The following is a 49,041-nucleotide window of genomic DNA, read 5'->3' as shown; positions in this document are numbered from 1 at the left end:
CTTTCTCTGCCATCCTGTGCCGCGGGATCGCGCTCTCGGGCGGTCTCTTGGTCTTCTGGTGGGGGGGGGGNTGGCGGNGCCNNNGGGGGTGGGGGTGCTGTGCTTTCCGGGCCGTCCAACGCCAGCAGTTGCTCGGCGGTCTGCCGGGTCAGCTGCCACGAGCCGTCGGACCGGGCGAACTCCATCGGGTAGGTGAACTCTCCGCCGTCGGGCCCGGCCGTTCTGACCACCACCGTCGCGATGACGTTGCCGGGATCTGATTGTGACCACGCGAGGTCTCGGGTCTCGAAGGCAAGTGGTAGCGCGCCGTTGTCCCGCAGGGCGATGCCGAATCGATCGAGTTCGGAAGCCTCGTCGGCCGCGCCGTCCTCGATCAGAGCCACCTTCTGCTCGCCGGGGATCGCCGGGTCGGACAGTCTGCTCATCACGTCGATCAACGCCGACGCAGGAGGCAGCGGCGGTCCGCCGGGTCCCGGCGGGGCGGGCGGCGGCATCCCGACTGACGGTGCCGGTGAGGTTTCCACCGTCGGCGACGCCACCGGAGGGGCCGGTTGGCTGCACCCGCCCAGTCCGAGCGCCGCCGCGATCGCGGCGGCGCTGCAGACTGCGACGGTGCGGCGCACCAGTGTCACGAATCGGTAAGTGTCAGCCTACCGACGTGACTAGGGCGAGAGCCGACTGCTTCGAGATCTGCCAGCCGGTCGGGCTCGGACCCGCCACGAACGTCAACGGCTGGGTCGCGACCACACCGGAGGCGGCCGTCGCGGTGACGTTCGCCGTCGCCACGGGACCGTTCTGGTCGATCGCGTCGATCGCGAAGCTCAGCGGGAAGTACCCCTTGGCCGCGGCGTTGTTGTAGGCGCGGTCAGCGGTGATGCCTTCGATCCGGCCGATCCCGCCCTGGATGTAGCTGGCCTTGGATCCGGAGAAAGAGCCTGGTCCGGACAGCGCGGACAGGGTAGACAGCAGCGGGCCCTGCAGATCGGGTGCCGGCGCGGCCGGCAGCGGCACGTCGAAGACGACCGGCTGCACCGCGGGCTGTGCGGGGGCGCCGGGGGTCCCGGTGCCGCCTGCAATTAGGGTCACACCCGCCGCCGCAGCACCCACTACAACGGCTGCTGCTGCCCCAGCTGTCAAGCTGGTAACGAGGGTTTTCAGGGTCACGGCTGTCCTTCCGTTCGGCCGAACTGATCATCAAAGGCTAACAGTGTTGCTGGTGTGTCGAATTCCTAGAGCACACACAAAGACTGAATCGCCGGTAGCGTTGAAGTTGTTACCGCGCCAACATCCGGTGTGGGAAAGGAGCTCAAGCATGAATGAGTCCGAGCGTTCTGAGGCCTTGTCCCCAGAGGACGCAGCAGAACTTGAGAACCTTCGCCGTGAGGCCGCGCTGCTTCGCGAGCAACTGGAGAACGCCGTAGGCCCACAGAGCGGACTGCGCAGTGCGCGCGATGTGCACCAGCTCGAGGCGCGCATCGATTCGCTGGCGGCCCGGAATGCCAAGCTGATGGACACCCTCAAGGAAGCGCGTCAGCAGTTGCTGGCGCTGCGCGAGGAAGTCGACCGGCTCGGCCAGCCGCCCAGCGGCTACGGCGTACTGCTCGCCGTCCAGGAGGACGACACGGTCGATGTGTTCACCTCGGGTCGCAAGATGCGCCTGACATGCTCGCCGAACATCGACACCAAGGAACTCAAGCAGGGCCAGACGGTTCGCCTCAACGAAGCGCTGACGGTCGTGGAAGCAGGTCACTTCGAGTCCGTCGGGGAGATCAGCACCCTTCGCGAAATCCTCTCCGACGGATATCGTGCGCTGGTCGTCGGCCACGCCGACGAGGAGCGGATCGTCTGGCTGGCCGAACCCCTGGTCGCGGCCGAGCACCTGCCCGACGGGTACGACGACGACGTGCTCGGTGACGACCGGCCGCGCAAGCTGCGCCCCGGCGACTCGCTGCTGGTCGACACCAAGGCGGGGTACGCCTTCGAGCGCATCCCCAAGGCCGAGGTCGAGGATCTGGTGCTCGAAGAAGTCCCCGACGTCAGCTACAACGACATCGGTGGCCTGGGCCGTCAGATCGAGCAGATCCGCGACGCCGTGGAGCTGCCGTTCCTGCACAAGGAGCTCTACCGGGAGTACTCGCTGCGCCCGCCCAAAGGCGTGCTGCTCTACGGTCCGCCCGGATGCGGCAAGACGCTGATCGCCAAGGCCGTGGCCAACTCGCTGGCCAAGAAGATGGCCGAGGTGCGCGGCGACGACGCCCGCGAGGCGAAGTCGTACTTCCTCAACATCAAGGGCCCCGAACTGCTGAACAAGTTCGTCGGGGAGACCGAGCGTCACATCCGGCTGATCTTCCAGCGGGCACGCGAGAAGGCCTCCGAGGGAACCCCGGTCATCGTGTTCTTCGATGAGATGGACTCCATCTTCCGTACCCGCGGCACCGGGGTGAGCTCTGACGTCGAGACCACCGTCGTCCCGCAGTTGCTCAGCGAGATCGACGGCGTGGAGGGTTTGGAGAACGTCATCGTGATCGGGGCGTCGAACCGCGAGGACATGATCGATCCGGCGATCCTGCGGCCCGGCCGGCTGGACGTCAAGATCAAGATCGAGCGGCCCGACGCGGAATCGGCGCAGGACATCTTCAGCAAGTACCTCACCGAGGAACTGCCGATCAACGAAGACGATCTGGCCGAGTTCAGCGGCGACCGCAGCCTGACGATCAAGGCGATGATCGAGAAGGTCGTCGACCGGATGTACGCCGAGATCGACGACAACCGGTTCCTGGAGGTCACCTATGCCAACGGTGACAAGGAAGTCATGTACTTCAAGGACTTCAACTCCGGGGCGATGATCCAGAACGTCGTCGACCGGGCGAAGAAGAACGCGATCAAGTCGGTCCTCGAGACCGGGCAGCGCGGGCTGCGGATCCAGCATCTGCTGGACTCGATCATCGACGAGTTCGCCGAGAACGAGGACCTGCCCAACACCACCAATCCGGACGACTGGGCCCGGATCTCGGGGAAGAAGGGTGAGCGGATCGTCTACATCCGCACGCTCGTCACCGGCAAGTCGTCGAGTGCAAGCAGGGCTATTGACACCGAGTCGAACCTCGGCCAGTACCTCTAGCGACCGGCGGACGCCAGCGAGTAGCTGTTGGTCAGGTCGTCCTGGAGCACCTGGGCGGCCTGACTGCTGGTGTCGATCCGTAGCTCTTCGTCGAGATCATGGGAGCGGTATGACCAGCCTTCGGGCAGGCGCAGCCGGGCGCCCAGTCCGGCGAGGTCTTCGTAGGACAGCTCGGGGTCGACGACCTGGCTCCACGTCTGCATCACCCACGTCCGGCCCTGCGGGTCGACGAGCTCGAACACGGGCTCACCGGCGTCGTAGACGAACACCGCGTTACGGGCGACGGTGTTGGCCAGATAGGGCGCGGGGTTCATCGACGTCAACGCGACGGTCGCCTGGCGGATCATGTCGATCCCGCCGAACGTCGCCGTCTCCTGCGGTCCGCTGGTGTCCTTCTCGATGCCGTCCATCAGCCAGTACCGGGGGCCGTTGAGCAGCGCCGCCGCCGCGCCGTGCTTCTTGGCGATGGCGTCCGCGTCGAGTTGCGACCACAGCTCGGCCGGGCAGTCGTTGAGGCCGAACGTGTTGTAGACGACGGCTTGCGGACCTTCTCCGGGGTTCGTGCCGACGCTCACCAGGAGGACCTCGCCGTAGCGCTTACCTCGCAGCCCGTTCACCGGAATGAATGTAGTCCGTTCGACGGCTGGATCAGCGGCATCCGCAGAGCAAGAATTGAGCAATATTTCCTATCATCGGCGGGCCCTGTGAGCAGTACTCTCGAGCGGTGACATCATCCCGACCGCTTCTGGCCCTGCTGATGGTGGCCCCGGTGGTCGCAGGATGCCAGTTCTCCTTCTCCGCCGGCGGCCCGGACTACGAGAAGCTCGAGACCGCGATCGCCGACGAGCTCAACACCCAGTACTCCGCGATCTCCCGGCAGGTCGACAAGGTCGAGTGCCCCCGCCCGTCGGAGTCGCCGAAGGCGGGATCCAGCTTCAACTGCATCGCTGATCTCGAGGGCAACGACGTGCGGGTGGAGGTGAACTTCACCGACGACGACTACAACGTCGACTTCGCCACCCTCGATGTGGTCTACGACCTCGCCGAGACGAGCAAAGGTCTGTCCGAGGACGTCTCGCAGGACTACGGCTTCGACGTCACGGTGAGTTGCGGCGACGGGCTGAAGGTGGTGGCGGTGGGGGAGTCGTTCGAGTGTGAGGCGGCCGACCCGCGCGGAGACACGCGGCCGGTCAGGGTGACCGCCGGAGGCCCTGACGGCCAGGACACCTGGGAAGTGGTCGAGGGGAGCTGAGCGGGGGGCCTCGCCGCCTCATCTGGGATAGCCTGCCTGCCAATGGCAGCGTTGGCGTGGCGCACAGAGCTCGGTAGCCGGTTGACGCGTGCGTGGGCTCAGACCCGCCGCGGCGGTGGCGAGGTGCATGTCCTGCTGGGGGATGCCGGGATGGGCAAATCCAGCGCGCTGTCCTGGCTGGCCGATGAGATCGGGCCCGCGGCACACGTGCTGACCTGTCGCGGAGGCGAGTTGGGGCCCCCGATGGCCACCGCGGTCGAAATCGCGACCCTGTTGCCGACCCCGGCGCCCTCCGATTGGTCCTCGGCGGACCTCGACCCGATGCGGGCCGCCGACGTGCTGTGTTCCGGGTTGGAGAACTCCACCGACGTCGCACTGCTCGTCGACGACATCCACGACGCGGACCCATCGAGCCGCACAGCACTGAATCTGGCGCTGCGCCGCGCGGTGCTCAGCGGGGCGCTGGTGGTCGTCACCGGCCGCCGCGTCCGGGCCACATCCGCCTTCGCCGAGGGGTTCTGCACTCACGAACTCCGCGGGCTGGCGCCGGACGACGCGATGGACGTGCTCGGTTCGGCTACCGACGCCCCGATTCACCCGTCGGTCGCCCGGCAACTGATCGAAGTCGCCTCCGGCAATCCGCTGGCCCTCGGTGAACTGCCCCAGGCGCTCTCGCGGGATCAGTTGAGTGGCGTCGCGCCGCTGCCGCAGGAGATCCCACTGGCCGGAAACCTGGCAGCCGTATTCACCCGTCAGCTTCCGTCACCGGGGAGCCCGGCCCGCGAACTACTCGATCGAATCGCGGTGTCCTCGGACGGCTCCTGGGCGGTCCTCGCCGAGTCCGAAACACCCAGTCCGCAAGCCGCTCTCGGTGAGCTCGAGAACCTCGGGCTGGTGTGGTTGTCCCACGGCCGGCTGAGTCTGCGCCACCCGTTGCTGCGCAGCGCGGTTCTCGGCGGGATGTCAGAGCGTCGAAGGCGGGCGCTCAACGCCGAGTTCGCGGCGATCCCGTCGGTGTCCGAAGAAGTCCGGCTGGCACACCGCGCGCAGGGCACGATCGGGCCGGACGAGACCCTCACCGACGAGCTCGTCGCCGCCGCCAAGGGGATGCGGGCCGGCCGCGGGATCGAGGCGGCTGCCCGAATGCTCGACCTCGCTGCGGGGATGACGGGCAGCGACTCGCGGCGGGGCCGATTGCGGCTTGAGGCAGCCGAACTGCTCGGGGCGGCGGGTGAGGCCGAGGCTGCCCGGCACCGTCTCGAGATGGTCTTGGCCGACCCGGCCTCGGGCGAGTTGTACGTGGCTGCAGCGCTGACGCTGGCGACGCTCGAAGCGTTGGACGGCGCCCCCGCCGCGGCCCAGCAACGGCTCACGGAATGCCTTGCCGTCGCGACGCCGGAGGAGGCCGGCGCCGTGCTCGCCCGGATGGCCATCCCGTTGGGCATGCTCGGTCTGGTCGCGCAGATCGTCGAGACCGCCCAGGCCGCCGTCGAACAGACCAAACCGGGGTCGGTCGAATCCGACGTGGCGACGGTAGTCCTCGCCCACGCTGCCAGCGCGTGGGACGAAGGTCGCGCCGACGAACTGGCGGGCACGCTGGACACCCTCGACCTGATGGCAGCCATCCGCCACGACCCACTGGTCGGGCTGCACGTCGGCAGGGCGATGTGCATCGCGGAGCGATACGAGGCCGGCGCATCCCAGCTGACCGGCTTGATCGGCACGCTTCGGCCCGAAGGTGCGCGGGCTTCGCTGGCGATGGCGTATGGCGCTCTCGGTGAAACCCACGTCCGCGCTTCACGATTCGACGACGCGCTGGTGTGTCTCGACGAGGCTGTGGCGCTCTGCCTGGCAACCGGGCAACGGGCGTTCGCGCCGTTCTGGCTGTCCCTGCGGGCCCGCGTGGCGGCGATCCGGGGTGACGACGAGGCCGCGGCCGCCGACCTGGAACTGGGTTTTGCGATCTCCGACGAACAATCGACCTTCGGCGCGCGCTACTTCCTGCTCGCCAACGCAGGGTTGGCGGCGCTCAGTGAGTGCAGGTACCACGACGTCGTCGGCCATCTGGGCGAATGCTGGGCGTTCGAGCAGGTGGCAGGGTTGTTGGCGCCGCAACTGGCACGGTGGCACGTCGATCTGGTCGAGGCGTATGTCGCGCTCGGCCGTCCAGGCGACGCCGAGCCGATCGTCGCCCATCTGGCCGACGTCGCCTCGACTCCCGGGGCCAGCCGGTGGACCCGGGCGACCGCTCGCCGGGGGCGGGCGCTGATGTGTGCGCAGGCGAGCCCGGAGCAGGCGCTGCGCCTGCTCGACGAGGCGATCGCGCTTTTTGATGTCGAGGCTGACGCGTTCGACCGTGCCCGGGCTTTGAGGGATAGGGCTACCGTGTCCGGCGACAGAGCCGAGCGCGAGCACGCCCGAAGTGAGGCCCTTTACGGGTTCCGCCGCATCGGCGCGTCGTCGTGGGCTGCACACCTGCAACCGACGACGCATTCCGAGGAGATCGGCAGGCTGACCGACTCCGAACGCCGGATCCTGGAAGAGGTCGCACGCGGGCTGACGAACCAACAGATCGCCAAGAAGATGCACCTGAGCGCCAAGACAGTCGCCAACCACCTCTATCGCGCATACCGCAAACTCGGGGTGTCCTCGCGGACCGAGGCGACTCGCCACATGCTGCTGTCCGAGGGAGGTCGGGATCAGGGGCGTTCGAGTTCGAGGTAGGCGTAGCACCCGCCGCGTCAGCACCAGAGGCAGTCCGCGGTGCAGCAATCAGTCGTGGATCCGCCGCAGCGCCAGATCGGGCGCTCACCGTGCCGCCGTCGCAGCGCGGTAGCGGTCCCTCGCCACCAGGGTGAGCCTGAGGTCGTCGATCAGCGGATCCAGGTACTGCTGCCGGTACTCCTTGTCGCTCACCGCCCGCGCGGCGAGGTACATGAACGTCAACGCGGTCAGGAACATCGTGACCTGGATCAGCGCGTCGGGTATCGGCAGCGTCATCCCCAGGACATGGCCGTCGGTTGATCCGCCCTGGGTCAAGGCCGCCAACATCTCCGGGCTCACCAGAAGGAGCCCGAGCGCAAGGAACAGCAGCCCGGTCACCACCGCGACGGTGAGTACCTGGACGATCTGGGACAGCGCCAGCACGAACACCACGTTGATTCGTTCCGGCTTGGACAACGCGACCCGGCGGGGCCGGTCGGGCAGTGTCTCGAACGGCGTTCCGGTCAGTTTCGCGGCGTCCTCGGGCTGCTTGGCATCCGGTTGCAGGATGGGGCGGACCCGGCTCAGCGTGCCGGACACCAGGAATGCCGCGGCGATGGCGAACAGGAACAGCAGTGCCATCCACAACCGGCCACGGCTGACGGTGGAGGCCATCGTCCAGACGGGGCCGTTGAAGAACACCAACACGGTGAGCAGCATCACCGGTAGCGCGCGCAGCAGCATGCTGCCCACAGACGCGAGGTTGGCCCCCGTCACCCGCGCCGCCCAGCCCAGAATCGAACCGATTCCTGTTGCGGTGCAGACCAATATCAGCGCGATGACCACCAGCTCGACGATCACGTCGACGATGACGTAGGAGCTCGGACCGCCGAACACGACGGCCAGCGCGGCCACCACCATCGTCGCGGTCGACACGGCGCCGCGCACCCGCAGGTCCTCGGCACGCGACACCAGCCAGCCCACCAGCGCCGCTGCCGGAAGCACCAGCACCACCACCCCGAGCAGAAACCACTCGGTGCGCGTCGGTGAACCGTCGATGTCGATGGTGTGCCGCCCGGTGACGGCGACGACCAGGATCGAGAACCCGAGCATCACCGCGAAAGCCGCGAACGCCGGCGCCGACCGCGTCCAGGTCCGACGCACCAAGGTGCCGGGACGCAGCACCGCGGGCAGGCCGCGCTGCAGGAACCAGCGTTCGGCGGCCAGGCGTTGCTCGGAGGTCGGACTCATTGTCGGCCAATCTCATCACGGCGTCCCGTCGCCCGCCTGCGTTCCACGCAGCCTCGTGACCTTGCCGGCAACCTTGACCTCTACGCTGGTCGGTATGCAACGGATCATCGGAACGGAGGTCGAGTACGGCATCTCTTCGCCGTCCGACCCGACGGCGAATCCGATCCTGACTTCCACGCAGGCGGTGCTGGCGTACGCAGCGGCCGCCGGCATCCAGCGCGCCAAGCGCACCCGGTGGGATTACGAGGTGGAATCCCCGCTGCGTGACGCACGCGGTTTCGACCTCAGCCGGGCGTCGGGCCCCCCGCCTGTCGTGGACGCCGACGAGGTCGGCGCCGCCAACATGATCCTGACCAACGGTGCCCGGCTCTACGTCGATCACGCCCACCCCGAGTACGCCGCGCCCGAGTGCACCGATCCGATGGACGCGGTGATCTGGGACAAGGCCGGGGAACGCGTGATGGAGGCCGCCGCGCGCCACGTCGCCAGCGTCCCCGGCGCGGCCCGGCTGCAGCTCTACAAGAACAACATCGACAACAAGGGTGCGTCCTACGGTTCGCACGAGAACTATCTGATGTCTCGCCAGACGCCGTTCTCGGCGATCATCGCCGGCCTGACGCCGTTTCTGGTGTCCCGCCAGGTGGTCACCGGGTCGGGCCGGGTCGGGATCGGGCCCTCGGGCGACGAGCCCGGATTCCAGCTCTCCCAGCGTTCCGACTACATCGAGGTCGAGGTCGGCCTCGAGACCACGCTCAAGCGCGGCATCATCAACACCCGCGACGAGCCCCATGCCGACGCCGACAAGTACCGGCGGCTGCACGTCATCATCGGCGACGCGAACCTGGCCGAGACGTCCACCTATCTGAAGGTCGGCGCGACCGCCCTGGTGCTCGACCTGATCGAGGAGGGGTTCGACCTCACCGATCTGGTGCTGGCCCGCCCGGTGCACGCCGTGCACGTCATCAGCCGAGACCCGTCGTTGCGGGCCACGGTGGCCCTGGCCGACGGCCGCGAACTCACGGCGTTGGCGCTGCAGCGGATCTATCTGGACCGGGTCGCCAAACTGGTCGACAGCCGCGACCCCGATCCACGGGCCTCCCATGTCGTCGAAACCTGGGCCAAGGTCCTCGATCTGCTCGAGCGTGATCCGATGGAGTGCGCCGACCTGCTGGACTGGCCGGCCAAGCTGCGGCTGCTCGAAGGGTTCCGCCAACGGGAGAACCTCGGTTGGTCGGCCCCCCGGCTGCACCTGGTGGATCTGCAGTACTCCGACGTGCGCCTGGACAAGGGGTTGTACAACCGTCTCGTGGCCCGGGGCTCGATGCAGCGGTTGGTCACCGAGCAGCAGGTACTCGACGCGGTCGACAACCCGCCGACCGACACCCGGGCCTACTTCCGGGGGGAGTGCCTGCGCCGGTTCGGGGCCGACATCGCCGCCGCCAGCTGGGACTCGGTGATCTTCGACCTCGGGGGCGATTCGCTGGTGCGGATTCCGACGCTGGAGCCGCTGCGGGGGAGCAAGGCCCATGTCGGGGCCCTGCTGGACTCGGTCGGCAGCGCCGTCGAACTCGTGGAGCAGCTGACGACCAGCTGATCGGACTATCCCCAGCAATCTCGCTGCCGACCGGTAGTGTGGTGGATTCAGACATACGCAGGAGGCAGCGATGGCCCAGGAGCAGACCAAGCGGGGTGGCGGCGGCGGTGATGACGACGACCCCGCCGGCAGCACGGGCGCCGGCCAGGAACGCCGCGAGAAGCTCGCCGAGGAGACCGACGACCTGCTCGACGAGATCGACGACGTTCTCGAGGAGAACGCCGAGGACTTCGTCCGCGCCTATGTCCAGAAGGGCGGCCAGTGACCTGGCCGCACCGCGAACAATCATTGCCCGGAGCTTTTGACGCCTTGCCGCACGTTATGTCCCATGGTGGTGTGAACCTGTCCTCGTTTTCCGACTTCCTGCGCCACCAGGCGCCACATCTGCTGCCCGGTTCCGGTTCCGGTTCTGGTCCGACACCGACGGACGCGGTGCCTCACGGAACCACCATCGTCGCGCTGAAGTATCCCGGCGGCGTGGTGATGGCCGGTGATCGGCGCGCGACCCAGGGCCACATGATTGCGAGCCGCGACGTCCAGAAGGTGTACATCACCGACGAATACACCGTGACGGGCATCGCCGGGACGGCTGCGATCGCGGTGGAGTTCGCCCGGTTGTACGCGGTGGAACTCGAGCACTACGAGAAGATCGAAGGGGTGGCGCTGACGTTTCCCGGCAAGGTGAACCGGTTGGCCACCATGGTCCGCGGCAACCTGGGCGCGGCGCTTCAGGGCTTCGTCGCACTGCCGTTGCTGGCCGGATACGACCTTGATGACAAGAACCCCGAGGGTGCAGGTCGGATCGTGTCGTTCGACGCCGCCGGCGGGTGGAACTTCGAGGAAGAGGGTTACCAATCCGTCGGCTCCGGCTCGATCTTCGCCAAGTCCTCGATGAAGAAGCTCTACTCGCAAGTCACCGACGCCGACTCCGCGCTGCGGGTCGCGATCGAAGCGCTCTACGACGCCGCCGACGACGACTCCGCGACCGGCGGGCCCGACCTGGTGCGGGGGATCTATCCGACCGCCGTGGCCATCGATGCCGACGGCGCCGCCGATGTGTCCGAGCAGAAGATCGCCGCGGTGTGCCGACAGATCATCGAGAGTCGTTCGCGGGCAGACACGTTCGGTCCCGACGCCGAGCCTCGAGGTGAGGATTCGTGAGCTTTCCCTATTTCATCTCGCCTGAGCAGGCGATGCGTGAGCGTTCGGAGTTGGCGCGCAAAGGTATCGCCCGGGGCCGCAGCGTCGTCGTGCTGGCCTACGCGGACGGCGTGCTGTTCGTCGCCGAGAACCCGTCGCGGTCCCTGCAGAAGGTCAGCGAGCTCTATGACCGTGTCGGTTTCGCCGCCGTCGGCCGGTTCAACGAGTTCAACAACCTGCGCAGCGGCGGCATCCGGTTCGCCGACACCCAGGGCTACGCGTACTCGCGCCGTGATGTGACCGGCCGCCAGCTCGCCAACGTCTACGCCCAGACGTTGGGAACGATCTTCACCGAGCAGGCCAAGCCGTACGAGGTGGAGTTGTGCGTGGCCGAGGTCGCCCACTACGGCGAGACCAAAGCCCCTGAGCTCTATCGCATCACCTACGACGGCTCGATCGCCGACGAGCCTCACTTCGTCGTGATGGGTGGGGTCACCGAACCGATCGCGACCGCACTCAACGAGTCCTACACCGAGAACGCGAGCCTGTCCGACGCGGTCGCGATCGCCGTGGCAGCGCTCAGTGCCAGCGGAGACGGCGGCGAGCCTCGCGTTCTGGGACCGGCCACGCTGGAGGTGGCGGTCCTGGAGGCCGATCGTCCGAGGCGGGCATTCCGGCGGATCACCGGTTCGGCGCTGGAAGCGTTGCTTCCGCAACGCGATTCGAGCGGCGCGGACGATGCTGCAGAAGCGCCGAAGGCGGACTCCTAGCAGTCCGTGGCGTCGCGGAACCGCCGGTGCAACTGTTGACGGCTGACACCGAGGACTCGGCCGATCTGCGCCCAGGTCAGCCCGGCCGCACGTCCCGCCCGAACGGCGTTCTCGTAGCGTGATTTTGCACGTGTCAGGTCGTCGCGGGCGTTCCTGAGCTCTCGGACGCTGTCGCCGCTGAGATAGTCCGCCAGTACCGGGTCGGGTGAGTCGTTTTCAGGTCGCTCGACCTTTCCGTAGATCTCTGCCTCGACGCGTGCTCTTATCGCGTCCAGTTCGGGATGGTCCTGCCACCACGGTTTCGTGCGCTCGGTGGCGGCATCGTCGTCGGCGTTGTCGTCGGCGTTGTCGTCGGGATTGTCGTCGGGATTGTCATTGTCGAAGTCGTCATCAATTGATGACAGCTCGGGACGGTGTGGGTCGGTCTGCTCCGGCGAGTCCATTCGACGACCTCCTCTCGTGACGCCAGCCTGTCCCGCCGGTCTGACAAGTCGTCGCGTGTCCGTCTTGCGTCCAAAGCCCGGAGGATGGATGATCTGTTGCGTATGACGCAGTATGTTGCGTAATACGCAACTCAACGATCGTCAACGTCGCCGTCAAGAATCTCTCTGCCGAAATGGAGCGGTCGGCCTATGCCCAAAATCGTGGTGATCGGTGCCGGCATCGTCGGTACCTCTCTGGCCGACGAGCTGACCATGCGCGGCTGGACCGACGTCACTGTCGTGGACCGAGGACCGCTGTTCGCCACCGGTGGTTCCACCTCGCACGCTCCCGGGCTGGTGTTCCAGACCAACCCGTCGAAGACCATGACCGCGTTCGCGAAGTACACGGTCGAGAAGTTCGGCTCACTGCAGCACCCACAGGGGTGGGCGTTCAACCCGGTCGGCGGCCTGGAACTCGCCACCACCCCCGAGCGATGGGCTGACCTGCACCGCAAGGCAGGCCTGGCACAGGCGTGGGGGATCGACGGAAGGCTGGTTTCACCGGCCGAATGCGTCGCCCTACATCCGTTGATCGACAGCGACCACATCCTCGGCGGCTTCCACACCCCGGCCGACGGCCTGGCCAAGGCGCTGCGTGCCGCAGAGGCCCAGGCGCGCCGGGCGCAGGCCAGGGGGGCGACGTTTCGACCGCGCACCGAGGTGCTCGGCATCGTCGACAACGGCAGGCGCGTCACCGGGGTGAGCACCGATGACGGTGTCATCGACGCTGACATCGTGGTCTGCGCGGCGGGCTTCTGGGGTGCGCAGCTCGCCAGCCAGGTCGGCCTGGTGCTTCCGCTGGTGCCGATGGCGCACCAGTACGGGAGAACCGGACAAATCGAGGCGTTGGTGGGGCGCAACAACGAGCTCACCGAGGCCGGCCTGCCCATCCTTCGCCACCAGGACCGGGATCTCTATTTCCGCGAGCACGTCGACCGCCTCGGCATCGGGTCCTACAGTCACCGGCCGATGCCTGTCGACATCTCCACGCTGTCGGCCGAGACTGCCGGTGAACCGATGCCCTCGATGCTGCCGTTCACCGAGGAGGACTTCGCTCCCGCCTGGGCGGCCGCCACCGAACTCATTCCCGCGTTAGGAGATTCGAAGCTCGACGAGGCGTTCAACGGCATCTTCTCGTTCACCCCGGACGGCTTCTCGATCATCGGCGAGCACCGCGAGCTGCCCGGGTTCTGGGTCGCCGAGGCTGTCTGGGTCACCCACTCGGCAGGTGTCGCGCGGGCAACGGCGGAGTGGATCATCGACGGCACGCCGTCGATCGACACCCACGAATGCGACCTGTACCGCTTCGAGGAGGTGGCGCGCAGCCCGTCGTACATCATGCAGACCAGCTCCCAGGCTTTTGTCGAGGTCTACGACGTCATCCATCCGCACCAGTACCGGGGTGAGCTGCGTGGACTTCGTACCAGTCCGTTCCACGCGCGCCACATCGAGGCGGGAGCGTTCTTCTACGAAGGCGGCGGCTGGGAACGTCCGGCCTGGTACCAGGTCAACGACGAACTGACGCAGCGACTGGTGGCCGACGGCCTGGGCCTTCCTGAGCGCGACGAATGGTCCTCGAAGTTCTGGTCGCCGATCTCGGTGGCCGAAGCGCGCTGGACGCGTGAGCGCGTCGCCATGTACGACATGACGCCGCTGACCCGCTACGAAGTCAGCGGCCCCGGTGCGGCGGCGTTCCTGCAGCGGATGACCACCAACAACGTCGACAAGAGTGTCGGGTCGGTCACCTACGCGCTATTGCTCGACGAAACCGGCGGCATCCGAAGCGATCTCACAGTGGCACGTCTCGGAACCGAGACGTTCCAGGTCGGCGCCAACTCGCCGATGGACTTCGACTGGCTCAGCCGCCACCTGCCCGGTGACGTCATGCTGCGCGACGTCACCGGCGGCACCTGCTGTATCGGTGTGTGGGGGCCGTCGGCGCGTGACGTGGTAGCCCCGCTGTGTCCCGACGACCTGTCGCACAACGGCTTCCGGTACTTTCGGGTGCTGCGCACCTATCTCGATGCCATCCCGGTGACCATGATGCGGGTGTCCTACGTCGGTGAACTCGGCTGGGAGATCTACACCAGCGCCGAATACGGTGCAGCGCTGTGGGATCTGCTCGCGCAGGCCGGCCGGGCGCACGGCATCATCCCCGCCGGCCGGATCGCGTTCAACAGCCTGCGTATCGAAAAGGGCTACCGCAGCTGGGGGACCGACATGACCGCCGAACACCAACCGGCCGCCGCCGGTATCGATTTCGCGGTGCGAATGGACAAGGCGTCCGACTTCGTCGGCAAGGCGGCGCTGTGCAAGGCGCCGACTCCCGCGGCGATGCTGCGCAGCATCGTGTTCGACGACCCGAACGCTGCCGTGCTCGGCAAGGAACCCGTGTTCGTCGATGATCGCTGTGCCGGCTACGTGACCAGCGCCGGCTACTCCGCGACCGTTGGACGCACCATCGCCTACGCGTATCTGCCGGCGAGCGTCACCGTTGGCGACGCGGTCACCGTCGACTACCGCGGCGAGAAGTTCACTGCCGTCGTACACGCCGAACCGGTGGTCGACCCCGAGATGGCCCGGATCAAGAGGTAGGAAACATGGGATACGACGTCATCGTCATCGGGCTCGGCGGTATGGGCAGCGCTGCCGCGTACCATCTCGCTGCGCGCGGGCAGCGGGTGCTCGGCCTGGAGAAGTTCACCCCCGCCCACGATAAGGGTTCCAGCCACGGCGGATCCCGCATCATCCGGCAGTCCTACTTCGAGGACCCCGCCTATGTGCCGCTGCTGCTGCGGTCATACGAGCTGTGGAACAAGCTCGCCACCGACTCGCAGCGCGACGTGTACCGGATCACCGGTGGACTGTTCATCGGCCCGCCGGACTGCCAGACCGTCGCGGGTAGCCTCACCGCAAGCCTTCGCTGGAGGCTTCCACACGAGGTGCTCGATGCTGGCGAGATCCGTTCCCGCTACCCGAATTTCACTCCCGGCGCCGATGACATCGCGCTCTACGAGCAGATGGCGGGGTTCGCACGTCCAGAACTGACCGTCGCCTCCCATCTCGGTCTCGCCGAACAGGCCGGCGCCACCCTGCAGTTCGGCGAGGAAGTTCTCGAATGGGCCGAGACCGCTTCCGGGGTGACGGTGCGTACCGGGCGCGGTACCTACGCGGCGGGACAGTTGGTCATCTGTCCCGGCGCCTGGGCGCCGCAGCTGCTCACCGAATTCGGTATCCCGATCACCATCGAGCGCCAGGTGCTCTACTGGCTCGACCCGATCGGGGGCGCCGCACCGTTCGCCGAACACCCGATCTTCATCCAGGAGGGTGCCGACGGGATGCAGATCTATGGCTTCCCCGCCATCGACGGCGCGCGGGGCGGTGTCAAGGTCGCGTTCTTCCGCAAGGGCGTGGTGTGTACCCCGGACACCATCGACCGCACCGTCTACGACCACGAGGTCCGTGAAATGCGGACACGCGCAGCAGAATTGCTTCCCGCCCTGGACGGTCGGTGTCTGCAGTCGGCGACCTGCATGTACTCCAACACCCCCGATCAGAATTTTGTGATCGCCAGGCATCCCGAGTGCGCGTCCGTGACCGTCGCGTGCGGATTCTCCGGCCACGGTTTCAAGTTCGTCCCGGTGGTCGGCGAGATCCTCGCCGACCTCGCCATCGACGGCAGCACCGGACATCCGATCTCGTTGTTCGACCCGAAGCGACTGGTGAGCATATGACCGGAGATCTTTCGCCCCTGGCCGCGCCGGCTCTGCGTGCCACCCTCGGCGGCCACTACTACGCCGGCGCCGACGTCTTCGCCGCGGAGCAGGAACACATCTTCGAGGACATGTGGTTCTGCGCCGCCCGGTCGGCGGATCTCGCGCTGCCGGGCAAGTTCAGGAAGGTGCAGGTCGGTCGCGAGAGCGTGCTGCTGGTGCGGGGCCGCGACGGTCTGCTTCGCGCCTTTCTCAACATCTGCAGGCATCGCGGCGCCCAGCTGTGCACCGAGTCCGAAGGCGAAGTGAAGCGCAGCCTGCGCTGCCCGTATCACTCCTGGACCTACGCGCTCGACGGCAAGCTGACGGCTGCGCCCAACATCGGTGCACTGACCGACGGTTCCGGCGCGCCGATCGACCGGTACGAGTACGGCCTGGTCCCGGTGGCGCTCACCGAATGGCTCGGCTACGCCTGGGTATGCCTGTCCGACACCCCGCCTGCGTTCGAGGAGGTCGTCGCCGACGCCACCCGGACGCTCGGCGACCCGGATGCCATCAACCGCTACGGCATCGGCGGTCTGGACGTGGGTCACCGGGTCGTCTACGACGTGGCGGCGAACTGGAAGCTGATCGTGGAGAACTTCATGGAGTGCTACCACTGCAGCTCCATTCACCCCGAGCTGGTCGACGTCGTACCCGAGTTCGCGCGCGGGGTTGCGGCCCAGGCCAACATCGGTCTCGGCAGCGAATTCGGTTCGCAGGTAGCCGGATTCACGGTGGGCGGAGAGGCCGGCTTCGACCGTCTGCCGGGTATCACCGACGAGCAGGACCGACGCTATTTCGCTATCACCGTCAAACCGACGGTGTTCATCAACCTGGTGCCCGACCATGTCATCTTCCACCGCATGTACCCGATGGCCGCCGATCGCACCGTCGTGGAATGCGACTGGCTCTACACCGGTGACGTCCTCGCCTGCGAGCCGGACATCGCACGCTCGGCAGAGCTGTTCCACAGGGTCAACGTGCAGGATTTCGCCGCCTGCGAACGCACCCAGCCCGCCATGTCATCGAGGGCCTACCGGCGCGGGGGAGTGCTCGTGCCTGCCGAACACCACATTGCGCAGTTCCATGAGTGGGTAGTGTCCATTCTCGGCTGACGACCGCTTACGGCAGCTTCGGTGACAGGGCGTATAAGGTCTAGCAGCAATGGTCAAGCGTGACAGTTCGCCCGCCGCTGTACAGTCCGTCGACCGCGCGTTGCTGGTCCTGGAGCTCCTGGCCGAGCTGGGCCAGGCGGGGGTCACCGAGATCGCCGACGAACTCGGCGTGCACAAGTCGACGGTCTCGCGGCTGATCGCGGTGTTGGAGGCGCGCGGATTTGTCGAGCAGGTCGCCGAGCGCGGCAAGTACCGGCTGGGTTTCGCGGTGGCCCGGCTCGCCCGCGCGAGCAGCGCCGCACTGGACATGGCCAGGCTCAGCCAGGGCATCTGTGAGGCTCTCAGCATCGAGGTGGCCGAGACGGCCAACCTCGCGGTGCTCGACGGTGACCGCATCGTCAACATCGTCGAAGCCATCGGCCCCGCCGAGATCACGCTGCGGACCTGGGTCGGCCAGAGCTGCCCGGCGTATGCGACCTCCAGCGGGAAGGTTCTGCTGTCCGGGCTGGATGCCGCCGACGTCCGGTCCCGGCTCGGTAACGTGCTGGCTGCCTTCACCGACACCACCGTGTCCAGCACGACGGAGCTGCAGGAGCAGCTGTCGCAAGTGCGGGAACGCGGTTGGGCCAGCGTGTCCGAGGAACTCGAGGTCGGCCTCAACGCCGTCGCGGCTCCGGTTTACGATGCAAACTCGCAAGTGGTTGCGGCGCTGAGTGTTTCGGGCCCCTCGTACCGTCTCGGGCTGGAGCGGTTCGAAGAGGTCGCCAAGTTGACCATCGACGCGGCGGACGCCATCAGCCGCCGCCTGGGCTGGATCGCTCGCGACTGAGCGACGCCTCGCCGCGGTCAACCAGCAGTTGCGTGCCGCAGAGTCTGGGAATCGCCGACGATCACCGCGAGGATCGTCCGCCACGCATCCGACGGACGATTGAGCATCCCGGAGTGGGCCGGCCACCCCCACACTGGTCGGCCGTCGTCGTAACGACCTGTGCGCAAAGGGATCACGCCGGTCATCTCGTCGGGATCGGCCCCGTGCGGACCGCCGGGTATGCCCTGGACGGCTTCGATGAAATCGCCTGGCGCGGTCATCGAGAACCTCAGCACGTCAGGATTGCGGTTGTGCCAGTCCGCGGGATCGTCGACGCCCACCCCGGCGCCGGCCGCGGCCAGGAACAGGGTGCGGTCCGATGTCATTCCGAGCGCCTCGGCCGTCCCGACGATCGACCCGCCGTAGGAGTGGCCGATCACCGTCACCGCGACGCCGTCGTCCACCACCCGGTCGACGTCCTCACTGAACGCCACCAGCCCGGGCGCCATGTTCAGGGCGAACCGCGGGTCGGCGGCCTGGAGGAACGCCGCCGCGGGATCCCGCACCTGTGGGAACGGTCCGCCGAGGTAGGTGATCACGGCGACATCACCGCGGCCGGCGGAGACGAACCGGCGGGCGGTGGCCGTGTTGGCCGCCGAATCGTCGATCGTCGTGTTCACCCCGGGAACCAGTACCGCGACCCCGCGGGCAGTCGAGAGCTGCCCATTCAGCTCGACCAGAGCGGCCCGGGCCGGATCGAACGCCAGAATCTGACGTTGGATCCGACGGTCGGTGCCCACCGGGTCGTCGATCTCGGCGAGCAGGCCGCGGTAGAGGGCGATCCGCCGCCGGCTGTCGGCGGCGCGGCCGTCCTCGGCGGCGATCGCGTCGGCGATGTTGAGCCGGTTCGCGGCGATCCTCATCGGCCAGGGGACCCCGTCGGTGTTACCCACCTGCCGGGGGAACTCCGCGACCAGGCGGTCGCGCTGCGAAGCCGTCATCGCCGCGATCTGCGTGGAGATCCGGTCCTGACTCATCGCGGGCCAGGCGTCGACGACATCGACCGCCCGTACCGGCCAGGCCCCGGCAGGAACGGTTGCCGCCAGGGGCGGCTGGGCGCGGCTGAGTCCCAACGCGTCGGCGATGTCACCGGCGGTGTCGGCATCGGCGGCGCCGAGACGCCCGAGCCCCTCACCGATCTGTTCACTCAGCTCGGCGGCACGCGTTTCCAGTAGTCCGGCGGCCACCGCCCCGTCACCACCTGCGAGTTGGATCAACAGCGGCACGGGCGCTGCATCGACGGACACTGAACCGTCGTCGGCAACCGCGAAACCCTCTTCCAGGGCCTTGTCGACCCAGGTCAGAACCTCTGAACGGGCCGCCGCCAGCTGGTCTGCGCCGTCGCGGGCGGCCACCGCCGCCGTCACCAGGCTGCGCACCACCGAGGCGGAGCCTCCGGCGATGAGCTCGACCTGCCGGCGGGCGGCCTCGGCGGCCGCACCGGTCCAGTGATCGCCACTTCGGCGCGCGGCGGCCACGGCCGCGTCGACCTGGTCGCTGAATCGCCGGGCGGCGGCGTCCCAGTCGTCGGCGAGCCGGTGCAGCGCCGCCGGCTCCCATGCCTGCGCCTGCGAGACGGTCGGGCGGTTCATCCGGTGGTGAACCGGTCGCCGTTGACGGCGTCGGTGCGTTCGAACGTCGCAGCCGACGTCCGCGCCGCCGAGGCCCACTCCCGCAGTCTCGCGGCGACCTCGCGAACTTGGTCCGCGACCGGCCCGGATCGCACGCCGGCGCTCACCGCGGAGCCGCGCAGCGCATCGGCTTCCAGCTCCGGCCACCGCGTGTCGGCGATCTCCGCGGCCGCCGTGGAGGTGGCGTCGGCGAGCCTTCGCAGGCGCTCGACATCCACTGATGCGGTTTCGCCCATGGCTCATGCTGGCAGATTCTGTGACCCACGCGCCCCGGTTATCCACAGGCGTCTGGCGTGGTGCGGCCACCGTCCTCGCGAGCAACAAGTAGTCTCGATGAGGTGCAGCGACGAATCATGGGCATCGAGACCGAATTCGGTGTCACCTGCACGTTCCACGGCCATCGCCGGCTCAGTCCCGACGAGGTCGCCCGTTACCTCTTCCGGCGGGTGGTGTCGTGGGGCCGCAGTAGCAACGTCTTCCTCCGCAACGGCGCGCGCCTGTACCTCGATGTGGGCAGCCATCCCGAGTACGCCACCGCGGAATGTGACAGCCTCACCCAGTTGGTGACCCACGACCGCGCCGGCGAGCGGGTGCTCGAAGACCTGCTGATCGACGCCGAACAGCGCCTCGCCGACGAAGGCATCGGCGGTGACATCTACCTCTTCAAGAACAACACCGACTCGGCGGGCAATTCGTACGGCTGCCACGAGAACTACCTGATCGTGCGTGCCGGCGAGTTCTCCCGCATCTCCGACGTGTTGCTGCCGTTCCTGGTCACCCGCCAGCTCATCTGCGGCGCCGGCAAAGTACTGCAGACGCCGAAGGCCGCGACGTTCTGCCTGTCGCAGCGGGCCGAGCACATCTGGGAGGGCGTCTCCAGCGCGACCACCCGCTCGCGCCCCATCATCAACACCCGCGACGAGCCGCACGCCGACGCCGAGAAATACCGGCGGCTGCACGTCATCGTCGGCGACTCGAACATGTGTGAGTCCACGACCATGCTCAAGGTCGGCTCGGCATCGCTGGTGCTGGAGATGATCGAGGCCGGTGTGGCGTTCCGCGACTTCTCGCTGGACAACCCGATCCGGGCGATCCGCGAGGTCAGCCACGACCTCACCGGGCGACGACCGGTGCGGCTCGCCGGTGGCAGGCAGGCCAGCGCGCTCGACATCCAGCGCGAGTACTACTCCCGCGCAGTGGAGTACCTGCAGACCCGCGAACCCAACACGCAGATCCAGCAGGTCGTCGATCTGTGGGGTCGGCAGCTCGACGCCGTCGAGAGTCAGGATTTCGCCAAGGTCGACACCGAGATCGACTGGGTGATCAAGCGCAAGCTGTTCCAGCGGTATCAGGACCGCTACAACATGGAGCTCTCGGACGCGAAGATCAGTCAGCTCGACCTGGCCTATCACGACATCAAACGTGGCCGCGGCGTGTTCGACCTGCTGCAACGCAAGGGGCTGGCGGCGCGGATCACCACCGACGAGGAGATCGAGGCCGCGGTCAACACCCCACCGCAGACCACCAGGGCCAAGCTGCGCGGCGAGTTCATCAGCGCCGCGCAAGAAGCCGGCCGCGACTTCACCGTCGACTGGGTGCACCTCAAGCTCAACGATCAGGCGCAGCGGACCGTGCTGTGCAAAGACCCGTTCCGGTCGGTCGACGAGCGGGTGAAGCGGCTCATCGCCAGCATGTAGGGCACTCAGGCGCGGTGCGCTGCTGCTGATTCGCTCCTCGCGTGCGCTGCTGCTGATTCGTTCCTCGCGTGCGCTGCTGCTGATTCGCTCCTCGCGTGCGCTGCTGCTGATTCGCTCCTCGCGTGCGCGGCTGTTTATTCGCTCCTCGCGTGCGCGGACACCGCGTAGTCGCCTCCGGTGAACGGCTGCCTGTCCCAGGTGGCCCAGCGGTCCACCAGCTCCAGGTTCGCCGCCGCGGTCAGCTCGTCATAGCGCGACAGCGTCAGCCGGTCCTCGCGCAAAGCAAACCCCGCCACCAACAGACCGCCGGGCTTCAGGAGTGCGGCCAGCCGCTCGACGACCCGGCCTTCGGTCCCTTTGCCGACGAAGATCATCACGTTGCCCGCCAGGGCCACCACGTCGAACACCCTGCCCAGGTGCGCGTCGGCGTCGACGAGGTCCGCCTCGATCCAGGTCAGGTCCGGCGCCTTGGCACGGGCTGCGCTGAGCATCTCGGGGTCCAGATCGAGCCCGACCACCGAGAAGCCACGGGCGGCCAGTTCGATGGCGACTCTGCCTGTCCCGCAACCGGCATCGAGCACCTCGGTCCCGCCCTGCTCGCGCAGCAGCGCCTCGAGGAGATCGGCTTCGCCGTGCACGCCGGCCCCGGAGGCGGCCAGGCGCTGCCAGCGGGCGTCATAGTCCTGCCCGCGGGGGGCGTCGGACTGCTGCCATCGGGAACTCACGGCCGAATCCTGTCAGACGCGCGGCGGCGTCCCCGGTGGCACCCGGCTGACGAGAACCGAGTTGTGCACATTGTTACTCGCACTTCTGCTGCAAAAGTCGGATCTCGGCGCGGTGGCAACCCGCCGCAGCGGCCGTCCTACGGGATAGCCGACGCCCCTTAAGCTCTAGCCGTGGGAATCTCCAAAGTCGAGCGGTTGATGAACCTCGTCATCGCGTTGTTGTCCACGAGGACGTTCATCACCGCCGACCGGATCCGCGAAACGGTCCTCGGGTACTCCGAGGAGGCCAGCGACGAGGCGTTCTCCCGGATGTTCGAACGCGACAAGAATGAACTGCGTGATCTGGGCATCCCGTTGGAGACCGGGCGGGTTTCGCAGACGGATCCGACGGAGGGCTACCGGATCAGCCGCGAGGATTACGCTCTGCCTGCGGTGGAGCTGACCGCCGACGAGGCCGCGGCGGTGGCGGTGGCGACGCAGCTGTGGGAGTCACCCGAACTCATCACCGCCACCCAGGGCGCGCTGCTGAAGTTGCGCGCGGCCGGGGTGGACATCGACGCGGCGCACGACGACGTCGCGATCACCTCGACCGCGGCTATGCCCGGTCTGCGGGGTTCCGAGGAGGTCCTCGGAATCCTGTTGTCCGCCATCGATTCCGGTCACATCGTGCAGTTCCCGCACCGGCCGTCGCGCACCGAACCGTACGTCACCCGAACCGTCGAACCCTGGGGTGTGGTCACCGACAGGGGACGCTGGTATCTGGTCGGCCACGACCGGGACCGCGACGCGGTGCGCACCTTCCGGCTCTCACGGATCGGCGCGCAGGTGACCCCGATCGGCGAACCAGGCGCGGTCCGCAGGCCTGCGGGTCTGAACTTGCGGGAGATCGTCGACAGGGTGGTCGGTGATTGGCCGACGGCTGGACAGGCCAGGGTCTGGGTCGCCGACGGCCGGGCAACGGCGCTCCGCCGGCGGGCTATCATCGTCGGCCGGAGAACCCTGGCCGGGCGCGCGGGGGAGGAGATCGACTTGGACATCGACATGTTCGACCGGGTGGCGCGGGAGATCGCCAGCTATGGAGCCGATGCGGTGGCGCTGGAACCGGCGTCGCTGCGCGACGACGTGATGGCGCGGCTGGAAGCCCAGGCCAGCGGGCTGGCGGATCGCGCATGACCGCCAAGCGAGTAGCGAAGGCGGATCGCGCATGACCGCCAAGCGAGTAGCGAAGGCGGATCGCGCGTGACCGCGAAGCGAGTAGCGAAGGCGGATCGCGCATGACCGCCGTCAGCACGCGGCTGGTTCGGCTGCTGAACATGGTGCCGTACTTCCAGGCCAATCCGAAGATCACCTACACGGAGGCGGCCGCGGACCTCGGTGTCAGCGTCAAACAGTTGCGCGACGATCTCAACCAGTTGTGGATGTGCGGCCTGCCCGGTTACGGGCCGGGTGATCTGATCGACTTCGAGTTCTCCGGCGACACCATCGAGGTCACCTTCACCGCCGGTATCGACCATCCGTTGCGACTGACCTCGCCGGAGGCCACCGGTGTGCTGGTGGCGCTGCGGGCGCTGCTCGACGTGCCCGGGATGGTCGATCCGGAAGCGGCGCGCAGCGCGATCGCCAAAATCGAGTCCGCGACGGGCAAAGCCGGTCACGAGGACGAGGGCGCCGCCGTCGATGAGCGGGCGCCGATCGAGAGCGAGGCGTCGGCGTCGGTGCGAACCGCGGTGCGCACCGACCGGGCGCTGGCCATCGAGTACTACTCGGCGTCACACGACGCGCTCTCGAGCCGCGTCGTCGACCCGATCCGCATCGTTCTCGTCGCCGACCACAGTTACCTGGAGGCGTGGTGCCGGTCGGCCGAGGGCGTCCGGCTGTTCCGGCTGGACCGGATCGTCGACGCGAGGGTCCTCGACGAGCCCTCGGTGCCGCCGCCGCCTGCGGTGCAGGCAGGCCCGGACACCTCGCTGTTCGATCCCGACACCGCCGATCCCTCCCTGCCCACGGCGACGCTGCTGGTCGACCGTTCGGCGTCGTGGATGTTCGACTACTACCCGTTGCGGGTGCTGCGGGAGTTCCCCGACGGCTCCTGCGAGGCTGCGATGACCTACGCCTCCGACGAGTGGATGGCGCGCTTCGTCCTGGGATTCGGCTCGGCGGTGCGGGTACGCGAGCCGCAGCAATTGGCCGAGCTGGTCCGACGGTCCGCCGCCGCCGCACTGGATGCGTATCGAGTCGGCACGGAGTCGTCAAACGAGTAGACTCGGCCCAGACGTCTGGAGGTAAGCAAATTGGGTGGTCTACAACCCTGGCACTGGGTCATCGTCATCGCCGTGTTCGTGCTGCTCTTCGGTGCCAAGAAGCTCCCGGACGCGGCGCGCTCCCTGGGCAAGTCGATGCGCATCTTCAAGTCCGAGATCAAGGAGATGCAGGCGGACTCCAAGCCGGATGCACCGTCGCAGATCTCTTCGGAACGGGTCCAGGACCCGGCAGAACGCCCGGGCGGCACCTCGACCCAGGCAGCACCTGACCCGTCGTCGGACAAGCGCACAGCCTGACCAGTCATGCCGGTCGCGGACCCAGCGTCCGCGACGTGACTGCGCGCCTGTGAGCAGCACCTAGGCCACCTCCGTGCAAATTCCCGGACTCCTCAAGAAGCTCGACCCGCGTAAGCGACGTTCCCGGGCCAACCCCGACGGAACGATGTCGCTGGTCGAGCACCTCACCGAACTGCGCGGCAGGCTGGTGATGGCCGCGCTGGCGGTCGTGGTGACGACGATCCTGGGGTTCCTCTGGTACACCCACGGCATTTTCGGGATGCCCAGCCTCGGTGACTGGCTGCGCGGGCCGTACTGTGCCCTGCCGGAATCCGCACGGGCGAACATCACGCCCGACGGCGAGTGCCGCCTGCTGGCCACAGGGCCGTTCGACCAGTTCATGTTGAGGCTGAAGGTGGCGCTGACAGCCGGTCTGGTGCTGGCCTGCCCGGTGTGGCTGTACCACCTGTGGGCGTTCATCACCCCCGGGCTCTACCGCAATGAGCGCCGCTTCGGCGCCGTCTTCGTGACGATCGGGGCACTGCTGTTCGTCGCAGGCGCAGTGCTGGCCTATGTGGTGCTGTCGACGGCGTTGGATTTCCTGTTGACGGTCGGCAGTGACGTCCAGGTGACCGCGCTGTCGGGCGACCAGTACTTCGGCTTTCTGATCAACCTGCTGCTGGTGTTCGGCATCAGCTTCGAGTTCCCACTGCTGATCATCATGCTCAACCTCGTCGGTGTGCTCACCTACGAGCGGCTCAAGGCCTGGCGTCGGGGACTGATCATGGGGCTGTTCGTCTTCGCGGCGTTCTTCACCCCGGGCTCGGATCCGTTCTCGATGCTGGCGCTGGCGCTGGCGCTGACCCTGCTGCTGGAACTGGCCATCCAGGTGGCCCGGCTCAACGACCGGCGCAAGGCGCGGCGTGCCCGGCTCGCGGAGGTCGCCGACGACGAGGCGGCGCCGATCGGCCCCGCCGAGACCATCGAAGCGCCATCGGCCGTGCCCACCCCGTCGCGGCTCGTAGTTGATGACGACGCGACCTGAGCCGTCGGTCGGAGACCTCCCTGAGGTCGCCGAGTTCGTCTCCCTCCTGCCGTTCGAGCTGGACGGTTTCCAGCGTCGTGCTTGTGAGGCGCTCGCGCAGGGCCACGGGGTGCTGGTCTGTGCGCCCACCGGGGCGGGCAAGACGGTCGTCGGCGAGTTCGCGGTGCACCTCGCGCTGGCAGCAGGACGGAAGTGCTTCTACACCACGCCGATCAAGGCGCTGAGCAACCAGAAGCACACCGACCTGGTGCGCCGGTACGGCCCGCAGCGCATCGGTCTGCTCACCGGCGACCAGGCGATCAACGGCGACGCCGACGTCGTGGTGATGACCACCGAAGTGCTTCGCAACATGCTCTACGCGGATTCACCTACGTTGCAAGGTCTTTCCTTCGTCGTGATGGACGAGGTGCACTTCCTGGCTGACCGCATGCGCGGCGCGGTCTGGGAGGAGGTGATCCTGCATCTGCCCGAGGACGTGCGCCTGGTGAGCCTGTCGGCGACGGTGAGTAACGCCGAGGAGTTCGGCGGCTGGATCCAGACCGTGCGGGGCGACACCACGGTGGTGGTCGACGAACACCGTCCGGTGCCGCTGTGGCAGCACGTGATGGTCGGCAAGCGGCTTCTGGACCTGTTCGACTACCGATCCTCCGGTCCGGCGAAGGCCGGACGGGACCTGTTGGTCGACCCGGAACTGTTGCGCCACATCTCACATCGGCGCGAGGCCGACCGGCTGGCCGACTGGCAGCCGCGGGGTCGTGGCCGGACGAGTCGGCCGAGCCTGTACCGCACGCCGGGGCGGCCGGAGGTGATCGGCGTCCTCGCCGGCGGCGGCCTGCTGCCGGCCATCACGTTCATCTTTTCCAGGGCAGGCTGTGATGCCGCGGTCAAGCAGTGCCTACGTTCGTCGTTAAGGTTGACCACCGAGGAGGAGCGGAGCCGGATCGCCGAGATCGTGGACCGTCGCACCGCCGACCTCAACGACTCCGATCTGGTCGTGCTCGACTTCCACGAATGGCGCGAGGCGCTGCTTCGTGGCCTGGCCGCCCACCACGCCGGCATGTTGCCGACGTTCCGCCACACCGTGGAGGAGCTGTTCACCGCGGGCCTGGTCAAGGCGGTGTTCGCAACGGAGACACTGGCTCTGGGGATCAACATGCCCGCCCGCACCGTGGTGCTCGAGCGGCTGGTGAAGTTCAACGGCGAGCAGCACATGCCGTTGACCCCGGGGGAGTACACCCAACTCACGGGTCGCGCGGGACGCCGCGGTATCGACGTCGAAGGTCACGCGGTGGTGTTGTGGAATCCGGACGTCGACCCGGCCGAGGTGGCGGGCCTGGCGTCGACCCGGACGTTCCCGCTGCGAAGTTCGTTCGCCCCGACCTACAACATGACCATCAACCTGGTGCACCAGCTGGGACCCGAACAGGCGCACCGGCTGCTGGAGAGGTCCTTCGCGCAGTACCAGACCGACCGATCGGTGGTGGGATTGGTCCGTGGTGTTGAACGCGGCGAGCGGCTGCTCGCTGAACTGGCAACCCAGCTCGGCGGGCGTGACGCGGCGATCCTCGACTATGTGCGGCTGCGGGCCCAGATCTCCGAGCGTGAGCGTGCGCAGTCGCGGGCTTCGCGGCTGCAGCGGCGCCAGGCCGCCAACGACGCGCTGACCGCGCTGCGCCGCGGCGACATCATCACCATCACCCACGGACGGCGCAGCGGCCTGGCCGTGGTGCTCGAGCCCGCACGTGACGACGAGGATCCACGGCCGCTGGTGCTCTCCGAACACCGTTGGGCGGGCCGGATCTCGTCGGCGGACTACTCGGGGGCGTCAGCTCCGATGGGGACGATGTCATTGCCCAAACGGGTTGAGCACCGCAATCCGCGGGCCCGCCGCGACATTGCGTCGGCCCTGCGGTCGGCGGCCGCAGGCAAGGATGCGCCGTCGGCGCGTGGCCGCCGCAGCGGGCCGCCTCCCGAGCGCGACATCGACCCCGAGCTGGCTTCCCTGCGGGAGCGGGTGCGGGCGCATCGGGCGCACCAGCTGCCCGACCGGGAGGACAAGGCGCGCCTCGCCGAGCGGTATCTCAAGATCGAGCGTGACAACGAGCAATTGCGCAAGAAGATCGCGGCGGCCACCAACTCGTTGGCGCAGACCTTCGACCGGATCGTCGTATTGCTCACCGAGCGCGGATTCATCGCCGTCGACGGAGTCGACCAGACCACGGGGGCCGAGGCCGACACGCCGGAAGGCGAGGCGGCTGCGGCGGACCCCGTGGTGACCGACGACGGCCGGCTGCTGGCCCGGATCTACAGCGAGAGTGATCTGCTGGTGGCCGAGTGTCTGCGCGCCGGAGTCTGGGAGGGGCTCGATGCCGCCGAGCTCGCCGCGGCGCTTTCGTCTGTGCTCTACGAGTCGCGGCGCGACGGGTACGGCGCGGCGGACGGGCACGATGTGCCCACCGGCCGGCTGCGCCGTGCGCTGAACCAGACCCGCAGGCTGTGGACTGAGCTGCGCGCCGACGAGCAACGGCACCGGATCAGCCAGAGCCGCGAACCCGACGCCGGTTTCGTCGCCGCCATCCACCGGTGGGCGAGCACCGGCGACCTCGCCTCCGCGTTGGACGCCGCCGGCAGTTCGGGCGCCGGAACCTCGATGTCTGCGGGCGACTTCGTCAGGTGGTGCCGCCAGGTGCTGGACCTGGCCGACCAGGTCCGTAATGCGGCTCCGTCAGCGGCGTTGCGGACGACCGCGAAACGCGCGATCAACGACGTTCGGCGCGGCGTCGTAGCTGTTGATGCGGGGTAGGGTGTGCCCAGCAGGCCAGAAACCGGCATATCAGTCGCGGACGAGCAAGGAGAGAAATGAGCGGACCGCAGGGATCTGACCCGACGCAGCCGTGGCAGGGTCAGCAGCCTGGGCCGGGCGAGGAATCGCCGGCCGNCTCGGCCGGCAATCAGGGATGGCAGCCGCCTTCGGGCTCGGAGCAGCCGCAAGCCCCGGGCGGCGAGCAGCCGCCGTCCTGGCAGCCGCCGGCGTACACGCCGCAGCAGTATCCGCAGTACCAGCAGCCCACCCAGCCGCCGCCGGCGTACCCGCCGCAGTACCCGCAGGGCGAGCAGTACGGCCAGCAGCCACCTGAGTACGGCCAGGGCGGTTACCCCCCGCCCGGACAGTACGGTCAGCCTGGCCAGTACGGCCAGCAGTACGGTCAGCCGCCGGGTTACGGTCAGCAGCCCGGCCAGTACGGGCAACAGCCCGGCCAGTACGGCCAGTACCCGCCCGGGGGTTACCCCGCCCCCGGCGGCGAGGACGGGTCGAAGCGCTCGATGGCCGTCATCGGCGGTGTCGTGGGCCTGCTCGCAGTGGTCGTCGTCGCGGTGGTGCTGGTGCTCGGCTTCTGGAAGCCCGGCTTCTTCGTGACGACCACGCTGGACATCGACGCAGCGCAGAACGGCGTCGAGCAGATCCTCACCGACGAGACCAACGGCTACGGCGCCACCAACGTCAATGACGTCAGGTGCAATGACGGCGTGAGTCCCACGGTGAAGAAGGGTGACACCTTCACCTGTGAGGTCAGCATCGACGGCACCAAGCGTCAGGTGACGGTGACGTTCCAGGACGACAACGGAACCTACGAGGTCGGGCGTCCGCGCTAGCCCGTTCGGGTCAGCCGGGAAGCCCGTCGAGGGCCTTCTGCAGCCGCCCGATCGACGACGACACGCCGTAGCGCTGGGCGAGTTCGGCGACTCTGCGCGGATGCGCGGCCACCAGGGGCAGCACATCGGTCGTCGTGCTCATCGTGACCTCGGCGTCGGTCGCGACCCGCACCACGGGTTCGGCCCTGGCGATGTAATCCTCGGCGGCCCGCAGTTTGGTGCGGTGCGCCTTGGCCAGCTTGGAGGCCGGGTCGGCGGCGGCCGCCAGGATCCGTTCCAGCGACCCGTGCTGCCCCAGAAGCGTCGCCGCGGTCTTCTCACCGATGCCCGCCACACCGGGCAGCCCGTCGGACGGGTCTCCGCGCAACAGCGCCAACTCGGCATATGCCGGGCCCGCCCGTTCGACGGGCACCCCGTAGGTCTGTGCGACCTCGTCGGGTCCGTAGGTGACCGCCTTGGCCAAGCCGCGCCCGAGGTACAACACGCGGACCGGAACCGGCTCGTCGCGCACCAGCTGTAGCAGGTCGCGGTCCCCGCTGACCACCACCACCGGGTGGTGTCGCTCCCGCTCGGCGAGGGTGCCCAGCACGTCGTCGGCCTCGGCCTGCGGCGCTCCCGCGGTCGCGATCCCGAACGCGTCGAGGATCTCCATGATCATGTCCACCTGCGGGGTCAGCTCGTCGGGCACCTCCTCGACATCTGGCTCGTCGGGGGTCGCCGGGTCGGCTGGGAATGCCACCCGGTGCGCCTTGTACGACGGGACCAGGTCGACCCGCCACTGCGGGCGCCAGTCGTCGTCCCGGCACACCACCAGCCGCTGGGGTCGTTCCCTGGTGATCAGCGTCGCGACGGCGTCGAGGAAACCCCGCAGGGCGTTGACCGGTCGTCCGTCCGGCGCGGTGATCGACGACGGGACCCCGAAGTACGACCGGAACCACATGCTGGCACCGTCGAGCAGCAACAGGGGAGCATCATTCATGCGGTCATCCTGCCAGGCGGAGGTTTCGCGGTTTCCCGCGCGAGCAGTCGCCGCCGCCGACGGTTTAGCCTGAACGGTATGACGCAAGGTCGTTTCAGCTCAGACGTTTACGCCCGGCGCATGGCCGACGCAGCCCGCGCCGCCGCTGCCGCCGGCTTGACCGGCCTGGTGATCACGCCCGGGTACGACCTGCGGTATCTCGTCGGATCGCGGGCCCAGACCTTCGAGCGGCTGACCGCTCTGGTGCTGCCGGCGAGCGGGGACCCGACGATCGTCGTGCCGCGCCTGGAACTGGCGTCACTGCAGGAATCCGCGGTACCCGAACTCGGGGTCACGGTGCGCGACTGGGTAGACGGTGAGGATCCGTATTCGTTGGTGGCGCAGGCACTCGGCGGTGGCCCCGTCTCCGTCGCGGTCACCGACGCGATGCCCGCGCTGCACCTGCTGCCGCTGGCCGACGTGCTGGGGGTGGTCCCGGTGTTGGCCACCGAGGTGCTGCGCACCATGAGGATGGTGAAGGATCCCGCGGAGGTCGACGCACTGCGCAAGGCCGGCGCTGCGATCGACCGGGTACACGCACGGGTGCCGGAGTTCCTGGTTCCGGGGCGCACCGAGGCGGACGTAGCCGCAGACATCGCCGAAGCCATTGTCGCCGAGGGGCATTCAGAGGTCGCATTCATCATCGTCGGATCGGGTCCGCACGGTGCGGACCCGCACCACGAGTGCTCTGACCGCGAACTCCGAGCCGGGGACATCGTCGTGGTCGACATCGGGGGGCCGTACGAGCCGGGTTACAACTCCGACTCCACCCGGACCTACAGTCTCGGCGAACCCGATCCCGAGGTCGCCCGCCGGTATGCGGTCTTGCAGCGGGCGCAGCGCGCCGCGGTCGACGCCGTCCGGCCTGGGGTCACCGCCGAGCAGATCGACGCTGCCGCCCGTGACGTGCTGGCCGCGGAGGGTCTGGCAGAGGCGTTTGTGCACCGCACCGGGCACGGCATCGGCTTGTCGGTGCATGAGGAGCCCTACATCGTGGCGGGCAACTCGCTGCCGCTACAGGAGGGGATGGCGTTCTCGGTCGAGCCGGGCGTCTACTTTCCGGGGCAGTGGGGGGCGCGCATCGAGGACATCGTGATCGTCACGGCTGACGGGGCGTTGTCGGTGAACAACCGACCGCACGAGCTTGTTGTGGTTCCGGTGTCCTGACCGGGCTCACTGTTCGCTGCGGTCGAGCAGGGTCGACGATCCCAGCACTCGTTCCACCCGCACTTCGATCACCACACGTTTCGGGTTGGGACGGGGGGTGCGGTAGCGCTGGGCGTAACGCAGTTCGGCGTCGCGGACGGCGTCGATGTCGGTGTGCACCGTGGCCTTGCCCTCCAGGGACAGCCAGCGGGCGCCGTCGACCTGGCTGAGCACGGCCACGCCGCGCTGGTCGGCATTGACCGCTTTCTGCGAACCGCCGGAGGTGATGACCCGCGCGATGTGGGTCTTGGGATCGAACGTGAACCCGACCGCCACCACGTGCGGGGACTGGTCCGACCGCAACGTCGTCAGCATGGCCAGGTGGCGTTCGGTCAGGAACGCCAGCGCGTCGTTGGTCAGCCGAGTGGTTGCCTTGCGGCCCGGTGTAGCCATCGGTGACCACGCTAGCGCAGGACATAATCAGTTACGTGAAGGACACGTCTGGGGGGCTGCTCGTCGTCTTCGGGGGCCGCAGCGAGATCGGTGTCGAGGTGGCGCGTCGGCTGGCTCCGGGCGCCACTGTGGTGCTGGCCGCGCGCCGGCCCGACGACCTCGACGCGCAGACCGCGGTGCTTGCGCAGGCCGGAGCCACAGCCGTGCACACGGTGGCGTTCGACGCCGACGACCTCGAGTCGCACCGCAGCGTGGTCGACGGGATCGTCGCCGAGCACGGCCCCATCGGCACCGCCGTGCTGGCGTTCGGGATCCTCGGTGATCAAGCCCGCGCCGAGAGGGATGCCGGGCACGCGGCCGCCATCGCGCACACCGACTATGTGGCACAGGTCAGCCTGCTCACGGTGCTGGCGGACACGATGAGGTCGGTGGTCACAGACCGGGGAGCGGCCATCGTGGCGTTCTCCTCGGTCGCCGGGGTCCGAGTACGACGGGCGAACTACGTGTACGGGTCGGCCAAGGCCGGCCTCGACGGGTTCTGCAGCGGGTTGTCCGACGCGCTGCACGGTTCGCAGGTGCGGTTGCTGCTGGTGCGGCCCGGTTTCGTCGTCGGGCGGATGACACAGGGCATGACGCCTGCGCCGTTCTCCAGCACGCCGGAGCAGGTTGCCGACGCGACGGTGCGTGCGCTGGCCAGGGGCCGGTGCACGGTGTGGGTGCCGTGGATACTCAAGCCGGTGTTTCTCGGGATGAAGATGTTGCCGCAGTGGATGTGGCGCAGGTTGCGGCGATGAGCGCTCGCGCGAAGAGCAGAGGGCGGCGATGAGCGCTCGCGCGAAGAGCAGAGGGCCGCGATGATCGTCGTGGTCGGCATCGGCGCCGACGGCATGTCCGGGCTGGCTCCCGGGTCGCGCGCCGAACTGGCCAGGGCGACGGTGGTCTACGGCTCGCCGCGCCAACTCGACCTGCTCGACGGCAGTGTGTCGGCGGTCAGGCGGCCCTGGCCGTCGCCGATGCTGCCCGCGCTGCGCACCCTGCTCAAGGATGTCGACGCGGATGTCCATGTGGTCGCCAGCGGAGATCCGCTGCTGCACGGTGTCGGGAGCACGTTGATCCGGGAGTACGGCGCCGAACGGGTCGCGGTGCTCCCGCACGTGTCGTCGGTGACGCTGGCGTGCTCACGCGTCGGATGGTCGGTGCAGGACACCGAGGTGATCAGCCTCGTGACCTCAGATCCGTCCCGCGCGGTGCGGCGCGGCGGCCAGGCCGTGGTGCTGTCCCGCGACCGGTCGAGTCCGGGGGCGCTGGCAGGGCTGCTGACCGACTCCGGGCGCGGTGACTCGGAGCTGACCGTGCTCGAGCAGCTCGGAGGTCCGAGGGAACTGAGACGCACGTCGACGGCACGGGAGTGGGCGAATCGGCCGCCGGGCGATGTGGACGACCTCAACGTGATGGCGGTGAAGTACCTGCCCGACGACCGTCGGTACGCGACACTGCCCGACGACATGTTCGCCCACGACGGGCAGCTCACCAAGCAGGCCATCCGCGCGGCCACGCTGGCGGCGCTGGCGCCACGGCCGGGAGAGCTGCTGTGGGACGTCGGGGCCGGCTCGGGAAGCATCGCGATCGAGTGGTGCCGCAGCGGACCGGGTTGTCGTGCCCTGGCATTCGAACGCGACGACACCCGCCGTTCCCGAATCGTCCTCAACGCCGCCGCATTCGGTGTACCCGTGAACACAGCGGCGGGCGCACCGGAGTCGTTCGAATCCGCTGAGCTGCCCACGGTGATCTTCGTCGGCGGCGGAGTCAGTCAGCCAGGCCTGATCGACGCGTGCTGGGCGAAGCTCCCCGCCGGGGGACGGCTGGTCGCCAACGCGGTGACCGTGGAGTCCGAATCGATACTGGCGCAGTGGTTTTCCCGTGTCGGCGGCGAGCTGCGGCGGTTCCAGCACTACCGCGGCGAACCGGTCGGTTCGTTCACCGGCTGGCGCGCGGCGATGCCGGTGACCCAGTGGTCGGCGATCAAGCCGACTGATAGGACCTGATCAGCTCGATCGCCCCGAGTTCGCGGATCGCACGGCATCCGCGGTGCAGCATCGTCAGGATCATCTCGTCGCCACGCTCGGTGGACGAGGCGAACGCGTAACCCAGGCTGGTGAGCAGTGGCGCCTGCAGGACCCCGAGACGGTAGTCGTTCCAGCATGTTTCGCTGTCGTAGTCGGTCACGCCGTAGCCGAGCAGCGCTGCGTGGTAACGCTCGACCAGGTCGCGCTCGACCGTCGGCCGGACCTCGGGCAACAGGCTCGTCGCCGTGAAGTACGCCAGGTCGCGGGCCGGCAGACCGAGTCCGACGGTCTGCCAGTCGACGACGGTGACACGGGTCCGATCCGGATCGAACAGCAGGTTGTCGAGTCGGTAGTCGCCGTGCATCAGCGAGAACCGGTCCGGCTCCGCGAGCAGCCACGGTGTCACCAGGCTCATCGCGGTGGTCAGGGTGTTGCGATCCTCGTCGCTGACCGAGCCGCCGAGTTTGTCCAGTGTGATGTCTGCGGCCATGACGGCGATGTCGCCGAGTCCCTTGGCGGCGTCGGCGTCTCCGGGCTTGGGCATGACGATCGACGGCAGGTCGAACCAGCGCCGGTCACCCCAGCTCGGTCCGTGCAGACCGGCGAGTGCCTCGACGGCCAGCGTCGCCTCGGCGTGGCTGCAGCCGGCGATCTGGTCGCCTTGGACGGCGGGTGCCATGTCGGCCAGTAGGAGCACGAAATCTGCTCCATCGGAGGAGATCTCGCTGTGGAAGCAACCCGGCACCGGGATCGCGACGTTGGCGGTGATCGCCGAGTAGAACTCGACCTCGGAGAGGTACCCGAGCGCCACCCGCTCGCGCACAGCGTCATCCTGGGCGGGGAGCTTCACGGCGAAGGTGGCCGGCGGCGGCCCCGCCGATCCGGCGGCGTCGGCATAGGTGGCGCTGACCCGGTAGGTGGCACCGGTCTGCCCGGTACCGATGGCCGTGACCTCGACACCGCAGACGTCGGCGCCCAGCACCGAGCCCAGCCAGTCGGGGGTAATGTCGGCCGGATTACGGGGGATGGTCACGATGTGGCCCTCTTCTGGTCTGCGGAAGTCCGCGCTTGCCCCGTCACATCGACGTGGCCGTAGATCGTGCGCAACCAGACGGCTTCGGCGCCCTCGCTGAGCTGTTGTCGGCTGAGCCTGCCGCCGATCGTGTAGCGCTCGAGCAGTCGGTCGTTGAACTCCAGCAGCATGGCGGCGATCACCTCCGCCGGTGGGCCGTCGGGTGCGCGTCCGCCATCCCGCTCGGCGGTGATCATCGCCGCGACGGCGGGGACGAACGTTTCCCGGGCGTCGTCCCACACCTGACGGATCGCCGGGTTGGTGGTCCTGGCGTCGAGCATCGCCTGCAACAGGTAGCGATGGTGCTCGACGGTGTCGAGCAGCGCCTCCACCATTGCGCGAATCCGCCATCGCGGCGGCTCCGCGGTTCCGGTCAGTATGTCACTGGCGACGAAACCGTCGTCGTACATCGGCTCCAGCAGCGCGGCCACGGCAGCGGCCTTGTTCTCGAAGTAGAAGTAGAACGCCGAGCGGGTGACCCCGGCGCGCTTGGTGACATCGGCGATGTTGACGCCGTCGAAGCCGTATTCGCGCAGGTGATGGTCCAGCGACTCCAGGATCGCGCTACGCCGCAGATCGCTCTTTTGTGGCTGGCGCCGGTCGGTCGGCGACCGCACCGGTAGTCCTCGCTGCACGCGCGACATTAACCCGCAGTTCTGACGACTGTCAACGATGTGCGACGGGCGTCAAATGTGCGGGTAGTAGCGCGGAGTGAACACCCGGTCGATGCCACCTTCGCCTGCGGAATACCACTGCGTCTGCGAGGAACCGACGATGAGCAGGCACCTCATGTCGACGTCGGCCTGGTCGAGGTCGGCCAACCGGACCACCCTGACGGTTTCGCCCGGACCCGCGACGTCGCGGCCGATGACCACGGGTGTGCCGGGGTCGCGATGTTCGAGCAGAAGGTCCCGCATCGCTGTGACCTGCCAGGTGCGGGTCTTCGACGCCGGGTTGTAGATGGCCAGCACCATGTCGGCCGTGGCCGCCGCGGTCAGACGCGCCGCGATGACATCCCAGGGCTTGAGGCGATCGGACAGCGAGATGACCGCGTAGTCGTGGCCGAGTGGTGCGCCCACCCGGCTGGCGACTGCCTGAGCGGCCGTCATCGCGGGGATCACCCGCACCGTGACGCTGGGCCACTGCTTGGCTTCCTCGAGCACCGCGGTGGCCATCGCGAACACCCCGGGATCCCCGGACGACACAACCGCGACCGAATGGCCCTGCTCGGCCAACTCGCACGCCAGCCGAGCGCGCGCAGGTTCGTCGGTGTTGTCGCTGGGATGCCTGCGCTGGCCCTCGCGTACCCCGAGGCGGTCCAGATAGGGGCCGTAACCGATCAGGTCGGTGGCGGCGGCCAGCTCGTGCCGGCTCTGCGGTGTCATCCACTCGACGTCGCCGGGCCCCAACCCGACCACCGCGACGCTTCCGGTGGCCGCGGTGGTGTGTTGGCGACCGGCGAGCATCGCGAGCGCGAAGTACGGAACCGACGCGTCGTCCACCTCGTCGGCCGGCAGCACGCGTTGCCTCTCGGTGCTGGCGCGCTCGACGTAATAGGCCTCGTCCAGCCGTCCGGAGGCTGAAAGTGCTTTCCGCACAGCGGGATACGAGCGACCGAGCTTCAGGATGACGGCGGCGTCGGTGTCGCTGATTCGACGCTGGAGTTCGTCGGCGGGCAGCGTTCCGGGCAGGATGGTCAGCACCTGGTCTCCCTGCACCAGGGGAGTGGCCACCGCGGCCGAGGCCGCGCTGACCGACGTCACGCCGGGAACGATCACCGCATCGAACCGTTCGGTGAGGCGGGTGTGCATGTGCATGTAGGAGCTGTAGAACAGCGGATCACCCTCGGCCAGCAGGGCGACGTCGCGGCCGGCGGCCAGGTGCGCTGCGATGCGTTCGGCGGCCTCGCGGTAGAAGTCCTCCATCGCGCCTGCGTAACCGCCGGGATGGTCGGATGTCTCGGTGGTCACCGGGTACACCAGGTGTTCCTCGATCTGGCCGGATCGGAGGTAGGGCTCGGCGATCGACCGGGCGATGCTGCGCCCGTGCCGCGCACTGTGGTAGGCGACGACGTCGGCAGACCCGATGACCCTGGCTGCCTTGACGGTCACCAGTTCCGGATCGCCGGGTCCGAGGCCGACACCCCACAGGGTCCCCAGTGTCCCGCTGCGGCTGCTCATTCGGCTTCGGCCGCAATCGCATTCACGGCGGCGGCAGCCATCGCGCTGCCACCGCGCCGACCGGTCACCACCAGGTAGGACATCCCCCGCGGGCTGTCGATCAGCTCCTGTTTCGACTGGGCCGAGCCGACGAACCCGACCGGGCCGCCGAGCACCGCCGCCGGTACGGGGGCGCCGTCGTCGAGGAGTTCGAGGAGCCGGAACAGCGCAGTGGGTGCGTTCCCGATCGCGAGTACCGCGTTGTCGAGGCGGTCGGCCCACAGGTCCACCCCGGCTGCGGAGCGGGTGGTGCCGAGTCGGTCGGCCAGCTGGGGCGCTCTCGGGTCGGCGACCAGCGACACCACCTCGTTGTCCGCCGGTAGCCGCGACCGGGTGATCCCGGCGGCGACCATCGAGGAGTCACACAGGACCGGGGCACCACCTGCGAGTGCGTTGTGGGCCCGGGTGACGACGTCGGGGGAGAAGGCCACGTGCTCGGCAACGTCGATCTGGCCGCAGGTGTGGATCAGCCGGACGACCACCCGCGCGACATCGCCGGGGAACCTGGACAGGTCCGCCTCGTCGCGGATCATCGCGAACGACTGTCGATAGATCTCACCGGCGTCGCGGATGTAGTCGAGCACCCGCTCACCCTACGGGTGGGCGCTTCGCGGTCGGTAGCCGTCTCCGGTCGCGATCAGGAGCTCACCGTGGCCCGGGTTGCCGCAGGCGCGTTCGCAGCCGACGAAGTGCCGGTGGACCCCGGTGGCAGCCCCGTCGAAGGCGGCCGCCGCGGCATCGGCACGGACGTCGGCCAACGAGCGTTCACAGCCGGGGCGTCCCGTGCACGCCGACAGTGACAGCCACGGCGAGTTCTCGTCGAACACCAGCCCTCTGGGGGCGAGCACCCGCAGCGCCACGTCGGCGACGCCCGCGTCGAGGTCGAAGAGCAGCACCGAACGCCACGGCGTGATCGCCATCGGCGCGTCAACTGCCGCGAGGTACCGAACCAGTTCGGCGTCGAGCACTCCGAGTGGTGCGCTCGCACCCAAGGTGATCCGCTCGTCGCCCTGCACGATCCAGCCGACGGGTGGACGGGTGGTCGCGGACCATGTCGCGCCGGGCGGTGCTGTCGGGGTCAGGCCGCCGAGCAGCGGCGACGGGTCGTCGAGTTCGGCCACCCGCCAGCACTTTCCGCGGATCTCGGTGAACACCCCGGCGATGGCGAGGAGAGCGGGGACGGCGTCGGCGAGGGTCAGCCGGACACCGGTGTCGCGTCCGGCGAGAAGGAGAGCCGCGGTGGTGTCATCAACGACGTGGATGCCCGCATCGGCTCCGAGACCGGAGATGTCGCCGCGTCCGTCGTCGATCCCGAACAGGAATCGTCCCGGCAGGTCGCTCAGCACCGGATCCTGCTGCACCGCCGAGTCCAGATCGGCGACGAGTCCACGAACGTCGCAGATACCTGCATGCCGACCCGACAATGGTGAGGCCACGATGTTGCGGACCCGCTCATGGGTCGGTGAGGGCAGCAGACCTGCATCGGCGAGCAGTGCGGCGACGGCGGCGGTGTCCCGGACCCCCCGGATCTGCAGGTTGCCCCGCGAGGTGAGTTCCACGGTGGAGGAGCCGAAATCGATGGCGGCCTGTGCCACCGCCTCCATCTGGGAGGCGGCGATCATCCCGCCCGGCAACCGGATTCGCGCCAGCTCCCCGTCGGCCGCGCTGTGCGTCTGCAGTGCACCGGGGCAGGCATCGACGTCCCGGGTCCTGTCCATCGGTCCACGGTACCCAGCCCTGTGCGGCCGCAGATTACGGCGCCGGCGCTGAACGAATGTGATCGCCGTCACATAATCGACGCTGTGGTTCCGTGCCGCACACCTCGGCCATTCTCGCTGTTACCGGCGGTACCGTCTTGCTTACTGAACCCGTGTCAAACAACGGGCTTCGTGAAAGGAATGACGATGCTTGCGACGATCATCTTTGCGGCGGTCATATTCCTGCTCGTAGCGGCCATCGGAATGCCCTACAAGCAGACGTGGTACGGCCGCTGGAACCCGCACCGCTGAGCTGCGGGCGGTCGGCGCCGCGAGATCGCCGTCGTGGTCACCTCCGTCAGGTTAGTCGCCTCGCCCTGTAGACCATGCGGTACGAATGGAGCGTGGCTCACTTGCCCTCGGAGGGCCGTTCCCCCCATACGATCCTGTTGCTGTCGACCTCGGACACCGACCTCATCGCCGCGCGAGCCTCCGGGGCCGCCTACCGGTGGGCCAACCCGTCGCGGCTGGTCGACGGTGAGCTCGCCGAGCTGCTCGCCGATGCGCAGGCGGTGGTGGTCCGGATCCTCGGTGGGTACCGCGCGTGGCAGGACGGCATCGATCAGGTCGTTGCGGCGGGCATTCCCGCAGTGGTGATCAGCGGTGAGCAGGCGCCCGACGCCGACTTGATGAGCCACTCGACAGCCCCGGCCGGCGTGGCGTTGGAGACACACGTGTACTTCGCGCAGGGCGGCATCGAGAACGTGGTGAACCTGCATTCGTTCCTGTCCGACACGGTGTTGATGACCGGCGTCGGGTTCGAGCCTCCGGTCAGCACTCCGACGTGGGGTGTGCTGGAGTGTCCTGCCGGCCACACCGCCGGTGGTGACGGCCCGACGGTCGCGGTGCTGTTCTACCGCGCGCAGTACCTAGCCGGTAACACCGAGTACGTCGGCGCGTTGTGCCATGCGATCGACGCGGCCGGTGGCCGTCCGCTCGCGATCTACTGTGCGTCGCTGCGCACCCCGGAGCCCGAACTTCTGGAACTGCTCGGTACCGCCGACGCGTTGATCACCACTGTGCTGGCGGCCGGGGGAGCGATTCCCGCCACGGTCGGCGCGGGAGGCACCGACGATCAGTGGAACGTCGCGCATCTGGCGGCGCTGGACGTGCCCATCCTGCAGGGGTTGTGCCTGACGTCGTCGCGGAAAGACTGGCATTCCAATGACGACGGGATGAGCCCGCTCGACGTCGCCACGCAGGTGGCCGTACCGGAGTTCGACGGTCGCATCGTCACGGTTCCCTTCTCGTTCAAAGAGATCGACGACGAGGGCCTGATCTCCTACGTTCCCGACCCGGAGCGCTGCGCCCGGGTCGCGGGGCTCGCCGTGCGGCATGCCCGGCTACGCCGCATCACCGCCGCCGACAAACGGGTGGCGATGGTGTTCTCCGCCTACCCCACCAAGCACGCGCGCATCGGCAACGCCGTCGGGTTGGACACTCCCGCAAGCGCGGTCGCCCTGCTGCGTGCCATGCGGCAGGCCGGCTACGACATCGGTGAAGTGCCTGGAGTCGACGCCGGCGACGGTGATGCGCTGGTGCACGCACTGATCGAGCGTGGCGGGCAGGATCAGGACTGGCTGACCGACGGGCAACTGGTCGGAAACCCGATCCGGTTGTCCGCCAAGGAGTATCGCGAGTGGTTCGCCACGCTGCCCTCCGAGTTGACCGACGCGATGGTCGAGCACTGGGGTCCACCGCCGGGCGAGCTGTTCGTCGACCGCAGCCGCGACCCTGACGGTGAGATCGTCATCGCGGCGATGCTGTCGGGAAACGTCGTGATACTCGTGCAACCCCCGCGCGGCTTCGGCGAGAACCCCGTCGCCATCTACCATGACCCGGATCTGCCACCCAGCCACCACTATCTCGCGGCATACCGCTGGCTGGACAAGGGTTTCGGTGCTGATGCCGTTGTGCACCTCGGCAAGCACGGCAACCTCGAGTGGCTGCCCGGCAAAACTCTGGGCATGTCTGCGGCATGCGGATCCGATGCCGCGCTCGGCGACCTGCCGCTGATCTATCCGTTCCTGGTCAACGACCCCGGTGAGGGCACGCAGGCGAAACGTCGTGCGCATGCAGTCCTCGTGGACCACCTCATTCCGCCGATGGCCCGTGCCGAGAGCTACGGTGACATCGCCCGGCTCGAGCAGCTCCTCGACGAGCACTCGAACATCTCGACACTCGATCCGTCGAAGCTGCCCGCGATCCGTCAGCAGATCTGGACGCTGATGCGGGCGGCCAAGATGGATCACGACCTGGGACTGGAGGATCGTCCCGACGAGGATGTCTTCGACGACATGCTGCTGCACGTCGATGGATGGCTGTGCGAGATCAAGGATGTGCAGATTCGCGACGGCCTGCACATCCTCGGGCAAGCGCCAGACGGTTCCGTCGAGCTCGACCTGGTGTTGGCGATCCTGCGCGCCCGACAGTTGTTCGGCGGCGAGCAGTCGGTGCCCGGTCTGCGTCAGGCGCTGGGGCTTGCCGAGGACGGCTCGGACATCCGGGGCGCGGTCGACCTCGCCGAGGAGCAGGCGCGTGGCCTGGTGGCCGCCCTGCAGGAAACGGGCTGGGATCCCGCGCAGGCCGAGGCGCTCACGGACGACGTCGACGTCGCCGCCGTGCTGCGCTTCGCCGCAACGGAGGTCGTACCGCGGCTGCGCCAGACCGACGGAGAGATCAGCCAGATCCTGCGGGCGCTCGAGGGACGCTTCATCGAGGCGGGGCCGTCGGGTTCACCGCTGCGTGGTCTGGTCAACGTACTTCCGACCGGGCGCAACTTCTACTCCGTAGACCCGAAGGCGGTGCCGTCCCGGCTGGCGTGGGAAACCGGTGTGGCACTGGCCGACTCGCTACTCGAGCGGTACCACGCCGATCACGGGCAGTGGCCTCAGTCGGTCGGACTCTCGGTCTGGGGCACGTCGGCGATGCGAACCTCGGGTGATGACATCGCCGAAGTCCTTGCGTTACTGGGTGTTCGACCGGTGTGGGATGAGGCCTCGCGGCGGGTCGTCGACCTCGAGACCATCTCCCTGGCTGAGCTCGGCCGGCCGCGCATCGATGTCACCGTCCGGATCTCGGGCTTCTTCCGCGACGCCTTCCCGCACGTGGTCACCATGCTCGACGACGCCGTCGCTTTGGTCGCGGGCCTCGACGAGCCTGCCGAGCAGAACTACGTCCGCGCCCACAGCGAGGTCGATCTCGCCGAGCACGGCGACCAGCGACGAGCCACCACACGAATTTTCGGCTCCAAGCCCGGTACCTACGGCGCCGGTCTGCTGCAGCTCATGGACAGCCGGAACTGGCGCGACGACGCCGACCTCGCGCAGGTGTACACCGCGTGGGGAGGGTTCGCCTATGGGCGCGGGCTGGACGGCGCCCCCGCCACCGATGACATGAACCGGGCGTACCGCCGGATCGCGGTGGCCGCCAAGAACACCGATACCCGCGAGCACGACATCGCCGACTCCGACGACTACTTCCAGTACCACGGCGGCATGATCGCCACGGTGCGAGCGTTGACGGGCAAGGACCCGGCCGCCTACATCGGCGACAACACCCGCCCGGAGTCGGTGCGGACCCGGACGCTGTCGGAGGAGACCACGCGAGTCTTCCGCGCCCGGGTGGTGAATCCGCGTTGGATGAACGCGATGCGGCGGCACGGGTACAAGGGCGCGTTCGAGATGGCCGCCACCGTCGACTACCTCTTCGGCTACGACGCCACCGCCGGGGTGATGGCCGACTGGATGTACGAGCGGCTGGCCGGCGAATACGTCCTCGACCCGGAGAACCGCAAGTTCATGGACGAATCCAATCCCTGGGCGCTGCACGGCATGGCTGAACGGCTGCTCGAAGCCGCGAATCGGGGGATGTGGGCCGAGCCCGATGCGGCGACCATCGACGGTTTGAGACAGGTACTGCTCGAGACCGAAGGTGACCTCGAAGGCTGACCAGACCTGTCGGTGGGGTGGTGTAGTTTGGGTTTCATGTTCGAACGTGTGTTCGATGTGGATGTGGCCGCTGGTGAGGCTGAGCTGCGCGCGCAGGTCGAGCAGCTCGAGCGGTTGAAGTCGGTGGCGGCGGCGGCCCAGGCGAGGGTGACGGCGTTGTGGGCGGCCAAACGCCGCGCTGCGGAGCAGGCTGCTGGGGTGCCGGTGCGGCGGCGTGGGAAGGGGTTGGCGTCGGAGGTGGCGTTGGCCCGTCGGGAGTCCCCGTCGTGCGGGAATCGGCATCTGGGGTTCGCTCAGGCGTTGGTGCACGAGATGCCGCACACCCTGGCCGCGCTGGAATCCGGGGTGCTTTCGGAGTGGCGGGCCACCCTGATCGTCAAACAATCGGCCTGCCTGTCGATCGAGCATCGCCGGGAGTTGGACGCCGAGCTGTGCGCCGACACCTCGCGTCTGTCCGGGTGGGGCAATCACCAGGTCGAAGCCGAAGCCAAGAAGATCGCTGCCCGCCTGGATGCGGCGGCGGTGGTGGCCCGCTCGGCCAAAGCCGCCGCTGATCGTGGGGTGTGGATCCGCCCGGCCCCGGACACCATGACCTACGTGACGTTCCTGCTGCCCGTGGCGCAGGGGGTCGCGATGTACGCCGCGTTGAAGCGGGAAGCCGACGTCACCTGTGATGGGCGGTCGCGGGGTCAGGTGATGGCTGATGCCGCCTATGAGCGGATCACCGGGCGCCCGGCCACCAAGCCGGTGCCGGTGGCATTGAACATGGTGATGGCCGACACCACCCTGGCCGGTGACGACACCGAACCGGCGTGGCTGGACGGGTTTGGTCCTATCCCGGCCGGGCTGGCGTGCAAGCTGACCGGCGACGCCGCCACCGACACCAAGGTGAAGGCGACGCTGCGCCGGCTGTATCGCCACCCGAGCTCGGGGCAGTTGGTGGCGATGGAATCGCGGGCGAGGATCTTCCCCAAAGCGCTGGCACGATTCCTGCAACTGCGCGACCAGCGCTGCCGGACCCCGTACTGCGATGCCCCGATCCGGCACTGCGACCACGCCACCCCGGTCCGTGACGGCGGCCCGACCAGCGCACTCAACGGCCTCGGTGACTGCGAGGCCTGCAACTACGCCAAAGAAGCCCCCGGCTGGCAGGTCAGCACCACCGATATCGACGGGGAACACCACGCCGAATACCGCACCCCCACCGGCGCGGTCTACCACTCCACCGCCCCACCACTACCCGGACCACCAGTACGCCGACGACTCAGCCTCATCGAAGGCCAACTCAGCATCGACCTCGTCACCTTCGACGCTGCCTGACGCCGCTCCGCCCGACATCGGACCGCGTTTACATTGTTTGCCTACCTATACGGGGGTTGTCGAGTATCAGTTTGCCAACCCGTTTTCCTCAAAACACCATACTGCGCCCTATGGATAGTTTGACGCCCGAATTCCATGTAATTTTTTTGGACGCGAGTACCCATTTTGTTCACGGTTTCGACACGACGAGGGCGCGTCCGGTGGCTGGCAATCTACGTTCTGACGCGTCCGCGCGGGGCTTAGCCAACATCTGCTGACAGCGCCACGACAGTGCAGTTAGACAAGCTATTACTGTCAACGTCGTGGACAAAGTTCGCTTTGCTCTCAGGTTCGGGACCGATTGGGTGCCTGTTTCCGCGACTGGTGGCGTCGATTGCCTTGACGGTCAGCTGCTGCTGGTGTTTCATTGCCTTTCGTGCTCGTAAATATTGTTCCGTGATGGGAACGAGATGTGGCGAGCGGCGGCATTCATGCATCAAGGATTGGACAGGAGTGCGTTGCTGATGGGCTACGGACGATTTGTGGGACGTGTTGGAGCATTAGCTGTGGCGCTCGGAGTCGGGCTGGCAGCTCCTGCAGTGGCGGCGGCCGATCCGGCGGATGACACCAGCGCCAGTGAGTCGAGTGCCGACTCCACAGGCTCGGGTACCGAAACCCGAGACGCGGACACCACGCGCGCCGACTCAAGCGATGGCACATCGTCAGACGACGACGCCGATGATGTGGCCGCCGATGAAGCCGAAGCCGAAGCCGAAGCCGAAGCCGAAGCCGAAGTCGACGCTCAAGCCGAAGCCGAACTCGACGCTCAAGCCGAAGCCGAACTCGACGCCGATGAAGCCGAAGCCGAAGCCGCCGAGTCGGGTTCCGGAGAGGACCTGGACACCGACGTCGATCTGCCGGAATCCGAGGACTCTAGCCATACCGACGACGACGCCGCACAGGAAGATTCGGAGGCGCCGGCCGAAGCTCCGGCATCGGCCGACGTGGACCGGGTCGCTGGGTCGCGCTCTGACAACGACCCGATCGAGGTGACAGTCCCGGCGGCCATCGAACCGGTCCGCATTGTCGATGACGCTCCCGCATCGAGTGGGCAGCGCTCAGCGCCGCCCGACACCGGCACCGCTGCCGTCCAGTCCGATGCAGGTGAGGAATCGAATGCGGCCGTTGCAGATTCGGCGCCTCCGAGCGCACCGGCCGAGGCAGCCCCGCAATCGGCCGCCGTCCCGACCGGTCTGGGTGGAATCGTGTCGAAGTTCCTCGCGGTCCTGGGGATAGGGCCTGCGGCCTCCAGCGGCGGCGCGCCACTGCCCTCGTTCGAATTCGTGACCGCGGTCTTCGGCGCGATCCGCCGCGAGATGGACAGGCTGTTCTCCAACGACGGCCCGACCGCGGCCCTGGCGCTGTCCGGTCAGACCGACACGGGCACCGTCTCCGGCGCACTGAATGCCTCGGACCCCGAGGGTGATCCGCTGACCTACACGGTGGTCGAGGCGCCCTCTCGTGGCAGCGTCGTGGTCGACAGCGCAGGCAACTTCACCTACACCGCCGACCCGGAACTGGTGACCGAGGGCGGTACCGACTCGTTCGTCATCCAGGTGCGTGATGTCGGTTTTCATCTGATCTCGACCAGTCCCACCAGAACCCGGGTGCCGGTGACGGTGGCACTGACCCCCGCCGAGGCGTCGGCGGTCACCGAACAGAAACTCGCACCGGCAGCGGAGTCATCCACGTTCTTCGCCGCCGCAGCCGTCAGCGCGACCACGACCGGCACCGTCTACCACGTCACCACAACCGGACCGGACATCGTGGGTTTCGACCCTTCCCAGGACAAGCTGGACCTCGGTGACGTCTCGGTGCACAACTTCATCGTCGTCGACACCGCAGACGGTGTGGGCTTTCGCAATCCATGGTCGGGAGAGACGGCGATCGTCCAAGGTGTGTCGCTCGGCCAGCTCACCGTCGACAGCTTCACGCCGGTCATCAACGACCATCTGCGCCAGGATCTTTCAGGTGCGCTGGCGTGGGAACAAGGGGTCGTCGCCCAGCCCAACACCGTCTACGCGCGCTCCCACGAGATCGGGCAGATCGACCGGGTGGCCTTCGATCCAGCGAGCGACGTCGTCGACTTCCGCCACTACGGCACCCGCGAACAGCTCTACATGGTCGACACTCCGGAAGGCGTTGTCATCTCCAACGCCGGCACCGGTCAGGCTCTGATCTTGCAGGGCGTCACCACTGGCGAACTCACTGCCCGCCATTTTGTGTTCCACAACGCGCAGGTTCGTGAAGACCGGCTGCACCTGCAGCTGGGCATCGGCACGGTGCCCGACTCGCAGGTCCTGCCCCAGGGCGTGCCGGTGGCCGGCACCGACAACTGGCCCACCACCGCAGGCAACGGCACGCCGCCGGCCGGCGAGACCGGCACCACCACAACCATTTCCTGGGACTACGGCACCAGCACGTCGCTCGATTTCGATCCGGCGGTCGACAAGCTCGACTTCGGCTGGTTCAAGGCGCACGAGTTCGACGTCGCGGAGCTCAACGGCTCGACCAACATCGCGATCGTCAACAACAACCAGAGCTACACGCTCGTCGGTGTCGCCCTCGGTGAGCTCAAGACCAGCAACATCATCGCGCTCGACGAGAGCGCGAGCACGAAGTGGCGCAACCTCATCTACAACGCCGTGCCACCGGTCTCGTCGCCGAGTCTGTCGATCAGCGACGCCAGTGCCTCCGAAGGCGATGCGGGCAGCACACCCCTGACATTCACGATCAGCCTGTCCCAGACATCCACCGAAACCGTGACGGTCAGCTACAGCACCAGCAACGTCACCGCGTCCGCCGCAGGTTCGGACTACACCCCGACCGTCGGCACCCTGACCTTCGCTCCCGGCGAGACGTCGAAAGCGGTCCAGGTAGCGGTGCTCGGCGACACCATGGTCGAACTCGACGAGCAGTTCACGCTGAATCTCTCGTCTGCGGTCAACGCGACGATCGCCGATGGCACCGGGACGGGCACCATCGTCAACGACGACGTCGACGCAACGCCGGCCACCCCGCCCGCCGTCTCGATCTCCGACCTCGCGGTCGCCGAAGGCAACGGTGAGCACAGCCATTTCATGTTCGTCGTGTCACTGGACAAGGCGTCGACCGAAACGGTGACGGTGCAGTACGCGACCTCTGACGGCACCGCGATCGCCGGCAGCGACTACGCCGCGACCTCCGGGACGATCACGTTCACTCCCGGAGTGACATCACAGCTGGTCCACGTCGACGTGCTGCCGGACACCACCGCCGAGGCTGACGAGACCTTCACGGTCACGTTGTCCAATCCGACCGGTGCCACCATCGCCGACGGCGTGGCTGCCGGGACCATCGTCGACGACGATGCCGACACGGGTCTCGGCTCCGGTCTCAACTCCGGCAATCCCGGCGACGAGCTGTGGGGGGAAGCCTATTTCGCGCCCTACGTCGACATGGCGGGGTGGCCGGTGCCGGACCTGCTGGCCATTGCCCAGGAACGCGGTACGTCACTGCTGACACTCGGGTTCCTGCAGGCCACACCGGACGGCAAGCTCGCATGGGCCGGCCTGCCGGTCCTGGCGCCGGACTCCGACTTCGAACAGGCGCAGGCGATCAACCAGTCCATCGCGGCGTTGCAGGCCGCCGGCGGTGACGTGATGATCTCGCTGGGCGGCGCGTCGGGCACCAGCCTGGCGCAGTGGTACGCCAGCCGGGGGCTCGGGGCCCAGGAACTCGCCGACGCCTACGTCGACATCGCCGACACGTACTCGCTCAACCGCATCGACTTCGACATCGAGGGCGCGGCGGTGGCGGACCCGACGTCGGTCGCGCTCCGCAGCCAGGCGCTCACGCTGCTGCAGCAGGCCAGGCCCGATCTGGAGATCTGGTACACGCTGCCGGTGCTGCCCAGCGGTCTGACTGCGGACGGGCTGAGCGTGGTGCGAGCGGCGGTCAACGCCGGGGTGAAACTCGACGGCGTCAACGTGATGGCGATGGACTACGGCGAATCCGCGGCACCCACCAGCGGGCCCAACGCAAAGACCATGGGCGCGTATGCGATCGACGCCGCGGAGGCGACGTATGCCCAGCTGACATCGCTGTACGGCGAGTTCGGCCAGCAGTTCGGCTGGAACCAGCTCGGTGTCACGCCGATGATCGGCGTCAACGACGTCACCACCGAGGTGTTCACCGTCGCCGATGCGCAGGCGCTCGAGGACTTCGCCCGAAGCACCGGCCTCGGCATGCTCTCGATGTGGTCGGTTGCCCGGGACAACCCGGGAAGCCTCGGTCAGGCCACCCCGTCGGCGTCCGGGCTCGACGTCGCCGCCGGAAGTTTCGGCAACGTGTTCAACGACTATGGCACCACCAACGTCGTCAGCGGCCCGCCGCCGACGATCTCCATCGCCGATCTGACGGTCGTTGAGGGCGACGGCGAGCACACCCACTTCATGTTCGTCGTGACGCTGAACAAGGCGGCGACCGAAACGGTGACGGTGTCCTATGTGACGTCGGACGGCACGGCGCTGGCCGGAAGTGACTACGCCGCCGCGTCGGGCACGATCGAGTTCGCGCCGGGGGTGACGTCACGGACGGTTCACGTCGACGTTCTGGGGGACACCACGGCCGAGGGCGCCGAGACGTTCGTCGTGACGCTGTCGAGCCCGACCGGGGCGACC

39 protein-coding genes (1 of these 39 cut by a window edge) are annotated in these 49,041 nt (G+C 68.0%); 24 read left to right on the top strand and 15 right to left on the bottom strand.

Going from position 1 to position 49,041, the window contains the following annotated elements:
* Both lppK and BEMPMBAN_RS30845 read right to left on the bottom strand, forming a co-directional pair.
* The coding region (lppK, locus tag BEMPMBAN_RS33000; RefSeq protein WP_425295026.1) for a lipoprotein LppK at positions 1-623 on the bottom strand (623 nt) is incomplete at its 3' end.
* Between the two features lie 22 nt (positions 624-645).
* On the bottom strand, positions 646-1,164 hold the full coding sequence (locus BEMPMBAN_RS30845; RefSeq protein WP_159235253.1) for an MTB12 family secreted protein: 519 nt from the start codon (positions 1,162-1,164) through the stop codon (positions 646-648).
* A 148-nt stretch (positions 1,165-1,312) separates the two neighbouring features.
* Between BEMPMBAN_RS30845 and arc the strand changes: the two genes are divergently transcribed.
* Positions 1,313-3,121: a proteasome ATPase gene (gene arc / locus BEMPMBAN_RS30840; protein ID WP_159235252.1), complete on the top strand. Its 1,809-nt coding sequence runs from the start codon at positions 1,313-1,315 to the stop codon at positions 3,119-3,121.
* On the opposite strand, the gene BEMPMBAN_RS30835 is transcribed toward arc, so the two are convergent.
* A complete protein-coding gene (locus BEMPMBAN_RS30835) occupies positions 3,118-3,738 on the bottom strand; it encodes a hypothetical protein (RefSeq protein WP_159235251.1) in 621 nt (206 codons plus the stop codon). The two genes, arc and BEMPMBAN_RS30835, sit on opposite strands and share 4 nt — an antisense overlap.
* Positions 3,739-3,845: 107 nt before the next feature.
* On the opposite strand from BEMPMBAN_RS30835, the gene BEMPMBAN_RS30830 reads away from it, so the two are divergent.
* Positions 3,846-4,373, top strand: coding sequence for a DUF4333 domain-containing protein (locus tag BEMPMBAN_RS30830; RefSeq protein ID WP_234897784.1), 528 nt, complete (start codon positions 3,846-3,848; stop codon positions 4,371-4,373).
* Between the two features lie 42 nt (positions 4,374-4,415).
* Complete coding sequence (locus BEMPMBAN_RS30825; RefSeq protein WP_159235250.1) at positions 4,416-7,097, top strand: helix-turn-helix transcriptional regulator; 2,682 nt, start codon at positions 4,416-4,418, stop codon at positions 7,095-7,097.
* An 84-nt stretch (positions 7,098-7,181) separates the two neighbouring features.
* Here BEMPMBAN_RS30825 and BEMPMBAN_RS30820 read toward each other — a convergent pair whose 3' ends face one another.
* Positions 7,182-8,327, bottom strand: a complete 1,146-nt coding sequence (locus BEMPMBAN_RS30820; RefSeq protein WP_159235249.1) for a hypothetical protein — start codon at positions 8,325-8,327, stop codon at positions 7,182-7,184.
* A gap of 94 nt (positions 8,328-8,421) precedes the next feature.
* Here BEMPMBAN_RS30820 and dop point away from each other — a divergent pair, with 94 nt between their 5' ends.
* From dop to prcA, 4 genes are all read left to right on the top strand, one after another.
* Positions 8,422-9,921 carry a depupylase/deamidase Dop gene (gene dop / locus BEMPMBAN_RS30815; RefSeq protein ID WP_159235248.1) on the top strand — a complete coding sequence of 500 codons (1,500 nt, stop codon included), beginning with the start codon at positions 8,422-8,424 and terminating at the stop codon, positions 9,919-9,921.
* A gap of 70 nt (positions 9,922-9,991) precedes the next feature.
* The gene (locus BEMPMBAN_RS30810; protein ID WP_159235247.1) at positions 9,992-10,186 is read left to right on the top strand and encodes a ubiquitin-like protein Pup; all 195 of its coding nucleotides are present in this window, start codon (positions 9,992-9,994) and stop codon (positions 10,184-10,186) included.
* The gene (prcB, locus tag BEMPMBAN_RS30805) at positions 10,183-11,082 is read left to right on the top strand and encodes a proteasome subunit beta (RefSeq protein WP_425295024.1); all 900 of its coding nucleotides are present in this window, start codon (positions 10,183-10,185) and stop codon (positions 11,080-11,082) included. The genes BEMPMBAN_RS30810 and prcB overlap by 4 nt, the downstream gene beginning before the upstream one ends.
* Complete coding sequence (gene prcA, locus BEMPMBAN_RS30800) at positions 11,079-11,831, top strand: proteasome subunit alpha (protein ID WP_159235246.1); 753 nt, start codon at positions 11,079-11,081, stop codon at positions 11,829-11,831. Before prcB ends, prcA begins: the two co-directional genes overlap by 4 nt.
* Here the strand turns inward: prcA and BEMPMBAN_RS32855 are convergent.
* Positions 11,828-12,274: a hypothetical protein gene (locus tag BEMPMBAN_RS32855; RefSeq protein ID WP_234897783.1), complete on the bottom strand. Its 447-nt coding sequence runs from the start codon at positions 12,272-12,274 to the stop codon at positions 11,828-11,830. The two genes, prcA and BEMPMBAN_RS32855, sit on opposite strands and share 4 nt — an antisense overlap.
* 189 nt (positions 12,275-12,463) lie before the next feature.
* On the opposite strand from BEMPMBAN_RS32855, the gene BEMPMBAN_RS30790 reads away from it, so the two are divergent.
* Genes BEMPMBAN_RS30790 through BEMPMBAN_RS30775 form a run of 4 tightly spaced genes read left to right on the top strand, consistent with a single transcriptional unit; the run spans position 12,464 to position 18,012 of the window.
* On the top strand, positions 12,464-14,908 hold the full coding sequence (locus tag BEMPMBAN_RS30790) for a GcvT family protein (protein ID WP_159235245.1): 2,445 nt from the start codon (positions 12,464-12,466) through the stop codon (positions 14,906-14,908).
* A gap of 5 nt (positions 14,909-14,913) precedes the next feature.
* The gene (gene solA / locus BEMPMBAN_RS30785) at positions 14,914-16,047 is read left to right on the top strand and encodes an N-methyl-L-tryptophan oxidase (RefSeq protein WP_159235244.1); all 1,134 of its coding nucleotides are present in this window, start codon (positions 14,914-14,916) and stop codon (positions 16,045-16,047) included.
* Positions 16,044-17,183 (top strand): aromatic ring-hydroxylating oxygenase subunit alpha, encoded by a 1,140-nt coding sequence (locus tag BEMPMBAN_RS30780; protein WP_159235243.1) that lies wholly within the window; start codon positions 16,044-16,046, stop codon positions 17,181-17,183. The genes solA and BEMPMBAN_RS30780 overlap by 4 nt, the downstream gene beginning before the upstream one ends.
* Positions 17,184-17,232: 49 nt before the next feature.
* Positions 17,233-18,012, top strand: coding sequence for an IclR family transcriptional regulator (locus BEMPMBAN_RS30775; protein ID WP_159235242.1), 780 nt, complete (start codon positions 17,233-17,235; stop codon positions 18,010-18,012).
* A 17-nt stretch (positions 18,013-18,029) separates the two neighbouring features.
* Here the strand turns inward: BEMPMBAN_RS30775 and BEMPMBAN_RS30770 are convergent, their stop codons facing one another.
* Entirely contained in the window at positions 18,030-19,643 is a 1,614-nt protein-coding gene (locus BEMPMBAN_RS30770) for an alpha/beta hydrolase (RefSeq protein WP_159235241.1), read from the bottom strand.
* Entirely contained in the window at positions 19,640-19,918 is a 279-nt protein-coding gene (locus BEMPMBAN_RS30765; protein WP_159235240.1) for a DUF7162 family protein, read from the bottom strand. The genes BEMPMBAN_RS30770 and BEMPMBAN_RS30765 overlap by 4 nt, the downstream gene beginning before the upstream one ends.
* Before the next feature lie 102 nt (positions 19,919-20,020).
* Here BEMPMBAN_RS30765 and pafA point away from each other — a divergent pair, with 102 nt between their 5' ends.
* Positions 20,021-21,379 (top strand): Pup--protein ligase, encoded by a 1,359-nt coding sequence (pafA, locus tag BEMPMBAN_RS30760; protein WP_159235239.1) that lies wholly within the window; start codon positions 20,021-20,023, stop codon positions 21,377-21,379.
* A 134-nt stretch (positions 21,380-21,513) separates the two neighbouring features.
* Here the strand turns inward: pafA and BEMPMBAN_RS30755 are convergent, their stop codons facing one another.
* A complete protein-coding gene (locus tag BEMPMBAN_RS30755) occupies positions 21,514-22,104 on the bottom strand; it encodes a class I SAM-dependent methyltransferase (protein WP_159235238.1) in 591 nt (196 codons plus the stop codon).
* Between the two features lie 171 nt (positions 22,105-22,275).
* On the opposite strand from BEMPMBAN_RS30755, the gene BEMPMBAN_RS30750 reads away from it, so the two are divergent.
* From BEMPMBAN_RS30750 to BEMPMBAN_RS30725, 6 genes are all read left to right on the top strand, one after another.
* Complete coding sequence (locus BEMPMBAN_RS30750; RefSeq protein WP_159235237.1) at positions 22,276-23,277, top strand: helix-turn-helix transcriptional regulator; 1,002 nt, start codon at positions 22,276-22,278, stop codon at positions 23,275-23,277.
* A gap of 101 nt (positions 23,278-23,378) precedes the next feature.
* Entirely contained in the window at positions 23,379-24,365 is a 987-nt protein-coding gene (locus tag BEMPMBAN_RS30745) for a helix-turn-helix transcriptional regulator (protein WP_159235236.1), read from the top strand.
* A gap of 30 nt (positions 24,366-24,395) precedes the next feature.
* A complete protein-coding gene (tatA, locus tag BEMPMBAN_RS30740; protein ID WP_159235235.1) occupies positions 24,396-24,662 on the top strand; it encodes a Sec-independent protein translocase subunit TatA in 267 nt (88 codons plus the stop codon).
* Positions 24,663-24,735: 73 nt separating this feature from the next.
* A complete protein-coding gene (gene tatC, locus BEMPMBAN_RS30735; protein WP_159235234.1) occupies positions 24,736-25,686 on the top strand; it encodes a twin-arginine translocase subunit TatC in 951 nt (316 codons plus the stop codon).
* Entirely contained in the window at positions 25,670-28,489 is a 2,820-nt protein-coding gene (locus BEMPMBAN_RS30730) for a DEAD/DEAH box helicase (protein ID WP_159235233.1), read from the top strand. Before tatC ends, BEMPMBAN_RS30730 begins: the two co-directional genes overlap by 17 nt.
* Before the next feature lie 56 nt (positions 28,490-28,545).
* Positions 28,546-29,340, top strand: a complete 795-nt coding sequence (locus tag BEMPMBAN_RS30725) for a DUF4333 domain-containing protein (protein ID WP_159235232.1) — start codon at positions 28,546-28,548, stop codon at positions 29,338-29,340.
* 10 nt (positions 29,341-29,350) lie between these two features.
* On the opposite strand, the gene BEMPMBAN_RS30720 is transcribed toward BEMPMBAN_RS30725, so the two are convergent.
* A complete protein-coding gene (locus BEMPMBAN_RS30720) occupies positions 29,351-30,319 on the bottom strand; it encodes a 5'-3' exonuclease (protein ID WP_159235231.1) in 969 nt (322 codons plus the stop codon).
* A gap of 78 nt (positions 30,320-30,397) precedes the next feature.
* Between BEMPMBAN_RS30720 and BEMPMBAN_RS30715 the strand changes: the two genes are divergently transcribed.
* On the top strand, positions 30,398-31,525 hold the full coding sequence (locus BEMPMBAN_RS30715) for a M24 family metallopeptidase (RefSeq protein WP_159235230.1): 1,128 nt from the start codon (positions 30,398-30,400) through the stop codon (positions 31,523-31,525).
* 6 nt (positions 31,526-31,531) lie between these two features.
* Here BEMPMBAN_RS30715 and BEMPMBAN_RS30710 read toward each other — a convergent pair whose 3' ends face one another.
* Complete coding sequence (locus tag BEMPMBAN_RS30710; RefSeq protein ID WP_159235229.1) at positions 31,532-31,957, bottom strand: F420-dependent biliverdin reductase; 426 nt, start codon at positions 31,955-31,957, stop codon at positions 31,532-31,534.
* Positions 31,958-31,992: 35 nt separating this feature from the next.
* Between BEMPMBAN_RS30710 and BEMPMBAN_RS30705 the strand changes: the two genes are divergently transcribed.
* Together BEMPMBAN_RS30705 and cbiE are read left to right on the top strand one after the other, a co-directional pair.
* Positions 31,993-32,751: an SDR family NAD(P)-dependent oxidoreductase gene (locus BEMPMBAN_RS30705; protein WP_159235228.1), complete on the top strand. Its 759-nt coding sequence runs from the start codon at positions 31,993-31,995 to the stop codon at positions 32,749-32,751.
* 60 nt (positions 32,752-32,811) lie between these two features.
* On the top strand, positions 32,812-34,002 hold the full coding sequence (cbiE, locus tag BEMPMBAN_RS30700) for a precorrin-6y C5,15-methyltransferase (decarboxylating) subunit CbiE (protein WP_159235227.1): 1,191 nt from the start codon (positions 32,812-32,814) through the stop codon (positions 34,000-34,002).
* Here the strand turns inward: cbiE and BEMPMBAN_RS30695 are convergent.
* The 5 genes from BEMPMBAN_RS30695 to cobG all read right to left on the bottom strand — a co-directional run bounded on the left by BEMPMBAN_RS30695 (position 33,980) and on the right by cobG (position 39,032).
* Positions 33,980-35,056, bottom strand: coding sequence for a phosphotransferase family protein (locus tag BEMPMBAN_RS30695; protein WP_159235226.1), 1,077 nt, complete (start codon positions 35,054-35,056; stop codon positions 33,980-33,982). The genes cbiE and BEMPMBAN_RS30695 overlap by 23 nt on opposite strands.
* A complete protein-coding gene (locus BEMPMBAN_RS30690) occupies positions 35,053-35,712 on the bottom strand; it encodes a TetR/AcrR family transcriptional regulator (protein WP_159235225.1) in 660 nt (219 codons plus the stop codon). The genes BEMPMBAN_RS30695 and BEMPMBAN_RS30690 overlap by 4 nt, the downstream gene beginning before the upstream one ends.
* Before the next feature lie 69 nt (positions 35,713-35,781).
* Positions 35,782-37,275, bottom strand: coding sequence for a precorrin-2 C(20)-methyltransferase (locus BEMPMBAN_RS30685; protein ID WP_159235224.1), 1,494 nt, complete (start codon positions 37,273-37,275; stop codon positions 35,782-35,784).
* On the bottom strand, positions 37,272-37,898 hold the full coding sequence (locus BEMPMBAN_RS30680) for a precorrin-8X methylmutase (RefSeq protein WP_159235223.1): 627 nt from the start codon (positions 37,896-37,898) through the stop codon (positions 37,272-37,274). Before BEMPMBAN_RS30680 ends, BEMPMBAN_RS30685 begins: the two co-directional genes overlap by 4 nt.
* A gap of 9 nt (positions 37,899-37,907) precedes the next feature.
* Complete coding sequence (cobG, locus tag BEMPMBAN_RS30675; RefSeq protein WP_159235222.1) at positions 37,908-39,032, bottom strand: precorrin-3B synthase; 1,125 nt, start codon at positions 39,030-39,032, stop codon at positions 37,908-37,910.
* A gap of 365 nt (positions 39,033-39,397) precedes the next feature.
* Here cobG and cobN point away from each other — a divergent pair, with 365 nt between their 5' ends.
* The 3 genes from cobN to BEMPMBAN_RS30660 form a co-directional block, all read left to right on the top strand.
* Positions 39,398-43,021: a cobaltochelatase subunit CobN gene (gene cobN / locus BEMPMBAN_RS30670; protein WP_159235221.1), complete on the top strand. Its 3,624-nt coding sequence runs from the start codon at positions 39,398-39,400 to the stop codon at positions 43,019-43,021.
* Positions 43,022-43,057: 36 nt separating this feature from the next.
* Positions 43,058-44,341: a DUF222 domain-containing protein gene (locus BEMPMBAN_RS30665; protein ID WP_159235220.1), complete on the top strand. Its 1,284-nt coding sequence runs from the start codon at positions 43,058-43,060 to the stop codon at positions 44,339-44,341.
* A gap of 545 nt (positions 44,342-44,886) precedes the next feature.
* On the top strand, positions 44,887-49,041 hold the 5' portion of the coding sequence (locus BEMPMBAN_RS30660) for a Calx-beta domain-containing protein (protein WP_234897782.1). Its footprint extends 2,850 nt past the window's final position; only the first 4,155 of its 7,005 coding nucleotides appear in the window; it begins with the start codon at positions 44,887-44,889; the stop codon falls past the right edge of the window.

The sequence above is a fragment of the Mycolicibacterium austroafricanum genome (assembly GCF_902705885.1).
Taxonomy (GTDB): domain Bacteria; phylum Actinomycetota; class Actinomycetes; order Mycobacteriales; family Mycobacteriaceae; genus Mycobacterium; species Mycobacterium vanbaalenii_A.
The sequence above is the reverse complement of the archived record's forward strand: the minus strand, read 5'-3'. Positions and strand labels throughout refer to the sequence as shown.

Coding starts and splice junctions, on each gene's coding strand:
- arc (WP_159235252.1), top strand. CDS start 1,313: ATGAATGAGTCCGAGCGTTCTGAGGCCTTGTCCCCAGAGGACGCAGCA.
- BEMPMBAN_RS30825 (WP_159235250.1), top strand. CDS start 4,416: ATGGCAGCGTTGGCGTGGCGCACAGAGCTCGGTAGCCGGTTGACGCGT.
- BEMPMBAN_RS30820 (WP_159235249.1), bottom strand. CDS start 8,327: ATGAGTCCGACCTCCGAGCAACGCCTGGCCGCCGAACGCTGGTTCCTG.
- dop (WP_159235248.1), top strand. CDS start 8,422: ATGCAACGGATCATCGGAACGGAGGTCGAGTACGGCATCTCTTCGCCG.
- BEMPMBAN_RS30810 (WP_159235247.1), top strand. CDS start 9,992: ATGGCCCAGGAGCAGACCAAGCGGGGTGGCGGCGGCGGTGATGACGAC.
- BEMPMBAN_RS32855 (WP_234897783.1), bottom strand. CDS start 12,274: ATGGACTCGCCGGAGCAGACCGACCCACACCGTCCCGAGCTGTCATCA.
- BEMPMBAN_RS30790 (WP_159235245.1), top strand. CDS start 12,464: ATGCCCAAAATCGTGGTGATCGGTGCCGGCATCGTCGGTACCTCTCTG.
- solA (WP_159235244.1), top strand. CDS start 14,914: ATGGGATACGACGTCATCGTCATCGGGCTCGGCGGTATGGGCAGCGCT.
- BEMPMBAN_RS30780 (WP_159235243.1), top strand. CDS start 16,044: ATGACCGGAGATCTTTCGCCCCTGGCCGCGCCGGCTCTGCGTGCCACC.
- BEMPMBAN_RS30775 (WP_159235242.1), top strand. CDS start 17,233: ATGGTCAAGCGTGACAGTTCGCCCGCCGCTGTACAGTCCGTCGACCGC.
- BEMPMBAN_RS30770 (WP_159235241.1), bottom strand. CDS start 19,643: ATGAACCGCCCGACCGTCTCGCAGGCGCAGGCATGGGAGCCGGCGGCG.
- BEMPMBAN_RS30765 (WP_159235240.1), bottom strand. CDS start 19,918: ATGGGCGAAACCGCATCAGTGGATGTCGAGCGCCTGCGAAGGCTCGCC.
- BEMPMBAN_RS30745 (WP_159235236.1), top strand. CDS start 23,379: ATGACCGCCGTCAGCACGCGGCTGGTTCGGCTGCTGAACATGGTGCCG.
- BEMPMBAN_RS30730 (WP_159235233.1), top strand. CDS start 25,670: ATGACGACGCGACCTGAGCCGTCGGTCGGAGACCTCCCTGAGGTCGCC.
- BEMPMBAN_RS30720 (WP_159235231.1), bottom strand. CDS start 30,319: ATGAATGATGCTCCCCTGTTGCTGCTCGACGGTGCCAGCATGTGGTTC.
- BEMPMBAN_RS30715 (WP_159235230.1), top strand. CDS start 30,398: ATGACGCAAGGTCGTTTCAGCTCAGACGTTTACGCCCGGCGCATGGCC.
- BEMPMBAN_RS30710 (WP_159235229.1), bottom strand. CDS start 31,957: ATGGCTACACCGGGCCGCAAGGCAACCACTCGGCTGACCAACGACGCG.
- cbiE (WP_159235227.1), top strand. CDS start 32,812: ATGATCGTCGTGGTCGGCATCGGCGCCGACGGCATGTCCGGGCTGGCT.
- BEMPMBAN_RS30685 (WP_159235224.1), bottom strand. CDS start 37,275: ATGAGCAGCCGCAGCGGGACACTGGGGACCCTGTGGGGTGTCGGCCTC.
- cobG (WP_159235222.1), bottom strand. CDS start 39,032: ATGGACAGGACCCGGGACGTCGATGCCTGCCCCGGTGCACTGCAGACG.
- cobN (WP_159235221.1), top strand. CDS start 39,398: ATGCGGTACGAATGGAGCGTGGCTCACTTGCCCTCGGAGGGCCGTTCC.
- BEMPMBAN_RS30665 (WP_159235220.1), top strand. CDS start 43,058: ATGTTCGAACGTGTGTTCGATGTGGATGTGGCCGCTGGTGAGGCTGAG.